The organism is Mesorhizobium sp. (assembly GCF_965229135.1).
Classification (GTDB): domain Bacteria; phylum Pseudomonadota; class Alphaproteobacteria; order Rhizobiales; family Rhizobiaceae; genus Mesorhizobium.
Genome location: NZ_OZ245860.1, coordinates 4,359,821 through 4,416,124, shown reverse-complemented (window position 1 = coordinate 4,416,124; position 56,304 = coordinate 4,359,821). Strand labels below are relative to the sequence as shown.

Genomic DNA, 56,304 nt, shown 5'->3' with positions numbered 1-56,304 from the left:
GGCCGAGGTCTTTGCCGGCTCTCTCGACGATCCACGCGTCAGCATTCGTGAAGCCGATGTCGGCCAGCTGATACGATCGGAAGCGTCGAGCTATGACGCCATCCTGCTTGATGTCGACAACGGCCCCGAAGGCATCGTCCACAAGGGCAATGACGCGCTTTACAGCGCGGCCGGGCTCAGCGCCGCGCGGGCGACTCTCAAGCCGGGTGGCGTGCTGGCGGTCTGGTCGCAGGGGCCCGATGCCAGCTTCACCCGGCGGCTCGACCAGACCGGCTTTGCCGTCGAGGAGGTCAAGACACGCGCCAACGGCAAGCGCGGCGCGCGTCATGTCATCTGGATCGCCACCAAAGGGCCGCAACCAAGCCGATAGACATCCCTCGTTGCTGGAAGCCTTCGAGGCTTCGGCGTCACCTGAGGGTCAGCGAGAAACCGGCGGCGCTGTGGCTCTCGAAATAGGTCTTGAAGAGCGGCAGGTCGTTGGTGTTGGATCCCGGCGTGAAAAACCCTGACTCGCCTCCCTTCCCGGAACTGAGCTCGGGCGCATGGCCTTTCAACGCTGCCACGCTGTAGTCCACGGTAACGGAATCACCATTGTCGGCAAAGGAAATCGTGATCTTGCCGTCACCGTAGCTGATCGCCGCATCGTCGATCGAACGCCCTGCGAAGGTGATCGTTGTCTCGCCCTTGATGCGGACAAGGTCCTTGCCATCGCCGCGATCGAAGAAAACCGAAGCCTTGTCCGTGCCGGTGAGATCGATCGTGTCGTCACCGCGCCCACCCGATATGGCGCTGGCGGTACGCGCATTGATCACGATACTGTCGCTGCCGCTTCCACCGTCGACATGATCGACTGTGTTGGCCGCGATGGTGATTGCATCGTCGCCGTCATCTCCTGAGATGTAGGCGGCCTGAACGGCGGCGATATTGATGATGTCGGAGCCCTGGCCGCCCGATATCTCGGAGGCCCTTTTGCCGGCAGCGACAGTCAAGATATCGCGGCCTTCCCCACCGGAGATGCTGCGCGCGTCTACCCCGGCCGCGACCGTGACGATGTCATCTCCAGCATCACCGGTTATGTTGTCGACATTCTTCCCGGCCGCGACGCTAACCACATCGTTCCCGGACCCTCCCCAGATGCCGAATGCATTTCTTCCGGCTGCGACATTGAGAACGTCCTGGCCGTCATTGCCGCCGACGATGTAGACATCCCGTCCGGCGGCAATGTTGACGATGTCGTTGCCGGCGCCCGCGAAGATGCCTTGACCTTCAGGCACCACGACAGCGGTCTTGGCACCGACGGCATCCGATGCCGCCGTCGCGACGGACACCGCTTGGCCCTGCCAATAATCGGAGGTCGCGTCGCCCGTGGACACGAGATTGAGCCGATCGTTTCCATCCCCAAGCGAGATGTAGTTCAGCTGATCCTCATCCCCGGCCGAAGCAAGGTTGACAACGTCGTTGCCGGAGCCACCCTCGACCATCTTTGCATCGGCCGGCATGACAACCATCCAGCCCCTACTGGCGGAGGCTCCTTCGAGCAGCAGTTTGCTGATCCTTGCCATCGCATTCTTCTGCGAATTGTTGTCCACCAGCGCGCCGAGATCGTTGCCGAGTGCCGGGCTATTCGTTTTACCGGCATACTGGGGGTCACCGCCTTGCGCCAGTTTCAACACCTGCAAGGCCGTCTGTTGCCGAGATGTGGACAGGATAGGGGTCATCGATCCGAACCAGCTAGCGGACTTCAGGCAGGCGTCGCCGCGCTGAAACCTAGGATTGCAGGCCAATGTCGCGGATCGAGGTTAGCAAATTATGAATGAGGCACGGGCTAGCGGCTCGAGCCCCATATGGCGCGGGCTCAAGACTGGTGGAGAATGAATTCCAGGTAGAGATTGCGTTGCAGGATCGAGTGGTTGTCGTCGGAAACCAGCGACACCATCAGCGCGCCATCCTCGCGTGTCCAGACATCCAACCCCTCCATGTTGTCGATCTGGTAGCCCATGTCGGCTTCCATCAATACCGGGCCATCGGCGACAGCCCCCTTCTCGATACTCTCGCCGTGAATACGCCGCAGCCGCATCTTGACGCCGCCGGCCATCGAGAAGCTGCGCTCGAGCAGCAGCAGGTCGCCATTGGGCAGGAATGCGCCATCGGTGATGTCGAAGCTCCCGTCGCGCTTGACCGTGAATATCCCCTTCCCTGGCCCTTCGATGATGGCGGCGTAGACGTTTCCGGTACTGTCGAGGCTTCTTTCGGAGACAACAACCAGCGCCCCATGAAGACGTCCGTCAGCATTGGCCTGGGCAATGGTCTCGAAACCGCGATTCTGGCGAAGCTCCTGGGCAGGAATCAGGAAATCCAACTGCCGGAGCGGCGCTTTCATGTCGGCTGGATCGATCGTGTATTGGGCGACACGATGGTCACGCTCGAATCCCACTGTGGCGACGCCGTCCTTGACTGCGAGACTTTCGGCGTCGACCTGCCACTTCTGCGCGAACCCCTTGCCGGTCTCGTCGACCATCTGCTGCATGCGGAAATTCTGGATGCCGGACGGCCGCCCGTTCGCGTCGCGGGCCACGGTACCGAAGAACCAAAATCCGGTGTCGGCAACGCCGATGAAATCGCCACCCGGCTTCAGGAAACGGAAAGCCGACAGCGCGCCGAAATCGCGCGAGCGCGAGGTCATCTCCAGCCCGCCGACGAATTCGAACGGACCAAACCGGGTTTCAGGACGGCCAATATGGAATTCGGTGATCGGGCGAACCGAGATTTCGACCGGCTGGACGGCTACTGTGTCGGCGGCGAGCGCCGGCGCCAGGGCAATGCCGAGAAACAGGTTTGCGGCGCAGAACGCTAGCCGAAAGCCGCCACGCGAAAAAATCATCCCGCGCGTCGGATGCCGCCGCGCCGAGTCTCCCGCGTGCTTTCCTCGCCGAACAGCGAAGCCAGTTGCTCGGTCATCGCACCGGCCAATTCCTCGGCGTCGACGATGGTGACCGCACGGCGATAGTAGCGGGTGACGTCATGGCCGATGCCGATGGCCAGCAACTCGACCGGCGAGCGCGTCTCGATAAGCTCGATCACCGCGCGCAGATGCCGCTCAAGATAGTTGCCGGGATTGACCGACAGCGTCGAGTCGTCGACCGGCGCGCCGTCGGAGATCATCATGAGGATCTTGCGCTGTTCCGGCCGGGCGATCAGGCGATTGTGCGCCCACAGCAGGGCCTCGCCATCGATATTTTCCTTGAGCAGGCCCTCGCGCATCATCAGGCCGAGATTGCGCCGTGCCCGCCGCCACGGATGGTCGGCGGATTTGTAGATGATGTGGCGCAGATCGTTCAGCCGGCCCGGATTCGGCGGCTTGCCGTCCTTCAGCCACTTCTCGCGCGCCTGCCCGCCCTTCCAGGCACGGGTGGTGAAGCCGAGGATCTCGACCGAGACCCCGCAACGCTCAAGCGTGCGCGCCAGAATGTCGGCGCAGGTGGCGGCGACCGTGATAGGCCGGCCACGCATCGAGCCCGAATTGTCGAGCACCAGCGTCACCACCGTGTCGCGGAATTTCGTGTCGCGCTCCTGCTTGAAGGACAGCGGCTGCATCGGGTCGATGACGACGCGCACCAGTCGTGCCGGATCGAGATAGCCCTCTTCGAGATCGAAATCCCAGGAGCGGTTCTGCTGCGCCATCAGGCGGCGCTGCAGCCGGTTGGCCAGCCGGCCGACGACGCCGGACAGGTTGGCAAGCTGCTTGTCGAGAAAGGCGCGCAGCCGGTCCAGCTCTTCCTCTTCGCAAAGCTCCTCGGCGCCCACCGTCTCGTCGAAAGCGGTGGTAAAGACCTTGTAGTCGATGTCTTTCGGCAGATTGGCGAAGGGATTGTCGTTGCGGCGCGCCTCGCCGGGTGTTTCGGCGTCGGCGTCGTCATCGTCAGACAGATCGTCGGCGGTGGCATCCGAAGCCTCGGTCTCGGACGACTGCTCGTCGTCGGCCGAAGCCTCGGCATCCTCGGACTGCGACTGCTCGGAGCCGGAATCGTCCTCGCCGCCCTCCTCGCTCTGCTCCTCGCCCTGCGGCTGGTTCTCGTCATTGTCCTCGGAGTCTTCGGTCTCCTGGTCGTCGCCGAGTTCCTCGGCCATTTCCATGGAGGCGAGCATCTCGCGCACGACACGGGCGAACGCTTGCTGGTCCTCGAGCTTTCCGGCAAGACCGTCGAGATCGGCACCGGCCTTCTCCTCGACCCAGGGACGCCAGAGCTCCACCAACCGCTCGCCGCTTTTCGGCACGGAACGGCCGGTCAGCTTCTCGCGCACCATCAGCGCCAGCGCTTCCTCGATCGGCGCGTCGGCCTTGTCGCGGACGTCTGCAAGGTTTGCCTTGGTGTACTTGTCCTCGAGCATCGAGCCGATATTGTCGGCGACGCCCTGCATGGCGCGGCTGCCGATCGCCTCGACACGTGCCTGCTCGACCGCGTCGTAGATGGCGCGGGCCTGCTTGCCCTCGGGCGCGAGCTTGTTGTGGATGCGCGTGTCATGGCAGGCACGCTTCAGCGCCATGGAATCGCCAAGGCCGCGGGTGATGGCGATATCGGTCTTCGACGCCTTCTTGGGCAGTTCGGGCAAGCGCGCACGGCTGCCGGCCAATGCCGGCCTGTCCTTGGCGAAACCGACTTCCAGTTCCTTGTCACCGGCAATGGCGCGCATGCAAACGGTGACGGCGCGCTTGAAGCTGTCGGCTTCAGACCCCGTCTTCGACTTGTTGCGCGTGTTGTCGCCCGGACCTGCCATCGATTATTCCCTGGAGCGCGATGTTGCCCGAAAAGTCAAAGGACTTCCGGCATCCCGCTCTTACCCCAGCACGACGTTGGCGGCGCTCTCCGGCAAATCCTCGCCAAAGGCGCGCTGGTAGAACTCGGCCACCACCGAACGCTCCAACTCGTCGCACTTGTTGAGGAAGGTCAGCCGGAACGCCATGCCGACATTGCCGAAAATCTCGGCATTCTCGGCCCAGGTGATGACCGTGCGCGGGCTCATCACCGTCGACAGGTCGCCATTGATGAAAGCGGACCGCGTCATGTCGGCGACACGCACCATCTTGTTGACGATGTCCTTGCCCTTGCCATCGCGATAATGCTTGGCCTTGGCCAGCACGATGGCCACTTCATTGTCGTGCGGCAAATAATTCAGCGTGGTGACGATCGACCAGCGATCCATCTGCGCCTGGTTGATCTGCTGCGTGCCGTGGTAAAGGCCGGTGGTGTCGCCGAGGCCGACCGTGTTGGCGGTCGAGAAGAGGCGGAACGCCGGGTGCGGACGAATGACGCGGCTCTGGTCGAGAAGCGTCAGCCGGCCTGAGGATTCCAGCACGCGCTGGATCACGAACATCACGTCCGGACGGCCGGCGTCATACTCGTCGAAGCACAGCGCGACATTGTGCTGGTAGGCCCAGGGCAGGATGCCGTCGCGGAATTCGGTGACCTGCAGGCCGTCCTTGACGACGATGGCGTCCTTGCCCACGAGGTCGATACGGCTGACATGGCTGTCGAGGTTGACGCGTACGCACGGCCAGTTGAGGCGCGCGGCGACCTGTTCGATATGGGTCGACTTGCCGGTGCCGTGATAGCCCGACACCATGACGCGCCGGTTATAGGCAAAGCCGGCGAGGATCGCCATCGTCGTTGCCTTGTCGAACAGATAGTCCGGATCGATGTCCGGCACGTGCTCTGATGTCACCGAATAGGCCGGCACCACCATTTTGGACTCGAAACCGAATTTTTCCTTCACCGACACCGTCGTGTCGGGCAGGTTGGCGATATCGCGATCGACCTTGTTCATATCTCTCAACGTCTCCACGGGCGAAACGCCGAGTTTCGCCGGCAATCGATTTTGTTCGGGGGCGGTCTTAAAGCCTTTTCCAACCTTATGAAAGTTGGAAAACAGCCCAAACCCTAAGTTCGCTCAGCACAGGCCCGCCTGCTTGAGCACGCGATAGGCCTGAAGCACATCGCGGAACCGGTCTTCCGAACCTCTGTCTCCACCATTCGCATCCGGATGGTGGAGCTTCACCAGTTCCTTATAACGCGCCTTGATCTCCTTGCCAGTCGCCTTTGTATCAAGGCCAAGCGTTTCCAGCGCCTTGGCCTCAAGCGGCTTTGCCTTGCGCTCGCGCGCCTCGCGCGGATCCTTCGGTCCCTTGAACAGGTCGAACGGGTCGCGCATGCGGTTGTAATAGCCGGCGCGGCCGGAGCGCATCTGCGCCATATCGGGCGACGCCGCCCCGGGAGAGGTGCGCGTCGAGGCACCGTTGACGCCCATCTTCCAGGTCGGCCGGTGGCCGGTCATCGCTTCCTTCTGGAAACGCGCGACTTCGGTGTCAGGGACGCCGGAAAAATAGTTGAAGCCCTTGTTGTACTCGCGCACGTGGTCGAAGCAAAAGCGGAAATACTCGCCCTCCTTCATGCGCCCGACAGGCGCGCGATGGGTGCCGGCCTCCTTGCAGCCGTCCCACTGGCAGATTGGCGAATGCGACTTCACCTCCGCATCCTTGTCGGGGCGGACGCGAATCTTTTCGAAATATTTGGGGTACGGCTTCATCTCACCCATTTATGGGGCGTTCGCTGATGCGAAACAAGAATTGACATTTTCGCGTTGATCGCCCTAACCGCTGAATCGCGGCATAAAGCAGGCGACTGACGGATTTTGTCGCGGATCGCGGCGGCATTCCGGTCGCGCATATGTGGTGAAGGGAGTTGGCGATGTCCATACAGGCAACGATGGAAGACAAGCTGAAGAAGGCATTCTCGCCCGAACGGCTGGTCATCATCAACGAAAGCCATCTCCATGCCGGTCACCATCATCAGGACTCCGACCACCACGCAACCTATGACGGCACCGGTGAGACGCATTTCCGCGTCCGCATCGTCTCACCTGCCTTTGCCGGCATGAGCCGCATCGACCGCCACCGCTCCGTCAACGAATTGCTGGCGGACGAGTTGAAGGCAGGCGTGCACGCTCTGGCAATCGAGCCGGCGGCGCCGGGCGAAGCGACGCGCTGGTAGGTTGTCAGCCGGTCAGATCACCGCTTCGATCAGAAACGGCCCGCGCCTGGACAGTGCGCTGTCCAGCAGCGCGTCGAACCGTTCGCAGGTATCGGCGCGCGCCGCTTCCACGCCCATGCCTTTGGCCAGACTAACCCAGTCCAGCGCGGGATGGTCAAGGTCGAGCATTCGCCTGGCATTCTCGCCGATGGCGTTCACGCCGACATTGCGCATCTCGCCATGCAGGATCGCATACGTCCGGTTGGAAAAGACGATCGTCACAACGTCGAGATTTTCCCGGGCCTGCGTCCACAATCCCTGCACCGTGTACATGCCGCTGCCGTCGGCTTCGAGGTTGATCACCTTACGGTGAGGACAGGCGACCGCCGCTCCGGTCGCCATCGGAATGCCGCCGCCGATCGATCCACCCGTGCCCATCATGTAGTCATGCGGCGCGGCAAAGGCGGACAGCGCGAAGAAACGCCGCGCCGAAGTGACCGCCTCGTCGCATACGATCGCATCCGTGGGAAGCTTGCGCGCCACCGACAACGCGATCGCGTCATCCGTCAGCTTGCCGACCGGCGTTGCTTCGTCGGGAAAGGCGGTTGCGAACACTGTCTGTTGCGAAGGTTTGACGCCAAGCTCGTCGCGAAGCGCTTCCAGCGCCGTATGCAGGTCCTCGCCATGGCCTGCCAGCGTCAGCACCTCGCAGTCCTCGCGGGCGAGCCGGCCCGGCTTCCCGGGATAGGCAAAAAAGGCAACCGGCTCCCTTGCGCCGACCAGCACCAGCACGTCGATATACCTTAGCACCGCTATCGCGGCATCGACCGGATATGGGATGCGGGTCGGCGCCACGCGCCCGCGGCCGCGTTGCATGCGCGCGATCAGGACCTCGCTGAACAAGCGCACGCCAGCGGCCGCCGATATCTGGCCGGCGATGTCAAGCGCATCGGCCCGCGCCGCGCGTCCGCGAACGATCATGCCGACGCGCCCCGGAGCGGCACGGATAGCATCGGCAACCTTTCGCACAGCGTCCAGGTCCACCGCTGGCGGCAGCGGCAGGATGACCTTGCCCGGCGTGGCCGGGTCGGCGTCACCCCAGGCCGCGTCAGCCGGAAGGATCAGCGTCGTGACACCCGGCGGCGTGAGCGAAGCGCGAAAAGCCGCCTCGGTCGCCGGCTGCACATCGGCTGGACCCTCGATGCGGCGAACCCAATTCGACATCGGCGCCGCAAGCCCCTCTATATCGCTGGTGAGAGGAGCATCGAGCGGCAGATGATAGGACGCATGATCGCCGACAATGTTGATCATCGGCGTCCTTGCGCGCCGGGCGTTGTGCATGTTGGCGAGACCATTGGCCAGGCCCGGGCCGGTATGCAGCAGCGTCGCGGCGGGACGATCGGTCATGCGCGCATAGCCATCGGCAGCCCCGGTCACCACGCCCTCGAACAGCCCAAGCACGCAACGCATCTCAGGTTTGCGGTCGAGAGCGGCAACGAAGTGCATTTCCGACGTGCCGGGATTGGCGAAGCAGACATTCACTTCGTTGGCCAGCAGCACGTCACACAGGACATCGGCGCCATTCATGAAAACTCTCTCCCATCGACGACCAGCAGCAATTCCAGGAAGATTATCAAGCGGTTCTCCGCCCGGAATTGCGTCAAGACAAACAGATGCAGCCATTGCACCCGCGCGCAGCGCCACCGCAATATCCCGCCGACACTTTTGGTCTGATCCAGTGCCGTTGATGCCGGTGCCTTGCCTGGGAGAAGATCAGCCCACCGTCGATTTCAGGAACGCCAGCGCGGCCGCGGTCAGCGCGTCGCCATCCTTGCCGAAATCGCTGTTGATCGACATGTGGGTATAGGCGCTGCCGTCGAACAGCGTGACCTTGGTGCCCGTGGCCCGCAGCCGATCCGCGAAGGCCCTGGAGTCCTCGGCGCGCCCCGACGCCCCGGAATAAGCGATGAATGTCGGTGGATGTTTGCTGCCGTCGACATAGGTTGCCGGCGACAGGGCGGCCCATTGCGCCGGATCGGAAAAGACACGGGAATAGGCCCGAACCATGCCGCCATTCCTGGAAAGTGCGGCCAGGTCATAGGCCCTCGTATCGTCGAGAAGCAGCGCGGCCACGCCCGGCAACCCGCCGCGCATGCCGGTCAGCGCGACGAGATGGCAACCGGCCGAATGGCCCATCGCCACGACCCGGTTCGGATCCCCGCCATGTTGCGCGATGTTGCCCCGCACAAAGGCATAGGCCTTTTCGACGTCGCTGGCCTGCGTCGCCACATCGGCGTCCGGCAGCATGCGGTAGTCGATGGATACGAAGCAGAAGCCGTTGGCCAGCAGGAAGGCTGGCTTGTCATGAACCTGCGAACGCTTGCCGAATTCCCAGGCGCCGCCATGGACGAAGAACACCACAGGCAGGCCGCGCGCGCCATCGGGCGCATAGATATCGAGCTTTGCCGGCCCATAATCGAAGGTCTGTGGATACGGCTTGCCCATTGCCGCGAGCGCACCAATCGGCAGCAGCGTGGTCATGGACGCCAAAAGCAGCGTTCGCCTGTCGATCATCGTCGTCTCCCGGCCATGCCCCTTGCGAAAATGCACCTTGGCGCCGCGAAGTTCCAATGAATGATTTGTAACGTACCCGCCGTCGCCACTTATACGACGGGTCTTATCCTCAGCCTGGCGATGCGGTTCTTGTCGCGTTTCATGACGATGAAGCGCTTGCCGTGGAATGTGAACGCCTGTTTCTCGTCGGGGATCGACTGCGTTTCGTGGATCACCAGGCCGGCGATGGTCGTGGCTTCCTCGTCCGGCAGGTTCCAGTCGAGCGCCCGGTTGAGGTCGCGGATCGGCACCGTACCGTCGACGACGACCGAGCCATCCGCCTCCTGCTTGACGCCCTGTATGTCGACGTCGTGCTCGTCGGCGATCTCTCCGACGATCTCCTCGATGATGTCCTCCAGCGTCACCAACCCTTCGACCTCGCCATATTCGTCGACGACGACAGCGAAATGCGCCTTGCGGCGCAGGAAGGCGTTGAGCTGTTCCTGCAAGGTCGTGGTGTCCGGCACGAACCATGGCTTCGAGGCGATCTTCATCACATCGATCCGCGAGAAATCGTTGCCGACATCGTTCAGTGCCCGCAGCAGGTCCTTGGCGTGCAACACGCCGACGATGTTGTCGAGCGAGCCTCTCCACAGCGGCATGCGGGTGTGCGGGCTCTGCAGGATCTCGCGCACCACGGCTTCCGGCGGATTGTCGGCATTGACCGAGCGCATATTGGTGCGGTGGACCATGATGTCGGAGACTTCGAGTTCCGCGAGATCGAACAGGCCGCCGACACGGTCGCGATCCTCCCGGACAACCTGGCCGTCGCGGCGGAAATCGTCGACAGCGCCGCGCAATTCGTCCTGGGTCGATCGCTGCGGCTCGATACGCGTAAGCTGGTAGCCGAACATGGCGAGAAGCTCCTCACGCATGACCATGGCCGCCACACCAACGACCGCAAGAGCAACAACGACGATCCAGCCCGTCTCGTTCATCCCGGACGGCTCTGCTGGCCCGGACGGCTCTGCTGGCCCGGGCGGCTGCCATGCTGGCCCGGATGGTTTTCCTTCAGGAAAGACAGCACTTCGGAAGCGGGCACATCCTTGGCGATGAAGGACTGGCCGATGCCGCGCGTCAGGATGAAGGTCAGCGCGCCGCGCGACACCTTCTTGTCCTGGGTGATGAAGGACAGCAACGCCTCGGCGTCCGGCAGATCGCCGGGAATATCGGCCATGCGCCACGGCAGGCCGACGGCGCGCAGATGCGCCTCGACCCGCGCCGCGTCGTCAGGACTGGCCAGGTTGAGCCGCGATGAAAAACGATGCGCCAGCGCCATGCCGATCGCCACGCCCTCGCCGTGGACGAGCCGGGCGCCGTCATACTGCGTGGCGGCCTCCAGCGCATGGCCAAAGGTGTGGCCGAGATTGAGCAGCGCCCGGTCCCCGGTCTCGAACTCGTCACGGGCGACGACATCGGCCTTGGCGCGGCAGGCCTCGGCGATGGCTTCGACACGCTCCGGCCCGCCGGCGAATACTTTTGACCAGTTCTGCTCCAGCCAGGCGAAGAAATCGGGACGGTCGATGAGGCCGTATTTGGCGAGTTCGGCGTAACCGGCGCGGAATTCGCGGATCGGCAGCGTGTCGAGAACGTCGGTATCGGCCAGCACCAGCTTGGGCTGGAGAAAGACGCCGACGAGATTCTTGCCGCGCGGGCTGTTGATGCCGGTCTTGCCGCCGACCGAGGAATCGACCTGCGCCAGCAGCGAAGTCGGTATCTGCACGAAATTCATGCCGCGTCGCACGATGCCGGCGGCAAAGCCGGTGAGGTCGCCGATGACCCCGCCGCCCAGCGCGATGACGACATCGCCACGCTCCAGTCTGGCCGCCAGAATGCCATCGACCACCTCCTCGAGATGGGCGAAACTCTTGGTCTTCTCGCCCGGCGGCATCGTGATGACGGCAGGCGTGATGCCACCCTTCTCAAGTCCGGCCTTCAGCGTCTCGAGATGCGCGGCGGCAACGTTGTCGTCTGTCACGACAGCGGCCCGCGTGCCAGGCAGGCGGCGCGCAATCTCGGCGCCGGCGCGTGACAGCAATCCAGAGCCGATCAATATGTCGTACGCCCGATCGCCCAACCCGACTTCGACGACGACTGGCGCGGCTTCGCTCATGACTCGACCTCGCCAGTGGCAGGGATTTCGGCAACGCCGAGATGACCGCAAAGCGCGTTGACCACCTCGGCAGCGATGACCTCCTTGCGGTCGTCGCGGGTCGGCACGGTGACATCGGCGACGGCATAGACCGGATAGCGCTCGGCCATCAGCCGTTCCAGCACGGCGCGGGGATCGGCGCTCTTCAACAGCGGCCTGTTCTGCTTCTTGGAAACCCGTTCCATCAGCAGGTCGAGTTCCGCCTTCAGCCACACCGAGACGCCGTGGCCGGCGATGGCCTCGCGCGTCTGCGCATTCATGAAGGCGCCTCCGCCGGTCGACAGCACCTGCGGACCGTTTTCCAGCACGCGCAGGATGACCCGTTGCTCCAGCGCCCGAAACTCGGTTTCGCCATAGCGCTCGAACAGCTCCGGAACCGTCATGCGCGACACGCTTTCGATCTCATGGTCGCTGTCGAGGAAGGGCAGCGACAGCATTGTCGCCACCTTGCGGCCGATCGCGGTCTTGCCGGCGCCCATCAGGCCGACAAAGACAATGGAACGGCTGCCCAGCCGGCCGAGCAGCGCGGCATGGCTCTCGCCAGGAGGATTTGCTGGTAGCGCGTTCATACGGGCCCTCTTTGCCGGCGTATCGACATCAAAAGCCTGTTTGCGTCAAGCGTCGTGCTGGCCACGCTTCTTCCTTGAATTGGCCGGATTGGCGTCCCATAAGGGCACAGGGTTTGGAAACACAGAACAAGAAGACGGGCGAAGATTGATGCCGACACTGTTCCGCTTTGTCGTGACAATAGCGATTCTGGCCGGCATTGCCTATGGCACGATGTTCGCGCTGGCCATGTTCGTCGAGCCCAAAAAGGCGGAAATGAGCGTGCGCATCCCGCCGGAAAAGCTGAATCCCAAGAAAAGCTGACAAAGAAGAACTGACCCCGAAGAAATGAACAGCGCCGCCCGCATTGAAGCCTTCCTGGAGATGATGAGCGCCGAGCGGGGCGCTGCCGAAAACACGCTGTCCTCCTATCGCCGTGACCTCGAAGACGCTTCGCAAGAGATCAAGGGCGGACTGGCCGGCGCTGGCGCCGCCGATATCCGCGCCTATCTCGACGATGTCGCCGCGCGCGGTTTCGCCGCCACCTCTCAGGCGCGCAAACTCTCGGCGATCCGGCAATTCTTCAAGTTCCTTTATGCCGAGGGCCTGCGCGGCGACGATCCGACCGGCACGCTGGACAGCCCGAAAAAGGGCAGGCCGCTGCCAAAGACCATGAGCGAGGCCGATACCGGCCGGTTGATCGACCGTGCCGCGGCCGAAGCCGGCGATGCCTCCCTGAGCAACGGCGACAGCCTGGCGGCCCTGCGCCTGCACGCTCTGGTGGAAGTGCTCTATGCCACGGGTCTTCGCGTTTCCGAGCTGGTCGGCCTGCCGGTGACGGTGGCCCAGCGCGACGACCGCTTCTTCATGGTGCGCGGCAAGGGCGACAAGGAACGCATGGTGCCGCTCTCGGCCAAGGCGCGCGTCGCGATGCGGGCGTGGCTGGCGGCGCGCGCCACGATACCGGCCTTCGCCAGCAGCCCGTTTCTGTTTCCGGCCGCGTCCGACAGCGGTTTTCTATCCCGCCAGGTTTTCGCCCGCGACCTGAAGGGGCTGGCCGCCAGGGCCGGCATCGCGGCAGCCAGGATATCGCCGCACGTGCTGCGCCACGCCTTCGCCAGCCATCTCCTGCAGAACGGCGCCGATCTGCGCGCGGTGCAGCAATTGCTTGGCCATGCCGACATTTCGACGACCCAGATTTACACCCATGTGCTGGAGGAACGGCTGGTGCGGCTGGTCAACGATCATCATCCGCTTGCCGACTAGACCTCATATCGCTATGTGAGGGCGACGTTCCACCGCTCGGAACCGCCAATTTCAGGTTCCTACAATCCATTGACTTCCGGCGTATCGGTCCGCTCAAGAATGTACAATTACCTCGATTTCGAAAAACCGGTCCAGGATCTTGAGGGCAAGATCCTCGAGTTGAAGAAGCTTGCCGAGAACGGCGAGGCCGTCGATGTCGGCGACGAGATCAGCCGTCTCGAGAAGCGTTCGCGCGATGCCCTTCGCGATGCCTACAAGGCGCTGACGCCATGGCAGAAGGTGCAGGTGGCGCGCCATCCCGACAGGCCGCACTGCGTCGACTACATCAAGGGACTGTTCACCGATTTCACGCCGCTGGCCGGCGACCGCAATTTCGGCGAGGACCAGGCGATCGTCGGCGGTTTCGCCCGCTTCCGTGGCGAGCCGGTGGCGGTGATCGGCCAGGAAAAGGGCTCGGACACCGCCAGCCGCCTGAAGCACAATTTCGGTTCCGTGCGACCCGAGGGCTATCGCAAGGCGGTGCGGCTGATGGAACTGGCCGACCGCTTCAAGATCCCGCTCCTGACGCTGGTCGACACGGCCGGCGCCTATCCCGGTGTCAACGCCGAAGAGCGCGGACAGGCGGAAGCCATCGCCCGCTCGACCTCGACCTGCCTCAGCCTGAAAGTGCCGTCGATTTCGGTGATCATCGGCGAAGGCGGTTCTGGCGGGGCGATCGCCATCGCCACCGCCAATCGCGTCTACATGCTTGAACATGCCATCTATTCGGTGATCTCGCCGGAAGGTGCTGCCTCCATCCTGTGGCGCGACACCACAAGATCGAAGGACGCGGCGACCAACATGAAGATCACCGCGCAGGATCTGCTGGAATTGAAGGTCATCGACGCCATCATTCCCGAACCGCTCGGCGGCGCCCACCGTGGCGCGGAAACCGTGATTGCCACGACCGGCGACCTTATCGCCAAGACGATGAAGGAGTTTGGCGGTGCCAACGTGGATTTCCGCGAGCAGCGCCGCGAGAAATATCTGGCAATGGGGCGCAGCCTCTAGGCATTTCCGACTACCGTGAAACGACGGCAGCGCAGCCTGGCATGGTAACGGCGTTGCACCGCGATGCAATCTCCAGTCCAATGACGAATCACAGGCTCCGCCGCAATGTGGCGGCGTGGCGCGATTCCGCCACAAAAATGCCGCCCCATTCGGCTCAATGGGTTTAGCGTCAGGGACAGGGTGGCGCTTGCGGTAAGGATTTTTCAAGGTTAACGAGCTTAGGGTCGTTAACCTTCAGTGAAGCAGCCGCGGTCTCAAAGCCATGGCGCCAGACAAGAGACGATACCGATATCCATGCTCGCCAAGCTTGCCCGCACCGGAATCCTGATCGCCGCGCTCGGCGTCGCCGGCTGCAACGATTCCTCGATGAAGGATTTCGCCCCCGAGGCCAACAAGCCGTTGCCGGACAAGATTCTGGCCGACATGAAGGCCAAGGGAATGGTCCGCACCTCTTCGGTGATGGCGCGCATCTTCAAGGAAGAGGGCAAGCTCGAGATATGGAAGGCCAAGACCAACGGCCGCTACGACATGGTCGCCAGCTACGACATCTGCAAATGGTCGGGCAAGCTCGGGCCGAAATACACCGAAGGTGACCGCCAGGCGCCCGAGGGCTTCTACACGGTGCGGCCGTCGCAGATGAATCCGCGTTCGAACTACCATCTGTCGTTCAACATCGGCTTCCCCAACGACTACGACCGCGCCAACGGGCGCACTGGCCAGAACCTCATGGTGCACGGCGCATGCTCGTCATCGGGCTGCTATTCGATGACCGACGCGCAGATCGAACAGATCTACGCTTTCGGCCGCGACGCTTTCCAGGGCGGGCAGACCGAGTTCCAGGTCCAGGCTTTTCCGTTCCGCATGACCGCCGCCAACATGGCGCGCTATCGCAACGATCCGAATTACGAATTCTGGAAGATGCTGAAGGTCGGCTACGACAATTTCGAGGTCACCAAGGTGCCGCCGAAGGTCGATGTCTGCGAGAAGAAATACGTCTTCAACCAGGTCGCCGCCGATGGCCAGACCTTCAACCCGACCGGCACATGCCCGGCAATGACGCAGCCCGATTCCCTGAAGTCGGCCTTCGCCAGCTATGAGAAGAGCTATGACGTGGCGTTCAACGCCGCCGTCAAGTCCAGCACGCCCGCCCCCAAGCCGACGATCGCCGGCATCAAGGAAGCGGCCATCGTGTCGGACTGGAGCAAGCGCCGGGCGCGCGGCGAGCGCGTGCCGATCGAACCGCCATCCCTCAATCCTGACGGATCGGTGAGCGAGACAGCGCGCATGGGCCGCATCGATTCGCCGGCCGGCCGCAAGATGGCGGCACTCGACGCGGAGAAGGCCGCCAAGAAGAAGGCCGAGGAGCAGAGGCTCGCGGCAATAGAGGCGGCCAAGGCCGCCAAGGAAGCCGCCAAGGCACAAGCCCTTGCCGAGAAGGAAGCGGCCAAGGCGGCCAAGGAAGCACCGGTCGCTACCGCCACCATCGCTGCGCCATCGGATGGCGCGCCAGTGGCTGAGACGCAGGCGGCGAGTGCCGACGAGAGCCGGGTGACGAAGCTGAAGAACAAGCTGCTCGGCATGTTCGGCGGCTGAAGGCTATCGCGTTGGCAGCGGATGGCATCTACGACCTCAAGGGGCTGAACTGCCCCTTGCCCGTGCTCAAGGCAAAGAAGCGCCTTGCCGGCATGCGACCGGGCAGCCGGCTTTGGCTCGAGACCACCGACCCGCTCGCGGTTATCGATATTCCCGCCTTCTGTGCGGACAGCGGCCATCAATTGATCGAAACGGCATCGGTATCGGGCGGACACCGTTTTCTGGTCGAGCGCGGCGACCGGCAATCGTAGAGTTCAACGCCCGGCAATCGCCAGCGGATTGCTTTCCAGCGCCGCGCGGTCGGGTGTGTCGATCGACGGCCGGTTGGTGAAGGCGGCAAACAGCCGCCGCACATAGTCTTCAGGCATGTCGAGCGTGATCAGCACCAGCCTTGTGCCACGTTGGCCGTCCGGCCAGGATGGCAGCCGTGCCGGCGGATGCAGGATCTTCTGCACGCCATGCACCACCAGCGGCCGCGACGGGTCTTCGCGCAGCTCGATGATGCCCTTCATGCGCAGCAGGCGCTCGCCATGCGCCGAGCGCAGCAGGTCGAGGAACATTTCAATGGCCGAAAACGGCACTGGTCCGTCATGCACAAGCGAATAGGAGCGCACCCTGGAATCGTGCCGGTGTGCATCATGATCGTGATCGCCGGCATGGTGCTGGTGATGATCGTGAGCCGCTTCCTCGCCCAGCCAGCGCCGAACATCGGCGGATTTGGTCGCCGGATTGTAGAGGCCGCAATCGAATAGCGCCGCCACGCCTGTTTTCGTATCGCCTGCATCGAGCACCTCGGCGCCCGGATTGAGCTGCCGCAACCTGACACTCAAGGTCTCGACATCCGCGGGATCATCCACCAGGTCGGCTTTCGTCAGCACGATGCGGTCGGCAACCGCAACCTGCTTCACCGCCTCGACATGGGTGTCGAGCGTTGCATTGCCGTTGACGGCGTCGACCAGCGTGATGACCCCGTCGAGCCGGAAGGCCTGCACAAGCGCCGGATGCGCCATGATCGACTGGAGCACCGGCGCCGGGTCCGCCAGCCCCGTGGTTTCGACGACGACGCGGGCGAGACGGGCGATGCGCCCGGTCTGCAGGCGATCGACGAGATCGGCCAGCGTGTCGACCAGTTCGCCACGCACCGTGCAGCAGAGACAGCCGTCCGAAAGCTGGATGATGCCGTCGGAAGCCTGCTCGACCAGCAGATGGTCGATCGCCACCTCGCCGAACTCGTTGATGATGACCGCCGTATCGGCCAGCGCCGGGTCCTTGAGCAGGCGATTGAGCAGCGTCGTCTTGCCCGCGCCGAGAAAGCCGGTCAGCACCGAGACAGGTATCGGAAAGACAGTGTTCATCGGCATTTGTCGCGCCGTTTCAATTCTTGGCCGGCTGGTCGCCCTGCACCGCGACGGCGCCCGAGACGATCGGATCGGCACCGGCCGGTGCCGGCCTGTCGGGCCGCCAGCTTGGAAGCGGCACATCGGCGTATTCCTGGCTGGATTGGGCAAGCAGCGCCTTCGGCGCCGGGCCGGTCGCGCCGCCGAGACCGACGGCGACCAGCGTCGGCGCATGGTCGAGTTTTTGCTGGTACACCGACTTCGGCGCATCCTTCTTGGCGACCGGCGGCGGTGCTTCCGACTGCTCTTCCGCGGTCTTCTTCTTGCAGATCTCATCCTGCATGTCGTTGACCGCGAGCGTGTCGCCGTAAGGCGCCAGCGTGGCGATGGTGGCCGAACCGGCGGTCGGTGTTGCAAAGCCCTCGTCGAGCAGTCTGGCGGCGGCCTCCGCCCGGCTGACGGCGGATTTTTCTCCGAGCACGACGGCGACCAGCGTGCGCCCGTTGCGCGTAGCCGACCCGATCATGTTGAAACCCGAAGAGCAGACGAAGCCTGTCTTCATGCCGTCGGCGCCCGGATAGCGACCCACCAGCAAGTTGTAGTTCGGGATCGCCTTCTTGCCGACGGCGAGACCCTCGATCGAGAACCACGGCGCATATTGCGGGAAATCACGGCGCAGGGCGATCACGAGAACCGCGAGATCGCGCGCCGTCGTGTACTGGTCCGGTGAAAACAGGCCGTTCGGGTTGACGAAATGCGTGCCTGTCATGCCGAGCCGCTGCGCCTCGGCATTCATGCGATCGGCGAAGGCCGACTGCGAACCGCCGACATTCTCGCCCACGGCCATGGCAATGTCGTTGGCCGATTTGACCAGCATCATCTTCAGCGCATTGTCGAGCCGCATGACCGAACCCGGCTTGAACCCCATCTTGCTCGGGGGTTCGGCGGCGGAGTGCTTTGTCACCTTGATCGGCGAATCAAGCTGGACCTCACCGGCAGCGATGGCGCGAAACGTTACATAGGCCGTCATCAACTTGCTAAGCGACGCCGGATACCAGCGCTCGAAGGCATCCTGGTGCTGGATGATCTTGCCGCTGTTCAAGTCGAACAGGATAACCGGATTGGCCTGCGCCGACCCGACAAGTGCCGTCAGCGCGACTGCGCCAGCGAACAATGGTTTGAGGAAATGCCTGTGCCACATGGTGAAATCCGAAATCGCCTCTTGCCGTAGTCGCCCCTGGCTCCGTAAGATTTCGTTACCGGATGGCCAGCATAGTGGATCCACCCTCTCGGAATCCGTTGTTGCGGTGCTATTTACCCTATGTGACGTCAACATGGCAAAGTGCCTGCCGATCACGATTACAAAGTGGCAGCCGGAAACCGGCCTGCTCCAACAGTGAGATTGAACAATGCCAATCCTGAACCGCGCCGCTGAAATGCAGGACGAAGTTGCCGGCTGGCGCCGCCATATTCACCAGACGCCGGAACTGAACTTCGATGTTTTCAAGACCGCGGCCTTTGTCACCGAGAAGCTGAAGGAATTCGGCTGCGATGACGTGGTGACCGGACTTGGCAAGACCGGCGTCGTCGGCGTCATCCACGGCCGCCGGGGCAAGGGTGCGACCATTGGCCTGCGTGCCGACATGGACGCGCTGCCGCTCAGCGAAATCACCGGGAAACCCTATGCCTCGACCATCCCGGGCAAGATGCATGCGTGCGGCCATGACGGCCACACAGCGATGCTGCTGGGCGCCGCGAAATATCTGGCCGAGACGCGCAATTTCGCCGGCTCGGTCGCGGTGATCTTCCAGCCGGCCGAAGAGGGCGGCGGCGGCGGCAATGAAATGGTCAAGGACGGCATGATGGAGCGCTTCGGCATCGGCAAGGTGTTCGGCATGCACAACATGCCGGGCCTCCCGGTCGGCCAGTTCGCCATTCGTCCAGGCCCGATCATGGCGGCGACCGCCGAATTCACCATCACCGTCAATGGCCGGGGTGGTCACGCGGCCATGCCGCACGGCACGATCGACCCGATCGTCATCACCAGCCAGTTGGTAGGCGCGCTGCAGACCATTGCCTCGCGCAGCACGGATCCGGTCGAGGCCGTGGTGGTGTCGGTGACGAAATTCCATGCCGGCGATGCCTACAACATCATTCCCGAATCGGCCGAGATTGCCGGAACCGTGCGCACCTTGAAGAAGGAAATCGCCAAGAAGGCGGAAGAGCGCATCCGCGCCATCTGCGCCGGCCTCGGCTCCGCGTTCGGTGCGAAGGTCGAAGTCGATTTCCAGTCGAACTACCCTGTAACCTTCAACCACGCGGACGAGACGGTCTTTGCAGGTGATGTCGCTGCCGTCGTCGCCGGCGACAGCCATGTCCACCGCGCCATCCAGCCTGTCATGGGCGGCGAGGATTTCTCCTACATGCTGGAAGCCCGGCCGGGCGCCTTCATCTTTATCGGCAATGGCGACACGGCCGGCCTTCACAACCCGGCCTACGATTTCAACGACGAGACCATTCCGCACGGCATGAGCTACTGGGTAAAGCTGGCGGAGACAGCGCTGGCCGCTTGATGCTGGCGGCCAAAGAGCTGGCCGAATTGCGTTCGGCCGGCTCTTGGCGAAACGATCCGAAGCGGCTATGTGTCGGGCCGCGTGGTCCCGTAGCTCAGTAGGATAGAGCGGCAGATTCCTAATCTGTAGGTCACAGGTTCGATTCCTGTCGGGATCACCACGCTCACAATGACAGCCGCTGTGCCGCAACAGTCACGGTACAGAACCGAAGCCCTACCGAGGTTTGTCGCTCGGCGTCCATTTGAAGTGATCGCCATCTTTCTCGATGTAGCCGATGCCCGGGAACGGGAAGTGTGGCGCGAAGATCAACTCATGGTCCTTCGCCAGCACGGCTAGTGTCTTTGCCCTGTTCTGCTCGGCCTCCGGCTTGTCGCCGTCGAAGGCCAAGGCCCAATCCGGCTTGGCAAGCGAAATGATTGAACTGTGCGCCGTATCGCCAATATCGAAAAGACGTTCTTTCCCGGATTCGATCTGATAGCCGACATGGCCGGGTGTATGACCCTTGAGCGCTACCGAGATGATGCCGGGTGCAACCTGGGCGCCGGCCTTGAACGGCTTCACGTGGTCGGCGATCACCTTGACGATATCAGCCACGCCGGTGTTGGACTTGGCAAAATCCCATTCGGCGTCCGACATCCGTATCGTGGCATTGGGGAAAGCCAGTTTGCCATCCTTGACCAGCCCGCCGATGTGATCGGGGTGAGAATGGGTAATCAAGACCTCGTTGACGTCAGCGGGTTTGACGCCAGCTTTCCCCAGACTGTCCTGGAGCGCTCCACCGGTTCCTGTATCAATCAGGATAACACGGTCCTTGGACTTCACGAGTAGGGCGTCGACGCTCAAGGTGATGACATCGGTGGGAGCACCCGCAGCCTTGAGCACATCACTGACTTCCGCGGGACTATGATCGAGCCCGAATGTCTTGCCGTCGTTGGGTTTGACGAACTGGGCATCGTGCAGGGCGATAATGTCGAGCTTGCCAAGCTTGAACGACTTGGCATCCGGCTGCTGCGCCGGCATCTGCGCCATCGCAAGGCCTTGATGGGCTAACATCAAAGCTGTCACGGTCGTCAGCCTTGCCGCGGAACTGAGCCTTGTCATACGAACTTCCCTTGACTTGAGTGCCCTCGCTGCGACAGACGGTTGGCCCGCTCTCATCGCAAGTTCACCAGCGGATATAGGCGCCCACGACGTTCCGGCAACAGTATTGTCGGCAGCTCGCTCATCTCGTCATGCGATTTGGCTTGGCCCCGCCCTTGGCACGGGCCTCCGGCGGATCAATCCGTGTCCTGAACCTGGACCATTTCTTGGGGGTCCGGATCGACCAGCACCGGTCTCGCTCGTCCGTGACTTCTCGAAGCTCTACCCTGTCTTCAGGTCTTGCGCCGACGTGTCCGCCATCAGACAGAAACTTGATCGGATCAGGTGACTGGTTCGGGGTCGCGCTTACTTCACGCGCCTCTTTTCGAGTTTCCGCGCCAGCGTTCGCCGATGCATGCCCAGCCGCCGCGCCGTCTCCGAGATGTTGAAGTCGGTATCGACCAGCGTTTCGTGGATACGCTCCCATTCGAGGTTCTTGATCGACGTCGGCCGTTCCGTGAGCGGCACGGACGCATCGCCCTCGACCTGACCGAAAGCAGCCTCGATGTCGTCGGTGTTAGCGGGCTTGGCGAGATACTGGCAGGCGCCGAGCTTGATCGCTTCGACCGCCGTGGCGATGCTTGCAAAGCCCGTCAGCACGACGATACGCATTTCAGGGTCATGCTCGTGCAGAGCCTTGACGCATTCGAGGCCCGAGCCGCCGGCGATTTTGAGATCCACCACCGCATATCGGAACGCAACCGTACCGATCAGCCCCAGCACCCCATCGACGCTCCGGCAGGTATGCGTATCGTAGTCGCGCCGTTCGAAAGACCGGCGCAGCGCATTTGCGAAGGCGACGTCGTCCTCCACGATCAAGAGCGAGCGTTTAGTCGGCATTGTGCCCTCCTGGAGACAGCGCAGCCAGCGGCAGATGCAACGTGACCGAAGCTCCCCCCTCGGATCTGTTTCTTACGGTGACGGTACCCCCAAGCTTGCGGATGACGTTGACGACAAGGAACAGGCCAAGCCCGCTGCCGGGCCGGTTCTTGGTGGAACTGTAGGGCTTGCCGAATTCGGCAAGCATGGCCTCATCGAACCCCGGTCCCGTGTCGACGGCTTCGATGATGAGATCGTCGGCGCGGCGGCTGACGATCAACCCGACCCATTGAGGCGACGCTTCGAGCGCATTGTCCAGCACATTGAACATCACCTGCTTGAGCGCGGGGTCGGAGACGATCTCCTGGTTGGTGCCGAAACGTTTGGTATAGTCGAAACCCTGCGGCAGCCGGGTCGACTTCCATTCGGTCACCAGTTCCGACAGGAAGGCGTCGACCGAGGTCCGGACAGTCCCCTCGCCGCGCAGTTCACCCGACGACATCAGGATGCCCGAGACGATCTTCTTGCAGCGATCCAGCTGGCCCTGCATTTCACGGATTTCCTGCGCCAGATCCGGGTCCGCCTTCAGGGCCGGCATGCGCTGCCAGTCGTTGAGGATGACCGAAAGCGTGGCCAGCGGCGTGCCAAGCTCATGCGCGGCGCCCGAGGCGAGCAGGCCCATCCTGACGATATGATCCTCTTCCGCCGATTGCTGACGCAGGTCGGCCAAATGCGCGTCACGGGTGCGAATGTTGTGCTGGACCCTGGTGATGAACAGCACCAGAAGCGTGGCCGCGAGCACAAAGCATATGAACATGCCCTGGATGTGCAGGCTGAACAGCCCCGCGTCATGCGTATGCGGCAGGTTGATCTCGCGGTAGAAGGTTGTCAGAGCGATGAAACAAGCGCTGGCAATCAGGACCAGCGCCCAGACCGACCAGGTTTCCAGCAGCACCGCGCCCAGGATGACCTGGAGCAGATATAGCGAAATAAAGGGGTTGGACGCGCCGCCGCTTAGATAAAGCTGCACTGTCAAGGCGGCGACATCGAGCAGCAGGCCGAGGAACAATTCGGTGTTGGTGATCGCATCCTGGCTGGCGTGCCGGCGCAGGCTGGCGATGTTGAGCGCGATCAGCAGCAGGATCACCACGGCCATCGGCAACAGCGGCAGGCCGATGCCAAGCGCATAGCGGACAAACAGGATCGTCACGATCTGCCCGCCGACCGCGATCCAGCGCAGCTGGATCAGAAGCAGGAAATTCTGCTTGTTGGTCTTGTCGTGCAGGGTCATGCCCCCGGCAGGTCCCCGGCCCTGGCTGAGCATGTCACTCAGGCGGTCGTGCGATCCAGGCGCTGGCTGAGCCTGAGCGCCAGAAGTGTGCAGGCCGCCCCCGACAACAGATAGGCGCCTGACGAGATCAGCCCGAAATGGGCCGACAGGAACAGAGCGACGATGGGCGCGAAGCCGGCGCCGAACAGCCAGGCGAGATCCGACGTCAGCGCGGCGCCCGTATAGCGATAGGTCCTGGAGAAGTTCGAGGCGAGCGCCCCGGAAGACTGACCGAACGACAGGCCGAGCAGGACGAAGCCCAGCACCATGAAGATGGACTCGCCAACGAAACCGCCGTCGAGCAGCTGTGGCGCGAAGCCGCTGAACGCGGCAATGGCCACGGCCGAACCGCCCAGCAGCGGCCAGCGCCCGACGCGATCGGCGACAAAACCCGAGACGGCGATTGCCGCAAGGCCGAAGAAAGCCCCGATCGTCTCGATGACAAGGAACCGTGCCGGTCCTTCACGGGTAAACAGGAAGATCCAGGACAACGGAAACACCGTGACCATGTGGAACAGGGCAAAGCTTGCCAGCGGTGCGAAGGCGCCAAGCACGACAGTGCGCCCTTCCGCGCGCAATGTGTCGCTCACCGAGGTCGGCTCGAGTTCCTGGCCTTCGAACAGCTTTGTGTATTCCGGCGCCATGACGATGCGCAGACGCGCGAACAGGGCCACGACATTGATGGCGAAGGCGACGAAGAACGGGTAGCGCCAGCCCCAGCTGAAGAAGTCTTCCGCCGAGAGATTGCCGACGAAGTAGGCAAACAGGGAACTGGCGACGATCAGTCCCAGCGGTGCGCCGAGCTGCGGGATCATCGCATACCAGCCACGGCGGTTTTCCGGCGCATTCAGCGCCAGCAGCGAGGCAAGGCCGTCCCACGTTCCGCCCAGCGCCAGTCCCTGGCCGATGCGGAACATGGCCAGCAGCCAGGCCGATGCCGAGCCGATGCTCTCATAACCCGGCACGAAGGCGATCGCCACGGTCGAGGTCCCCAGCAGGAACAGGGCGATGGTGAGCCTGGCGCTGCGGCCAAAGGCGCGATCGACCGTAATGAAGATGGTTGTGCCGATCGGCCGAGCGATGAAGGCGAGCGCGAAGATGCCGAACGAATACAGCGTCCCCGTCAACGGATCGGCATAGGGGAATACGAGTTTGGGAAAAACGATGACGGAAGCGATCGCGTAGACGAAGAAGTCGAAGAACTCCGATGTCCGTCCGATGATGACGCCGACCGCGATCTCGCCCGGCTTCACCTGGTGATGACGCGCGTTTATCCGTCTTGCGTCGGCTTCGATCTTCGAAGTTGGACTCACAGCATTCTCCGTTGCCCGGGAGATACGACTCCCACCGCATTCGCATGTGATCGCTTGCCATGTGCGCGGGCTAGGTGCTTTGATGGCTTTTGCCGCGTCATTGCGGCATTGGACAAATTGTCCAATGCCTTCATTGCTGCAGTGCAGCTAGCACTCGGGGGAACAACCGACAGGTCATAAATTGAGCCGTCTCCGTACCCTTTTCCTGCTGCCCCTGCTGGCATCGCTCGGCTCCTGCAGCATGGTCGTCATGAACCCCGCCGGCGATGTGGCCGCGCAGCAGCGCGACCTTTTGGTGGTGTCCACGGCACTGATGCTGATCGTCATCATACCGGTGATGGCCCTCACCATATTCTTTGCCTGGCGATACCGCCAGTCCAACCGCGAAGCGCGTTACGAGCCGGATTGGGACCATTCGACCCATCTCGAACTCGTCATCTGGGCGGTGCCGCTCTTGATCATCATCTGCCTGGGCGCCGTCACCTGGATGGGCACCCATCTGCTCGACCCATACCGGCCGATCGGCCGCGTCGCCGCCGGCAAGCCGCTGGCGCCCGACGTGCGGCCGTTGGAGGTCGAGGTCGTGGCGCTGGACTGGAAATGGCTGTTCATCTATCCGGAATACGGCGTCGCCCTGGTCAACGAGATGGCGGCACCGGTCGATCGGCCGATCAGCTTCCGCATCACCTCCGCGGCGGTGATGAACTCCTTCTACATTCCGGCGTTGGCGGGCCAGATCTATGCCATGCCGGGCATGGAAACCAAGCTGCACGCGGTCATCAACAAGGCCGGCGACTATGAAGGCTTCTCCGCCAACTACAGTGGCGCCGGCTTCTCGGGCATGCGCTTCGCCTTCCGCGGATTGAACGACGCCGACTTCCAGGCATGGGTCGCCAAGGCGAAGGACGGCGGCGGCAAGCTCGACCGCACCGCCTACCTCCAGCTCGAACAGCCCAGCGAGAACCAGCCGGTGAGCCGCTACGCGGCGGTGGATACCGATCTCTACAAGGCCATCCTCAACATGTGCGTCGAGCCTGGCAAGATGTGCATGAGCGAGATGGCTGAAATCGACGCCAAGGGCGGCCTTGGCCTGGCCGGCATCCACAACACGCTGCCGCTTCTCTACGACAAGTTCGCGCGGCGCGGCACGATATTCGGCCCCGCCCCGTCCTATGTCGCCAGCATATGCACCACCGAGGAGGCGTTGGCCGCCTCGAATGCGGCGCCGTCCGCGTCGCCGATCATATCCACGCCAATCCTCGGCGCCGGCCTGCAAAGGCCTACGCCCCTGTCGATCCGACTGCCGTTCTCCTCTCCAACCGGCACGCTTCGGTCGCCCTTCAACTCCTGAGGCGCCACGCAAGACATGTTCGACGATCCAGCACTGCTCAAGGCTATCTTCGGCCGCCTCACCCTCGAGTCGCTTCCCCTGCATGAGCCCATCGTGGTCGCGACCTTCGGCGTCGTCGCGCTTGGCGGCATCGCCCTTGTCGGCGCGCTGACCTATTTCAAGCTCTGGGGCTATCTTTGGCGCGAGTGGTTCACCAGCGTCGACCACAAGCGCATCGGCGTCATGTACATGGTGCTCGGCATCGTCATGCTGCTGCGTGGCTTCAGCGACGCGATCATGATGCGCCTCCAGCAGGCGATGGCCTTCAATGGCTCGGAGGGCTACCTCAATTCGCATCACTACGACCAGATCTTCACCGCGCATGGCGTGATCATGATCTTCTTCGTGGCGATGCCGCTGGTGACGGGCCTGATGAATTTCGTCGTCCCGCTCCAGATCGGCGCGCGCGACGTCTCGTTTCCTTTCCTCAACAATTTCAGCTTCTGGATGACGGCCGGCGGCGCCGTCATCGTCATGATGTCGCTGTTCGTCGGCGAGTTCGCGCGCACGGGATGGCTCGCCTATCCGCCGCTGTCTGGCATCGGCTACAGCCCCGATGTCGGCGTCGACTACTATATCTGGGCGCTGCAGGTGGCTGGCGTCGGCACGCTGCTGTCGGGCGTGAACCTGGTCTGCACCATCGTCAAGATGCGCGCTCCCGGCATGTCCATGATGAGAATGCCGATCTTCACCTGGACCGCGCTCTGCACCAACGTGCTCATCGTCGCCGCCTTCCCGGTGCTGACGGCGGTGCTGGCGCTGCTGTCACTCGACCGCTATGTCGGCACCAATTTCTTCACGAACGACTTCGGCGGCAATCCGATGATGTACGTGAACCTGATCTGGATCTGGGGTCACCCGGAAGTCTACATCCTGATCCTGCCGGCCTTCGGCATATTCTCCGAAGTCACCTCGGCCTTCTGCGGCAAGCGGCTCTTTGGCTACACGTCGATGGTCTACGCCACCGTCGTCATCACCATCCTGTCCTACCTCGTCTGGCTGCATCACTTCTTCACCATGGGGTCGGGCGCCAGCGTCAACTCGTTCTTCGGCATCACCACGATGATCATCTCGATCCCGACGGGCGCCAAGATGTTCAACTGGCTGTTCACCATGTACCGGGGCAGAATCCGGTTCGAACTGCCCATGATGTGGACAGTGGCCTTCATGCTGACCTTCGTGGTCGGCGGCATGACCGGTGTGATGCTCGCGGTTCCACCAGCCGACTTCGTGCTTCACAACAGCCTGTTCCTGGTCGCGCATTTCCACAACGTCATCATCGGCGGCGTCCTCTTCGGCCTCTTTGCCGGCATCAGCTACTGGTTCCCCAAGGCGTTCGGCTTCCGGCTCGATCCGTTCTGGGGCAAGATGTCCTTCTGGTTCTGGGTGGTCGGCTTCTGGTTCGCCTTCATGCCGCTCTATATCCTCGGCCTGATGGGCGTGACGCGCCGGCTGCGTGTGTTCGACGATCCCTCGCTGCAGATCTGGTTCATCATCGCCGCCTTCGGCGCCTTCCTGATCCTGCTCGGCATCGTGTCGTTCCTGATCCAGATCTTCGTCAGCGTGATGCGTCGCGAGCAGCTTCGTGACGACACCGGCGATCCATGGAACGGGCGCACGCTGGAATGGGCGACGTCTTCGCCGCCGCCGGCCTACAATTTCGCCTTCACGCCGGTCGTCCACGACCTCGATGCCTGGGCGGACATGAAGAGCCGCGGCTACCAGCGTCCCCTGACGGGCTTCCGCGACATCCACATGCCACGCAATACCGGAGCCGGCGTTATCATGGCGGGGTTGAGCGTGGTGCTTGCCGTGGCGCTCATCTGGTACATCTGGTGGCTGGCGATCGTGAGCTTCGTCGCCCTGATCGGCTACACCATCGCGCATACCTTCAACTACGACCGGGACTTCCACATCCCGTCCAGCGACGTCACGCGCGTCGAGGACGAGCGGACACGCCTGCTCGCGGCCAACGCCCAGGCGGGATGAACACCATGGCGCACGCTCACACAGTAACCGACGACACGATCTTCCATCTCGAAGACGACCATGGCCATGCCGAAAGCGGCGGCAGCACCATGCTCGGCTTCTGGATCTACCTGATGAGCGACTGCCTCATCTTCGCGATGCTGTTCGCGGTCTATGGCGTCCTCGGCGGCAATTATGCCGCCGGACCGGCGCCGAAAGACCTTTTCGACCTTCCGCTGGTCGCGCTCAACACGACCATGCTGCTTCTCTCCTCCATCACCTATGGCTTCGCCATGCTGGAGATGGCGAAGGGCCGCGTGGGGTCGATGCAGATCTGGCTGGTGATCACCGGCCTGTTCGGCCTCGCCTTCCTCGGCATCGAACTCTACGAGTTCGCGCATTTCATCCATGAAGGGGCGACGCCGCAGCGCAGCGGATTCCTGTCGTCCTTCTTCGTGCTGGTGGGAACGCATGGGCTGCACGTCACCTTCGGCCTGGTCTGGCTGGTGGTGCTGATGGTGCAGGTTTCCCGGCGTGGGCTGATCGAGGCAAACCAGCGGCGCCTGATGTGCCTCAGCATGTTCTGGCATTTCCTTGACGTCATCTGGATCGGCGTCTTCACCTTTGTCTATCTGATGGGAATGTTGCGATGAGCGCCGGACATCACACGGGCACGAGCGAAAACGGCCATGCGCACCACGGCGTCGATCACGGCTCGCTGAAGGGTTACCTCACGGGCTTCGGCCTGTCGGTTGTCCTGACCGCTATTCCCTTCTGGCTGGTCATGACCAATGCGCTCGGCAACCAGATGGCGTCGGCAATCGCCATCATGGCCTTCGCCGTCGTGCAGATCGTCGTTCACATGGTGTTCTTCCTGCATATGAACACGCGGTCGGAAAGCGGCTGGACCATGATGGCGCTGATCTTCACCCTCATTCTGGTGGTGATCGCGCTGACGGGGTCGCTCTGGGTCATGTACCACCTCAACGCCAACATGATGCCTGGCCACGACATGAGCCAGATACCCTGAGACGGGTACACCGGCTTTGCACGAAGAGGCGCAGACGCGACCATATTCCGACCGGGGCGACGGCCGACAGGCACCGCGTTCGAAATGGGCGTTGCTTGTCGTCAGCCTCTGCGGCGCGATCGGCATCGCCGGCTTTTCGGCGCTCGGGATCTGGCAGTTGGAGCGCCGCGTCTGGAAGCTCGACCTGATCGACCGCGTCGAGCATCGCCTGCTGGCGCCGCCCGTGGCAGCACCAGGGCCGGCGGCCTGGGCGACGGTCAACGCCGCGGATGACGAGTATCGCCGGCTTGTCGTGTCCGGCCGTTTTCTTGCCGACCGGGAGACCCTGGTGCAGGCGGTAAGCGACCTCGGCGGCGGCTTCTGGGTGATGGCGCCGTTCCAGACTGATGGTGGTTTCACCGTGCTGGTAAACAGGGGATTCGTGTCGCCGGACAAGCGTGATCCGGCGAGCCGGGCCGCCAGCAAGCCCTCGGGCGATCACACTGAAATTCACGGCCTGCTGCGCATGAGCGAACCGAAAGGCGGCTTTCTGCGCAACAACGATCCGGCTGGCAACCGCTGGTATTCGCGCGATGTCCAGGCGATTGCGGCCGCGCAAGGGATCGCGCAGGCTGCCCCCTATTTCATCGATGCCGACGCCACGCCCAATCCAGGCGGGTGGCCGGTCGGCGGCCTGACTGTCGTCTCGTTCCACAACAGCCATCTGGTCTATGCGGTGACGTGGTTCGCACTGGCGCTGATGGTGCTCGGCGCCGTTGCCTATCTCTGGCGTCATGACATGCAGGAGAGGCCACGGCGACCGAGTGGCAGCAGCGACCCTCTCTAGTGCCTGACCATCCCGGCATCGACATTCAGCGTCTGGCCGGTGATCCAGCGCGCGTCCTCGCTGGCGAGGAACGACACCACATCGGCGATGTGCTCCGGCTGCCCCTTGCCCTTCATCGCCTGCAGCATCTCGACGAAGCCGAACGCTTCATTGTGCGGGCTGGCCTTGACGCCGTCGCTCTCGATCAGGCCGGGCGTTACCGCGTTCGCAGTGATGTTGTATTTGCCGAGCTCGGTGGCCAGCGCCCGGGTGAAGCCGATGACGCCGCCCTTGGCCGCGACGTAGGCCGCCATGTTGGGCGTGCCGGCGAAGAAGGTGTTGGAGGCGATGCTGATCACCCGCCCCGCCTTGCCGGCGGCGCGCATCTGGTCCGTCGCCGCGCGGCTGACGATGAACGTGCCCGTGAGATTGACGTCGATGATCTTGCGCCAATGGTCGAGGTCGACATCGTCCCAGGCGATGAACGGCACGATGCTGGCATTGTTGACGAGGATGTCGACGCCGCCCGTGAGCGCATGGATCTCGGCGAACAGCGCCTTGACCGACGCCGGATCGGAAATGTCGGCGGTGATCGCCTTGGCCTTGCCGCCGATTGACGCGGCCGCCGCGTTGGCGCCCTCAGCGTTGATGTCGCTGACGATGACGGTCGCGCCGTCGGCCGCCAGCCGCGCCGCGATCGCTTTGCCGATGCCCTGTGCCGCGCCCGTCACCAGCGCTGTCTTCCCCGCAAGCCGTCCAGTCATGAAATGTCTCCCTCAATCCTTGATCTGCTGATGTCTGTTCAGGCGTCGGCGTCGATCACGGCCAGCGCCGCGTCGATGCCTTTGCCGACCGCGAGCTTCTGGCCGGCCGCGTTCAAGGCTCCGCCAAGCGCCGTCAGCGCCGCGATCGCGTAGATCGGCTGCGCCGTCGGGCCCATATGTCCAACGCGCGTCAGCTTGCCCAACGTTTCGCCACGGCCCGACGAGAACACCACGCCATAGCGGGCGCGCGCCGCGATCCGCAGCGCCTTTTCGTCGACGCCGTCGGGCGTGCGCACTGCCGTGGTGCTCGGTGAGGCGATTGCTTCGTTGGCGGCCCAGATCGACAGGCCCATGCCGACGACGCCGGCACGCATGGCCTTTGCCGTCAGCGCATGGCGCGCCCAGACGGCCTCGGGCCCTTCGATGAGATAGAGATCGAGCGCGACATCGAGGCCGTTCACTTCCGCCACCGATGGCGTGAAGGGAAACGGCTTGTCGCGCGACCAGGCATTCTCCCAGTCGACGATGCTCAGCACTGACGCGCGCGGCGCTGCCTTGTTGGCCTTCATCTTGGCCCAGCCGCGTTCGCTGACTCCCATGAGCGTCAGCGCCGGCGGCGCGCCGAGGCACTTGCCGGGGCCGGTCACATAGATGTCGGACTTGCAGTCCTCCGGATGCGTCTTCATGCCGCCGAAGGAGGAAACCGCGTCGACGATCAGGTAGGCGCCATGCGCCGAGACCAGCGCGCCGATGGCGTCGATCGGATTGATCGTGCCCGACGGCGTGTCGTGGTGGCAGACCGACACGATGGTGATTTCGGGATGCGCCTTCAGCATCTCGGCGACGGCCTGCGGATCGATGGCCTCATTGTACGGAACTTCGATTTCCAGGAGGTTCGGTGAATAGCGTTTCGCCCAGTAGCCAAACCCCTTGCCATAGACGCCGGATGCAAGGTTGAGCACGACGTCATCCGGCGTGATCAACGAGGCAGCGGCCGCCTCGAGACCCAGCACCGGCTCGCCATGCAGGATCAGCGGCTTGTTGGACAGCCGCATCGCCTTCTGCGCCTTGTCGACCACTTTCTCGTAGAAGAGCTGGAACGCCGGGTCGTAGTCGTAAAGCACGGTGCGGCTAAGGCCACGCAGCACTTCGGGATAGGCGTTCACCGGGCCGGCGGTCAAGGTGATGACCGGATCGGCGTGATCGGAATAGCGCATGGTTCTTGTCTCCGGATTGGCGGCGGTCAGCCGTAGAATTGCGTGCCGGTCTTGTACGTCTTGAAGTTGTCCATGTCGTGCGAGTACATCAGCTCGGCGCCATGATCTTCGGCCAGCTTCTTCACCTTGCGCATCGAATTAACGCCCGCCACCGGGTCGATATGGAAGGCCGCCTGGCACAGTGTTTCAAGGCTCTTCTGCGTATAGGCGGCGTCGATGGTGAACAGGATCGGCTTGCGCTTGGGGAACTCTACGAGCAGGCTGTAATGGCCGATGGAATGGCCGGGCGTGGAGATCAGCTTGACCCCCTTGGCGAGATCGATGTCGCCCTCGATCCCCTCGAACGTCGAGTTGGCGCGCGTCGTTCCCGCCAGCAATTGCCCAGTCGCGCCACGCGCTTCCGCCGCCTCGGCCGAGAAGCTCAGGTCGGAATAGCCGAGATGCTCGAAGGGTTCGGGGTTGCAGGCCTGCGGCACTTCGGAGCGGTGGCAGATCTTCTTGGCATGCGGAAAATACTTGTTGCCGCCGCAATGGTCGAAATGGAAATGCGAGTTGACGACAACGTCGATATCTTTCGGCTCCAACCCGAGCAGGCCCAGCGCGCCGGGAATGGTCTGGTGCTTCTCCTGGATCGGCTTTTCGAACGGCAGCACCTTCATGACGTGGTCGTAGTCATAGCCGGTGTCGATGAGGAAGCGTCCCTCGGCATGTTCGATCAGGATCGAATAGACGGGAAAGCGCACTTCGCCGCCCGGGCCGCGATTCCAGAATACATGATAGCCGTCGAGAACGAGCGAGCCTCCGTCGAGCAGGTAGACCTTGGTATCCGACATTGTTGCCTCCTTTTTTGGCGCGGGTCCCTTCCGCGCATGAATTGTCGTCAGCGCGCGCCGCGCTCGTATGGAATGCCGAGCGCGGCCGGCAGGCTGGCCCGCCGCCCGAACAGCACGAGCATGATCATCACCGCCAGGAACGGCAGCATCTGGATGACGTCGGTCGGTATGTTGATGCCGGCCACCTGCATGGCGGTCGTCAGCGACAGGCAGACGCCGAACAGAAGGGCGCCGAACAACACCCAGATCGGCCGGCCCCGCGCCAGCATGGCCAGCACGATGCCGAGAAAGCCAGCGCCATTGGTGATGAAGGGAATGAACAGGCCGGCCCCGACATTGGCGAGATAGGCGCCGCCGAGCCCCGCCAGCGCACCCGTCGTCAGCACCGCGACCGTGCGGGTCCTGATGACGTCGATGCCAGCGACGTCGAGCGCGGCCGGCTTGTCGCCGGCGGCCTGCAGATTGAGGCCGAGCTGCGTGCGCCGGTAGAGGTAGCTCATGCCGAACACCAGCGCGACCGCCAGATAGACGATCAGATGGTGCTTGAAGAATGCCGGGCCAATCACCGGAATGTCCGACAGCAGCGGAATGACGGTCGCGTCCGCCGCCGGCAGGCGGGGGTAGCTGCGCGAGAACTGGAAATGGTGAAGCAGCGCCGTCAGCCCTTCGAGGCCGAGCGTCAGCGCGATGCCGATGACGATCTGGTTCAGCCCGATGCGCACACAGAGCAGCGCCATGACCAGCGCCACCGCCATACCGCCGGCGGCGCCCGTGAGGAAGCCCAGCCATAGCGATCCGGAATAGAACGCGCCGACGAAACCGGCATAGGCGCCGGCCAGCATCATGCCTTCGATGCCGATGTTGAGCACGCCGGCCTTTTCCGACATCTGCTCGCCAAGCCCGGCCAGCAGCAACGGGATCGCCGCTGTGACCGCGCCGAACAGCAGCGCGCTGAGAAAGACTTCGCTGAAGAGCCCGGTCATGTCAGGCCTTTCTCGACTGGTTGTAGCGATGGTCGACATATTCGGCGAGAGCCAGCACGATCAGCACGATGGAGACCAGCACCAGCGTGAAATGATTGGGCACGCCAAGCCGCCGCGCCGCGCTCTCGCCGCCGATCGACAGCACCGAAAGCAGGAACACGAAGCCTATCGCCGCAAAGCCGTTCATGCGGGCGAGGAACACGGCGGGAATGACGGCAAGGCCGTAGGCCGGGTTCCAGTCGGCGCGGACATTGCCCTGCACGCCGATGATGTCGACGGCGCCGGCAAGACCCGCGAGCCCCGCCGAAATGGCGAAGACCGCGATGGTCAAGCCAGGCACTCCAAGCCCCGAATGAACCGCCGCGCGCGGATTGGCGCCGACGATCCTGAGCTTCAGCCCGAACGCCGTGCGCGTCATTACCAGGTGCACGATGATGATCGCGGCCAATCCCAGCAGGAGCCCGCTGGTAATGGTCGTATCGAACAGGCGCGGCAAGCGGTCCTCCACCGGCAGCGTGCGGGTCTGCGGCACGGTCGTGGAGGGATCGCGAAACACCAGCTTGACCAGCACATTGGCCAGTGAGGTGCCGAGGAACGTCATCATCAGCGTGGTGATGATCTCGTTGACGCCCTGATAGGCGCGCAGCAGCGCCGGCACCAGAGACCAGACCATCGCCACCGCCATGGCGATGAGAAACGCGCAGAACAGGGCCAGCCAGGCCGGCATGATCTCAACGAGCACGGGAGCGCTCGCTGCCGCCGTCACCGCGCCGAGCAGGAACTGTCCATCCCCGCCCAGATTCCACATGCCGGCGCGAAAGGCGACGATCAGGCCTGCGGCAAGAAACAGCAGCGGGGCCATGCGCGTCAGTGTCTGCTGGATACCGAGCGGCGACAACAGGCCTTTCTCCAGCACATAGCCATAATAGGCGAGCGGATCGACGCCGACGGCCAGCAGGATGCAGCCGGCGATGACCAGGGCGGCAAGGATGGGCCCAAGCGTCATCAGCAGGCGGTGCAGGATGTCGCGGCGCGTCGCCGCCCCGCTCGTGGCGTCGAGGGCCGTGGCGCTGGCGGTGGGTGCGGTGTCGATGCTCATGCGGCAAGTCCGATCATCAGGCGGCCGACCTTCGTGCGGGCATCGTCGGCATTCGCGACCGTGCCGACCAGGGCTCCGTTCGCGATCACCGCGATGCGGTCGCACATGCTGAGCAACTCCTCGAGGTCGGTGGAAATCAGCAGCACGGCAAGGCCGCGCGCGGCAGTGTCGCGGATGCGCTGGCGCGACGCCAATGTGTTGGCAAGATCGAGCCCATAGGTCGGCTTGTTGAAGATGACGACTTTCGCGCCTTCGGCCAGCTCACGCGCCAGGAGGACCTTCTGGATGTTGCCGCCGGACAGGCGGGCGACCGGCGTCTTCAGGCTTGGCGTGCGCACATCATATTCGCGCACCAACTGCGCGGCGCGTTTGTCGATCTCGGCGCGCTGTTCGACACCGTTGCGCCAGAACGGCGCCGCGCCGACCTGCTTGAGGAAGAAGTTGATCGAGACCGGGAACGTGCCGACCGTCCCCTCGCCCAACCGGTCATCGGTCAGGTAGCGCAAGCCGCGCTCGCGACGCTCGCCGACGCTGAGCGACTCGATGGCGTTGCCGTCCAGACGAACCGAACCGCCGGTCGCAGCCCGCTGGCCAGCCAGAGCTTCCGCCAGTTGCTTCTGACCGTTGCCGTCGATGCCGGCGATGCCGAGAATCTCGCCCGGACGAATGTCGAACGAGATCGACGACAGGCCCGGCGCATTGTCGGTCGGCGCGACCGCCAGATCCGCGACCTGAAGCAGCGGGGGAGCATCGGTCCGCGCCGTGCGGACGGGACGCTCCACCGCTTCCGGATCGTCCTTCTGCTTGCCGAACATCAGCTCCACGATCTCGGAGATGACCTCCTGTTCGCCCAGTGCGCGAAACCGCTCGGGGGGGATTTCGCCAACCTTGCGGCCAAGCTTCAGCACCGAGATGCGGTCGCCAAAGGCCGCCGCTTCCTTGAGCTTGTGGGTGATGAAGACGATCGCCAGCCCCTGCGCGACGAGGCGGCGCATCAGCGCGCCCAGTTCGTCTATGCCCTTGGGCGTCAGCATCGAGGTGGATTCGTCAAGGATCAGCAGCCGACTGTTGCGCACCATGGCGCGCAGGATTTCGACCTGCTGCTGCTCGCCGAGCGACAGCTCCGAGACCTTGGCATGCAGCTTCACCGTGATGCCAAGGCTGCTGGTGATTTCGGCGACGCGCGCCTCGAGCTCCTCGGTCCTGGGGCGCTGCCACCAAGGTCCACCGAGCAACAGGTTCTCGGCCACCGTCAGCGTCGGCACCAGCATCATGTGCTGGAACACGGTTCCAATGCCGAGCGCCAGGGCATGGCGCGGCGAAGAGATCGGCGTCGGCTTGCCGTCGACCAGTATGCGTCCCTCGTCCGGTTGCTGGAGGCCCGATAGCATGCCGATCAGCGTGGATTTTCCAGCACCATTCTCGCCGAGCAGCACATGCACCTCGCCCGGACGGATCGACAGATCGATGCTGTCGTTGGCGACGATGCCAGGAAAGCGTTTGGTCACGCCTTCAAGCGCGACGATGTCGCGCCTGTCGACGGGCGATGAAGAAAGACTGCTCATGAAAGCCCAGCACTAAAAAACGGGAATCGTCCGGAGGGGCGAACCGATCGCCCCTCCGGCAGCTGACTTTTGATCGCGTTACTGGGCGACGCTTGTCATCAGCGCCCTGACGGCGGCCGCGTCAAACACCGGATCGACCTTGATCTTGCCGGAGATGACGTCTTCGCGCACCGCCTGGATTTCAGCCCAGACATTGTCCGGGATCGCGGCGGTCTTCAGGAGCTTGACCGAGTCGTCCTTGAGGCCGATCGCATAGTGCTTGGTGCCGAACGTGTCGGCCTTGAGGTCGGCGATCATCGCCGCATAGACCGGCTCGATGTTCCACACCACCGATGACAGCAGGAAGCCCTTGTCGATCGGCGACTTGTCGCCGATGACGTCTATGAAATAGACCTTGCCGCCATCGGCGGCCTTGGTGGTCTCGACCGCCTGCAGCATGCCGAAGCTCGAACCATTGCCCTGGCCGAAGATGATGTCGGCGCCTGACGCGATCACGCTTTCGGTGACGCGCTTGCCGCCGGCCGCATCGCTGTAGGCAGCCGGTCCGATCACCGCGTAGGTGATCTTGACGGCCGGATTCTCGGCCTTGACACCCTGTGCGAATGCCGCCGACTGCGAGTTCCACGACGGGGGTTCACCCGAGACAACGATGCCGACCGACTTCGAGCGCGACATCTTGGCGGCAAGACGGCCGGCAAGATAGGCACCCTGGTGACCGCTCAGCGTGTAGTCGGCGACGAGGCCCTTCTCCAGGCCGTTGGGGGTGTCGACGATCGCCACCGGAACTTTCAATTCCTTGGCGATTTCAGGCGCCGAGGTATTGTAGCCGCTGGCGTGCGCGATCAGCAGGCTGGCGCCATCGGACGCCAGTTCCCGCAGGGTCGGACGAACGTCGCCATAGCCGAGGCCCTGGGCGACGACCACTTCGACGCCGGCGGCCTTGCCCGCCGCCTTCGCGGCATCGATGCCCTGCTGGTTCCAGCCATAATCCGTGCCTTCTTCGGGCGTCAGGATGGCGATCGACTTGACTTCGCCGGCGAACGCGCCGCCGAGCAAGACACCGCTCAGTATAATTGCACTTACACTGCTCTTAAGAAGCTTTAACATGTTACCCTCTCTGTTGATTGCCAATCAATATTCTTATTGTTATTGCGCGGAAGCGAGATAGACTGCCCGTACAAATTTACCTACGGAGCTCAGGCAAAGTGAAAATTCGTTATGTTCTCCCGGTGCTGCTGGCGTTCACATCCCTCGCCAACGCGGTTGAGTTGCACCATGTCATCGTACGCAAAGGCACCGATGGGCTCGCCATGGTGCCGCTGACGATTTCGAATGCGGGCAAGGAAGGTGTGTCCTGCAACGCCGACTTTGCCCACTGGTATTCGGCCGGGATCGCGACGGTTGAACCCGGCAAGAGCGCTCGCGTAGAGCTCTGGTTCGATCCCAAGACCGGCACGTTTACCATCCTTAACGACAAGCGTGAGAACCTGCCCGTCGAACGGATTTGGTGTGGCCTGTCGGGCCGCGCATACGCCACCCGCGTGCAGATCACGCTCGACCGTACCGATGCGGCCAAGGGTGCGCGCGCCCTGTCCTGCAATGTCGAGCAGGACAGCCTGGTCTGCCGGTAGGCGCTCATCGACCTGCCCGCTCGAACATCGCTCGTCCTATTCCTTCGCCAGGAACTTGTCGGTGAAGACGTCGTCCGCCGACAGCGAGGCCTTGAGCACGCCCTGATCGGTGAGCGTCTTCAGGGTCTCCTCCCATTGGGTCTTGGTCATCCAGCCGAGGCCATGTTCCTTGGTGTCGGGACTGGTGAAGGTCGAGGCGATGTCGGCATTGATCTGCGCCAGGAGCACGTCCTTCTTGTCGGCATAGCCTGGGGCAGCCTTGGCGGTGATCTCGGCTGCCTCTTCGGGATGTGCCACGACATAGTCGAAGGCCTCCCTGTAAGCCTTGACAAAGCGGGCGACGACTTCCGGCTTGTCCTTGATCATCTTCTCCGAGGTGAACAGGCCGGAGCCATAGGCTTTCCAACCATGATCAGCGCCCAGCATGATGCTGAGCGAGCCGGGGCCGCCGGCTTTGGCCTCAAGTTCGGGAACCTCGGCGTCGACATAGCCGACCACCGTCTGGACCCGGCCCAGGAGCAGGTAGCTTTCGTAGGGCGGCGAGACGCTGTTCAGCGTCATGTCCTTCTCGGTCAGGCCGTTGGCGGCCAGGAAGCCCTTGAAGAAGATGTAGGTCGACCCGGCGGGATGAATGCCTATCGTCAGGCCCTTGAGGTCGGCCGGCTTGGCAAGCTTGACCGTCTTGGCCAGCGAAATGATCGCCAGCGGCGAGTGCTGATTGACGGCCGCGAGCGCCACGACAGGCACATTCTGCGATCGCGCGACGGCTAGCGTGGGCAGATCGCCAAAACCGAAATCCGCGTTCTCATTGCCCACCAGCCGCATGGCGTCGGGCGAACCCGAGCCCTTGCGGATCTCGGAAACGTCGATGTCGTTCTTGGCGAAAAACCCCTTTTCCTTGCCGACGAAGAACATGGCGTGGTTGCCGCGCACCACCCAGTCGAGCTGGACGCTGACCTTGTCGGCCGCCAGGGCCGCATTCGAGAAACCGATGGCACCGACACATGCCGCAAGCGCGGCTGCCTTGATGAGTGAGCGTCTAAGCATTGATCGATCCTTCTTCACGTTGGCTGGCCCAGGAAACCTAGGCGTGGCTGAATTTCGGTGCCCAGGGCACCACGATGCGTTCGAGAATCTCGGCGGCGTAGTAGAAGGCGATGCCCAGTATCGAGACGAGCAGCAGCGCCGCGAACACCAGTGCCGTGTCGAGTTGGGTGGAGGCGAACTGGATGACGTAGCCGAGCCCATCCGAAGCGCCGGCGAACTCGCCAACGATCGCGCCGATGACGCTCAGGGTCGCCGCGATCTTGGTGCCGGCCATCAGGTTGGGCAGCGAATGCGGGACACGGATCCTGAACAGGATCTGCGTTTGACTGGCGCCGACCGAATTCATCAGCGACAGCAGCGAGCGGTCGACCGACTGCATGCCCGCCAGCATCGACAGCGTCACCGGAAAGAAGGCGATGACCAGGATCAGGCCGATCTTGGGCGCCAGCCCATAGCCGAACCAGAGGATGAAGATCGGCGCCAGCGCCACCTTGGGCACGTTCTGGAACAGCACGACAAGCGGATAGAGCGCGCGCCCCAGCCAGTCGAAGCGCACGATGACCAGCGCAATGGCAACGCCGACCACGACCGAAACCACGAAACCGAACAGGATTTCGCCCGCCGTCACCAGTGTCGCCTGCATCAGCGTTGCCCATTGCGCGACCAGGGATTTCGCGATCTCGGACGGGGCGGGAATGATGAAAGCGGATATGGCGAAGATGCGTACGGCGGCTTCCCAGGCAACGATCGTCACCAGCAGGAGGATGACCGCCGGAAGCCAGCTGCCTGTGGCGGCACTCCAGTTGGAGGCGGGCCGCGGCTCGGAAAGATTGGTGACGGGTTGATCGCTCACGACGCGCCTCCCGGCTGATGGCTGGCGCGCAGCATGGTCCGCAGCTGAACCACCAGCCTGACGAATTCCGGGTCTTCCGTAACGGTCAGGTCGCGCGGATAGGGCAGGCCGATGTCGAGGCTTTCGGTGATGCGCCCCGGCTTGATCCCCAGGACATGAACGTGACGAGACAGATGGATGGCCTCGTCGATGGAATGGGTGACGAGCACGATCGTCTTGCCGGTGCGCTGCCAGATCTCCAGCAGCGACTGGCCCATCGAATCGCGGGTGATGGCGTCCAACGCGCCGAACGGCTCGTCCATCAAGAGCACCGCCGGGTCGAGCGCCAGCGCGCGGGCGATGGCAACCCGCTGGCGCATGCCGCCCGACAATTCGTTGGGCCGCTTGTGGGCGCTGTCGCCCAGCCCCACCAGTTCCAGCATCTCCTGTCCGCGCGCCCGCAAATCCGCGCGCGATAGCGACTTGTCGGCAATGCCGAGCAGCATCGACGCATTGTCGACGGCATTCTTCCACGGCAGCAGATTGGCGTCCTGGAAGACGAGGCCGATCATGCGCTTGCGCGCAGCCTCGACAGGCGAAAGCCCGGCGATCGAAACGCTGCCGCTTGTCGGATTGACCAGTCCCGCCAACACCTTGAGCAAGGTGCTCTTGCCGCAGCCGGAAGGACCGATGAGAGACACGAATGATCCCTTGGGCACCGAAAGATCGATGTTCTGAAGCACCAGTTGCTTGGCCATGACCACCGACACGCCCTTGGCCGAGATCAGGTCGTCATGGCGGATATGGGCTGGCCTGCCGCCGGCGGCGCGAATGGTTTCAATGCGCATGGCCGGCCTCGCGCATTGTCTTCGACCGCGCCCTCTGGCCAGCGGAGGCGCACCTCGCACAAACGGCCGCCCGGAAGAAGTCTCCAACCCGGCCAGCCTCGTGCACCTTGTGTACCATCGCCTACTCCCGGCCTTCCAGGATGCGCCGCACCGCGACGAGCTTGCGCGCCCGTTCCGCCTGCAGCGCCTTGGTCTGCTCGGGCGTATAGGAGAACATGCCCTCGCCCGACTTGATGCCGAACTTCGACGCGTTGGTCTTCTCCAGCACCATGTCAGCGACATCGTCGCGGTTGGAAAGGTCCGCGTTCAGGAAGGACGAGACGGACTTGTAGATGTCCAGCCCCGCCATATCGAGCAGCGCCATCGGGCCGATCACGGCGATCTTGTAGCCGATGCCCCAGGACACGCAGGTGTCGAGGTCTTCCGGCTCGATGACGCCGCGTTCGACGAGGTCTACCGCCTCGCGCAGCAGGGCATAAAGCACGCGGTTCTCGACGAAGCCCGGAACGTCCTTCTTCACCACCACCGGCAGCAGGCCGATCGAGCGGATCAGGTCGCGGATAACGGCCACGGTTCGCGGGGCCGTCTTCTCGCCGGCGATCACCTCGATCATAGGGATGATGTGCGGCGGGTTCGACCAGTGCATGCCCACCATCCGCTCGGGATGCGAGATATGCGCCTGCAGCTTGGTGATCGGGATTCCCGACGTATCGGATGCGACGATGACCTCCGGACCGATCAGCGGATCGATGTCGCGATAGGTCTGAGCCTTGATGTCGATATTCTCTGGAACGTTCTCGATGACGAGTTCGGCGCCTTCGACGGCCTCGGCGATCGTCTCCACGAACCGCACGCTACCCGCGCCGGCTTCGGGCGCCTTGATGTCGAGACGGTCGAGCACGCCGCCGGCGAGATCGAACATGCCGCGGGCACGCTCGACGGCCGCCGGCGCAACGTCGTACGCCGTGACATCGAGCCCGCCGCGCGAAAGCCGCGCGGCAATGCCCGGACCCATCGTGCCTAGTCCGATGAGGGCGGCGCGCTTGATCATCATGCGGCCTTTGCAGGCGTGGCAGTGGTTGCCGCCTTGAAGGCGGGGCGTGCGGCGATCGCGGCGACCCAACGCTCCAGATTGGGCATCGACGGCCGCTCGATCTTGAAATCGACGCAACGCTTCAGGATCGGCGCGCAGGCGATGTCGGCAAGGGTCAGCTTGCCGAGCGCCAGGAAATCCTTGCCGGCAAGATGGCCGTCGACGATCTTGAGCTGCGCGACGAGGTCCTTGACCTGTTCCTTGTACTCGGAGGTCTGTTCTTCCGGCGTCAGCTTGGCGCCCTTGAAGGCAGCGAGATAACCGGGATTGACGGCGGCCAGCAGGAAATCCATCCAGCGCTCGACCTCGGTCTTTTCCGCCGGCGTGGCGCCGGTCAGGTGCTCGCCGCCGACAGCCGCCAGATAACGCAGGATGGTGTTGGACTCCCATATCACGGTGTCGCCATCGACCAGTGTCGGCACCTTGGAGGTAGGGTTGAGAGCCTTGTATTCCGCCGTCTGCGTGTTCTCGAACTGGCGGCCGTAGTCCTCGCGCGTGTACGCGGCGCCAAGCTCCTCCAGCATGAAGAGCACCTTCTGGACGTTGCCTGATGTCTGGCGGCCTAAAAGCTTGTACATGTCGTCTCCTCGCTTGTGGTCGTGTCCTACTTGCCGGCAGGCAGCGGCTTGTAGACGATGGCGTCCATTTCGATCTTGGTGTTGATGACGGCCTTCGCTTCGACGGTCGTGCGCGCCAGCACCGCGTCGCCAATGCCTTCGAGGAACGCCTTGTTGTAGCGGCCGAAGTCGCGCGTATCCTCGAGATAGGTGGTGATCCTGACCACATCCGACAGCGTCGCGCCTTCGTCGGCTATGACACGCGCGATCGTCTTCAGCGTCGCCAGGGTTTCTTCCTCGATCGTGCCGCTGATCATGTTGTTGTTCTCGTCCTTCGGCACCTGGCCCGAGACGAAAATGAAGTCTCCTGCCCGCACCGCCGGATGAAACGGCAGGTTCGGGTTCTTCTTGCCAATCGCATAGTGCGTCGCTGATTTTTTGCCGCTGTCGCTCAATGCCCACTCCTACAGAACAGTCGTCTCGATAATGTCTACCCCACGGATTCGGTCGATCAGATAGACGATGCCACGATGGTCGATGGTCACGTCGTTGGATGAGGAACGCTCGGCGCCTGCCGGCGCGTCGGGCATGTAATGGCCGACTTCCTTCGGCGCGAACGGGTCGGCGATGTCGACCAGCCGGAGCCCCTGGGCGAACCATGCGAATGGAATGATCGTACCCGTGAACCGTTCGGACGGCTGGTGGCAGCCGGTCATCTGCGGCTGCGGCGAGCCATCCACATCGAGGCCCGGCACCTGGAAGGTCGAGATGGGCAACGGGTTGGTCTCGTCGGTGATGTCGTAGATCCAGGTAAAGGCGGGCGCCGACGGCCGCAGCTTGGCAACATCCTCATCCGCCACCACCATGATGTTGCGGCCCTTGAGCGGCTGCGGGATCGGCAGGCAGGTGTGAGTGGGATGCGGGAAGCTCGGGCTCGAATTGACGTGCGAGACCAGCTTCGGCTTCGTCATGTCCGAAATGTCGAGGATGAACAGGCCATGGTGCCAGTAGCTGACATAGAGCCGGTCGCCCATGCGCAATGGATGATGGCAGCGCGGCGTGACATAGTCGTGCCAGGGATACTCTTCGCCGCCGCCCGTCCACTGGCCGGGAATCCACCAGCGCCCGACCTCCACCGGATGTGCCGGATCGATGAGGTCCAGGATCATCACGATGTTGCCGACATAGCCGTCGGCGGTCGGCGAGATGTAGGCGTAGCGGCCGTCGAAATCGTAGCGGTGGACGCCCTTGCCGCCGGTCAGCCATTTCGAGATCAACTTCGGCTGCGCCGGCTTGGTGGTGTCGTAGAGCGCCAGCCCACCGCCGAAATCGGCGGGACCTTCATTGCCGAAGCGCTCGTGGTTGATGATCATCAGCCCGTCCTTGGCGCGCACCTTGTGCGAGTGCCAGCCGGGCGGAACATCGATCGTGGTTATCTTGCGGGGATTGCGCGGGTCGGAAATGTCGACGAGCGTCGTGCCGCTCGGCGGCCGCATATGGCCGATATAGAGGATATTGCCGTCGATCCAGACCTGGCCGCCGCCCGGGCAATCCACATGGCCGATTTGCTTGGTGTTGAACGCGGAGACCAAATGCGTACGCCCTTGCTGCTGAAACGTGATTTCCGATGCCCGCGCCGCCGGTAGCGGCGCGGCATTGCCTGCCGAAGGGCAGGATCAGGCGAGGCGGAGAAGGTCGCCGGCCTGGTTGCGGCCCCAACGCTTGTAGAGAAGCAGCGCCTTCTGCGTCGGCGCATCGGTGGCGCCGAAGAAGATCACCGGCTCGGTCGAAGAGCCGTTGACATGCTCGACCCATGATCCGCCAGGGATGGCGATGGTGTCGAACTGGTTCCAGTCGTAGCGCTTGCCGTCGATGATCGAATGGCCGTTGCCGCAGAAAGGCGCCAGCAGCAGGCTGGCGGTCTCGCGCTGCGGCAGCGTCTTCTCGCCGGGGCGCAGCATCTGGACGTAGAAGTTGATGGTGCGGAACACCGGCCCGCCGGTGGTCGGATCGACATAGTCGATGACGATGCCTTCATGGGGGTCGCCGTCCCAATCCTTGTGGGCGTCGAGAACCGCTTCCATCTTCTCCCAGCGATAGACATACATCGGCGACGACAGGCCGCCACCGCGCTTGTGGTCGACGAAACGCGGCATCAGGCCGCCCTCGCCATAGATGCGCTGCGAATAGTCGCTCGGATAGCGCGCGGTCTGCACCTTCTTCTCGACTTCCTTGCCGTCGACCATCTCGGTGTATTTGTGATCGAAATGCACGGCATGCAGCGTCTCGACCAGCGGCAGGTCGAGCACCGAAAGGTTGACCGCCTGTTCGCCGCCCACCGTGCCGTGATTGTGCCAGGCGTCGTTGGGCGTCAGCACCATGTCACCGGGGCCGAAGACCACGTCCTCGCCCTCGACGCCGGTGAAGTTGCCCTTGCCGGTCAGGCCGAAGCGGATGGCGCTCGGCGAATGCTTGTGCGGCGGCATGATCTCGTCCGGATCGTTCAGACGATAGGCGGTGTACATCGTGCTGACCGAGGCGCGCTTGGGCGCAAGGCCGGGATTGACCAGGATCAGCGACCGGCGCTCGCTGTCGTCCATGGTCACCAGTTCGGCGGCGCGCTGCAGCAGCGGCTCGATGTCCGAATAGGACCAGACGAACGGAACCGCCTTCGATGTCGCCATCAACTGTTTGATCTCGTCATGATCGACGCCTTCCGACGTTGCCCAGAAGGGAAACATGTTCTTTGCATAGAGGGCATCATAGAGGCCCTTGAGCGCTGCTTTCTTGTTGGTGAGCGTATCGTTGGCTGGCTGCGCCATGGACATGTCGGACACCTCTCGTCGCGAGGAAAATGCTTCTAACCAACTCAACCGTATTCGCATTGGTTTTACTCGACAATCCCAAAAATGCGAATTTTTGAAGTTTCTGGTTGAGGCTCGCTCTTTGTAGAAAAATGCCTCAAAACAGGCAAAAGTCGGCGATAACAGCACATAAAATGCGCAAATTCGGCGAACAGCGCCGAATCCAACGGCCGCACGAAGCCACACGGCAGATCAACCAAGTCAGATTTTCAATCTCAACCAAAGGAACTTGGTTGCATTTCGGTCGCTGTTATCAGGCAGCCACGCTCTGCCGAGCGCGGCTGCGGATCAGATCGGCGGCCTTTTCGGCGATCATGATGACCGCCGCATTGATGTTGCCGCATACGAGATCCGGCATCACCGAGGCGTCCACGGCGCGAAGGCCGGCAATGCCGCGCACGCGCAATTCCGGATCGACCACCGAAGCCGGATCGACCCCCATGCGGCAGGTGCCGGCCGGATGATGCACTGTGATCGATGTCTTGCGGATATGCTCGTCGATCTCGTCGTCGCTCTCGCATTTCGGACCCGGGAAGAATTCCGCGCCGACGAACGGCACCATGGACGCTTGCGCGGCGAGGTTGCGCGCAACGCGAAAGCCGGCGCGCAGCGATTGCCAGTCACGCGGCGAGGACAGGAAGTTCTGGTGGATGAGCGGCGCGGCGAGCGGGTCGCTCGACGCCAGCTTGACGCTGCCCCGGCTGTCCGGCTGGACGGCGACGACGCGCGTTGCGAAGCCGTCGGCGAACGGCGCCTTGAACGGCGCCATATACGGCCATGCCCCCAGAGGGGCGGCGGTGAAAAGCAGCTGAACGTCCGGCAGCGGCCGGCTCGCATCGCTTTTCAGGAACGCAACGACCCCGCCCGGCACATCGGCCGAAAAGCCCCTGCCGGTGAGATAGGTCTTGACGAAATCCAGGCCGATGCGATCCGCCCGCATCATCTTGAGGAATGGCCCTGGCTGCTTGCGCCGGTACATCAGGATGACCGAAACATGGTCCTGCAAATTCTTGCCGACCTGGGGACGATCGACCTTCGTCTCGATACCATGCGCGGCAAGCTCGGCAGCGTCGCCAATTCCAGACAGCATCAGCAGTTGCGGCGTGTTGATGACGCCGCCGGCAAGCAGGACCTCGCGCCGCGCGAACACCTCGTGCCCCGCCCCGCCCTTGGTATAGGCTATGCCGGTGGCGCGCCCATCCTTGAGCAGGATCCTCGTCGCCATCGCGCCGGTCAGCACCCGCACGTTGCCCCGGCGCATGGCGGGCCGCAGATAGGCGGAGGCGGTCGAGCAGCGACGGCCATTGGCGATGGTCATCTGCAGGCGGCCAAAGCCCTCCTGGATAGCGCCGTTATAGTCGTCGGTCTGCGGGTACCCGGCATCCCTGCTTGCCGTGGCGAAAGCGTCGATCAGCTCATCCTTGTAGCGGCAGAACTGGGTGTTGAGCGGCCCGTCGCCGCCGCGATACTGGCTTGCGCCCTTTTCCCAGCGCTCCTGCTTCTTGAAATAGGGCAGCACCTTGTCGAAGCCCCAATCGGTCAGCCCGCTCGCCGCCCAGCGATCGTAATCGCCGCGATTGCCGCGGACATAGGCCATGGCATTGGTGGAGGAGGAACCGCCAATGACCTTGCCGCGCGCGCATTCGACCTTGCGTCCGCCGACATTGGCCTCGGGTTCGCAGAAATACATCCAGTCGTGACGCCGTTCGGTCAGGATCTTGCCCCAGCCGAGCGGAATATGGATCATCGGATCGCGGTCCCAATCGCCCGCCTCCAGCAGCAGGACCGATACGGAAGGGTCTTCGCTCAGCCGATTTGCCAGCACGCACCCCGCCGATCCCGCGCCGACAATGACGTAGTCGAAGGTTTCGCCAGCCGGCATGGTTTATCCTCGGGAAAAGGACGGCCAGCCGCGATGGCAACCGTCGACAGGGGCAGTCAACCATCGCGCAACTGGTGTTGTCAACCACCGCGTACATATGTAGATTGGTTGAATTGGTTGAGTGCCGGTTCCATCAGGTTTCGTGTCACGCTAAGATATCAGGACATTAGTCGGCATCCGCCGAACGGACAGGAGATTTGGTTTTGAGCGCATTCGAGCCGCAGGCCGGACCATCGGATCTCGACGACATCATTGCCGCAATCCGCCAGGTGCAGCAGGGCGGCGGCAAACTGCCGTCCGAGCGCGACCTGGCCGAGCACCTGAACGTCAAGCGCCACCAGCTCCGCAAGGCGCTGGAAGTCCTGCGCCACTCGGGCGACCTGAAACCGGCGCGGGTCAGGCGCGCGCCGACCGCGCTTCCCCGCTATGGCGAGGAACTGGTTCGGGTCACCAACCCCATCGAGGTTCTGGAACTGCGCCTGATCATGGAACCGGGCTTGGCCAGGCTGGCATCGCTACGCGCCTCCTCCTTCGAGACCGCCCGGATCCTCGATGCGGCGACCACGCCGGAGAATGCTCCGTCGGGCGAGGTCGACTTCGCCTTCCACCTCGCCATCGTTGCCGCCGCCCGCAACCACCTCGCCGCCGAATTCTACAAGATGCTGCGCCAGGTCGGGATCGACGCCCGGGTGAAGGTCGCGCGCACCACCGCCCCGACCTGCCCCAAGCGGATCGCCCAGCGCGATGGTGAGCATCGCATGATTGCCGAGGCGATCTCGCAGCGCGATCCCGAGGCGGCCGAGGCGGCGATGCGCGCGCATCTTCTGTCCGTGCAGAGGCAGATCATGGAACGGTCGAATGCCGGCGCCTTCGCGGCGTGATCGCATCGGCGCTGACAACAAGCCTGTACGGGGAACTCCACATTGAAACGTCATTTCGACGTGCTGGTCATTGGCGCGGGATCAGCCGGCTCGGTCGTTGCCAGCCGGCTCAGTGAAGACGAGACGTGCCGGGTCGGCCTTATCGAAGCCGGCACGATGCCCGATGACCCCGACATCGCCGACCCGTTGAAATGGACGATGATCCAGGGCCGCGCCTATGACTGGGCTTACCGGACCGTGCCGCAACCCTTCACGGCCAACCGTATCCATGAATGGCCGCGTGGAAAAATCGTCGGCGGATCGAGTTGCCTGCACGCCATGGCTTATGTGCGCGGGCATCCCGACGATTTTGCCCCTTGGGCACAAGCCGGCGGCGAGCGCTGGTCCTACCGGGGATTGCTGCCGGGTTTCATCCGCGGCGAAGCCTTCACGGCTTTCGAAGGGCCGACGCGCGGCAGGAAGGGTCCGCTGGACGTCTATCTGCCCGATGCCGAGGTCAGTCCTGTCGTGCGCGCCTATATCGCCGCCGGAACAGCCATCGGCGTTCCCACCCTCACGGACCACAACAGCGGCGAGCTCGTCGGCACCAGTCCCAATTCGCTGAACATCCGCGACGGCAAGCGCCTGAGCGTCGCCGATGCCTACCTGCCACCAGAGGTCATGGCGCGGCCGAACCTGACCTTGCTCACCGGCCACGAGGTCGAGCATCTCGTGCTGGACGGCCACAAGATCACGGGCGCGATCATGGTGTGCGAGGGTGAGACAAGGACGGTTTCGGCCGACCGCATCGTCCTTTGCGCCGGCGCCGTGTCCACGCCGCTCATCCTGATGCGCTCCGGCATTGGCTACCCGGATACACTGAAGCAGGCAGGGATACGCTGCCTGGCCGATCGCACCGAGGTTGGCCGCAATCTGCAGGACCATCTGCTGGCGCTCGGCAATGTCTACGCCGCGAAAAAGCCGGTGCCGCCGTCCCGCCTGCAGCACTCGGAATCGCTGATGTACCTGCACAGCGGCGATCCGACCCGCGCGTCCGGAAGTCCGGATATCGCGCTTGCCTGTGTCGTTGCGCCGTCAGCGGCCGAGGGGCTGGCGGCCCCGCCCTATGGCTCGGCCTTCACCATCCTTTGCGGCGTCACCCATCCGACAAGCCGTGGCAGCATCACGCCGTCCGGACCGGGCCGCAACGATGCGCCGATCATCGATCCGCATTATCTCGAGACCGAGCATGATCGCGCGGTTTTCCGGGAAGCGCTGAAAATGGCACGTACTGTCGGCCATCATGCGGCACTGGACGAATGGCGCGAAGCCGAGGTCCTGCCGGGCCTAGCCGTGCAATCGGACGGCGAACTCGATGCCTTCATCGCCAAGGCGGCATCAACCCATCACCATCCGGCCGGCACATGCCGGATGGGCAGGGATGCCGAGGCCGTCGTCGACCCGGATCTCCGGCTGAACGGCTTCGACAATGCCTTCGTGGTCGACGCCTCGGTGATCCCGACGATCCCAAGCGGGCCGATCAATGCCGCCGTCGTCGCCATCGCGGAGACCTGGGCGGCGTTGCCGATAGGTAGGCCGTGACTGCGTCCGCAGGCAGCAACTGCCGCAAAAAAGCCCGCCATGGCAAACCATGGCGGGCTTTTTCAAAGATCGCGAGGGCTCTTTCAGTCGACCTTGACGACGAAGTGCTTCGTCACCGGCTCGATGATCTTCCACGTCCCCTTGAAATCGGCTTCCACCACGAAGGCGTCTCCGGGGCCGACTTCGACAGGCTCGCCGCCATCCGGCGTGATGATGATGCGGCCGGCGATCATGTGCACGAATTCATAATCGCTGTAGGTCGCGTGATACGTGCCAGGCGTGGCCTGCCAGGTACCAGACATGACCTTGCCGTCGGCTGTCGTGTGCTGCACGGCGGTCTTCATGGTCGGCTTGCCCTCGACCACGACCCATCCGGCCAGATCGCCGCCATCAGCGTTTTCCACCGCCCCGAATTTGAGGATCGTCTTGCGTGTCATTGAAGGGCTCCGTTTGAAATGTTGTCGGCGTTAGCAGCCTGCGTATCCGGATATCCGAAGCACAGGGCGCGGGCAACGACTTCCCGTCATCCGCGACGCGATGGCTCTCCGATCTAAGCCGCGAGCGGAAAATCGTGGAAATGCACCACGACGCCGTCCGCATCAATGAAGATCACCGCATAGGCGGGCGGTTCGAGGCCGAGCCTCCAGTGTTCCGAAAAGTCGAGCGCGGTCTGATGATTGGTGCCGCGCAGGGTGCTGACCGGTATGCCGCGCCAGCTGCCAGCGATGAGGCGGTGGACATGCCCGGCGAAGATGTGGCGGACATTGCCATGGCGCGCCAGCACATCATGAAACGCATCGGCGTCGGCGAGCCGCACGCGATCGAGTTCCGGCATGTGAATGTCGAAGGGCGGATGATGCATGAAGATGAAGGCCGGCCGGTCGGCCACCTCATGCAGCCTCTCATCCAGCCAGCGCAGCCGCGCCTCTCCCAGCTTGCCTTCGACAAGTCCGCTTTCCAGCGTGTCCAACAGGATCAGCCGGCCTTGCTTCGTGTCGACGACGCTCTGGACGAAACCGCCTTCGGGGTTTGCTTCCGGAAACATCTCGAGGAAGAGTGCGCGGTCGTCGTGGTTGCCCAGCATCAGCCGGCAGGGCGGCACGAACCTTGCCACCCGATCTCTCAGCGCGGCATAGGCGGCACGCTCGCCGTCATTGGCGAGGTCGCCGGAAATCACCACCAGTTCGGCGTCGGCATGGTTGCTGTTGATGTCGGCAAGGCAGGCTTCCAGCCTGGACAAAGGATCGGTGCCAAAAAGAAGGCCGCCGGGTGGAACCAGGTGAAGATCGGAGATCTGGATGATTTTCATAAGTCGAGGCCTGTCGCTGCGGATTCGGAACGGGTTGGTCGATATGTTGGCGGTCACGCGGGTGGAACGAAGCTGGCACGCACGACCAGCGGCACGCTGATTCGTTCGCGAACGGGAGCCAGGTTCGGCTCCCGCTGGCGCAGATCGAGCAGGGCGACAGCCCGCGCGGCCATGGATTCAGGATCCTGACGAAAGGTGGTCAACTGATAGGCCAGCCACGAAGCCTCCGGAACATCGTCGAAGCCGATCACCGCGAGATCGCCGGGTATTGCAAGTCCCAGCTGGCGGGCATGGTCCATGACGCCGAAGGCGATGAGGTCGTTGACGCAGAAGATCGCCCGCGGCCGTTCCCGACGGTCGAGCAGGTCCCGCCCAGCCTGCAACCCACCGGCATAGTCGGTGTCGTTGCCACGGCTAACCGCGACGTCCGCGCCAAGACGCTTCGCCTCGGCGCAAAACGCATCCTCGCGTTCGGTGATGTTGGGCGTGCCCGACAGCGATCCGGCCAGGCCGAGCCTGGTCATGCCGCCCGCGACGAAAAGGGCTGCAGCGAGCTTTGCCGCCTCACCGCCATCGGTCTGGATATGGTCGGCTTCGGGTTCCGAGCGGCCGATCACGACAAGCGGCTGGCCGTTGCGCCGCGCCAGCTCGAAGAACGACGAAGGTGGCGAGCCGGAGAGGATGATTGTCGCTTCGGCGCGGTGGCCAAGCAGCGTCTTCTGGGCGGCGATCAGTTCCTGCTCGGTCTGGCCGGTGTTGATGATGACCGGCACATTGCCGCGATGGATCAGCGCCTTGGTCAATGCGGCGGCGAGATGCGCGCGAAAGCCGACCTCCGGCTTCGTCACCACCAGTCCCACCAGCCGGCTCTGGTTGGCGAGCAGGCCGCGCGCCAGATCGTTGACCTGATAGCCGAGAGCTTCGGCGGCTCGCATGATCTTTTCGCGCGTTTCGGTGGCCACGCTGGCGCCGGGCGTGAAGGCGCGCGATACCGCCGAGCGCGACACGCCGGCCTGGCGCGCGACATGCTGCGCACTGACGGAACGCATCTTGTCGAGGTTCTTGCCCTTGCCGTCTGTCATCCTTGCTTGCTCCTCAATGACCGACCTTGGACAGCACGTCGGCTTTCAGGAACCGTTCCACGATCAGCATGAAACCGATCGACGGGATCAGTAGCAGAAGCGCGGTGATCGAGGCGATCTGGTAGTTGCCGCCGGCGCCCGCCGAATAGAGCAGCAGTGGCAGCATGTTCACGTCGGGCGCGCCGACGAAATAGCTGCCGGTGAATTCGTCGAGCGACTCCAGGAAGACGAAGATCGCGCTGGCCATCAGGCCGGGCATGGCCAGCGGCAAGGTCACGTCGCGAAAGGCGCGAAACGCCCCGGCGCCGATCGAACGCGCTGCCTGTTCCAGTTCGACATCGACGGCGGAGAAGGCCGCCGTGGCGATCCACACCGCATAGACGAGGCCATGCACCGCATGCACCAGCACCACGCCGCTGATCGTGCCGTTGAGGCCGATCTGGTAAAAGAGGCGGGCGACGTTGACGTAGACGGGCAGGTTCGGAAACGCCTGCGGTATCAGGAAGGCCAACAGGATCAGGCTGCGCAGCGGCAGTTTCAGCCGTGCCAGCGCGTAGCCGGCAGGAATGGCCAGCGCCAGCGACACGATGACCGTCAGCACTGCCACCAGGATGCTGTTCTTTAGTGAATCCATGGCGTTGCCGCGCGACGAGAACACCCGCGTCCAGACGCTGAAGCCATAGTCGAGCGGCAGCACATGCGGAAAGTACCAGCGTTCCGCCACCGTCCACAGCAACAGGTTCAGCAGTGGCCCGAAGATGATGAAGGCAAGCAGGCCGAGGATGAGGGCCCTTGGCAGCCACCACAGGTCGACCCTCAGCTTCCGCTGGATGGAGGGTACGGCGAGGCTCATGCGCGCTCCTTCATCGTATGGCGCAGATAGATCCACGCTACGCCCGAGGTGATGACCAGCGAGATCAGGCCGAGCGCGTTGGCGACGCCGTAATCGCCATAGGCGTTGATGCGGAAGGCGATGTCGGCGGTCAGCATGGTCGGCGACTGGGCATTGACCATCAGCGGCACCGACAGCACCGACATCATCGTGACGAAAAACAGGATGAGGCCGACCAGCAGCGTCGTGGCAACCTGCGGCACGACGATCTCGATGAGGATGCGCAGCCGCGAGGCGCCGAGATTGCGGGCGGCTTCGATGGTGCCGCGGTCGATCGACGCCATGGCGCCGGCGACCAGCAGGGCGACGAAGGGAACCTGCTTCCAGACGAAGGCGATGACGATGCCCCGCCAGTCGAGGAAGCCGGTCGCCTGCAGCGGGGTGATGATGCCTGCATTGATGAGCAGATTGTTCATCAGGCCGTTCTTGGCGAGGAAGGTGCGCAGGATCTGGCCGACGACGATGAAGGGTATGAACATCGGCCAGCGATAGAGCCAGCGCAGGATCGCCACGGCGCGCGGATTTTCGCCAAGCGTCAGGTATCCGCCGATGGCGATGGAGAACAGGCCGATCAGCACCGTCGACAGGCTGACGATGAGGACGGTGAAGATCGTGTCGTTGCGGTAGAGTTCGAAGGCCTTGACGAAATTCCCCAGGCCATAGGTTCCCGTCACCTCGAACGCGCCGATGACCGACGCGGCAAGCGGCACGATGAACAGCAGCACGATCACCGCCAGCGCGGGCAGGACGAGGAACAGACCGAAAAGTCGTTTCGACATCGATGGACTCTCGCAAGGATTTCAAAAAGGCAGAAACCGCCCGGCTCTGTGCCGGGCGGTCCGGGTTCAGAACTCGGTCATCCAGCTCAATTCGCGGTCAGACGCTCATAGGCTTCGAGGATCGCGCTGTTGTAGGGCGCGATCGGGAAAGGCTTGCCGTATTTCGCCAGGTCTTCCGGCGAAATGTCGACGAACAGCTTGTTCCAGGTCGCCTCGTCGAGCTTCGGCTTGACGAAATCGGCGTCGATGCCCGGATACCAGTTGAACTTCTTGACGATGCCGTCGGCCTGCACTTCCGGGCTCGTCGCCAGCGCCACGAACTTCTCGGCCAGCGCCGCGTTCGCGCTCTTGGCCGGGATCACGTAGTGCATCGGCTGTCCCGGCATGCCGGGCGCCGGCAGCACCAGCTTGAGTTCGGGCGGAAGCCGGCCATCGGCCTGCCAGGAATAGAACATGTCGACCCAGACCGGCCCCATGGCGATCTCGCCGCGCGACAGCATGTCGAGCGTGCCGGCATTGCCCGGCGTCAGCGTGGCATTGGTGGTGAACTCCTTCAGGCTGGCGAAGGCCTTGTCCCACTTCTTGGTCTCGGCCTCGTCGAACGGGCCGTTCATCAGCTTGTTGGCGTCGCCTTCGCCATAGGCGTAGATCCAGCCCATGACGAAGCTGACGCCGGAAGCGCCGCCCTTGATACCGTTGTAGCCGAACTGCTTGGGATGTTCCTTGGCCCAGGCGACCAGTTCGTCGTAGCTCTTTGGCGGATTGGGAACCATGGCCGGATTGTAGGCGATCGCCGTCTGGCTGTTGAACATCGGCATGACATAGCCCGAGACATTGCTACCCAGCGCCATGTCGGCGTTGGCGCGCGTCACCATCTTGCCGGTGTCGATCTTCGGACGATAGGCTTCGAGATAGCCCGCGGTCACCATCGGGCCGGCGAACTTCTCGTGCACGACGGCAACGTCCGTGTCCCACTTTTCCGAACCGGCATCGGCCTGCGCCTTGAAGCGCTCGGTGATCTTCTGCGACCCGGCATCGCCCGGGCCGGTGCCGACGACGCGCACCGTGTTGCCCGGATTTTCCTTCTCGAACAGCGGCCCGAGATAGTCGTTGATATAGTCGACCATGTTCTGGTCGCCGGCGGTCAGCACGGTGAGTTCAGCGGCCGTGGCGGGTGACGCCACGAGGCCGAGAACCAGCGCGGCCTGCAGGATTGTCTTCATGGATAGGTCTCCTGTTGGGTCAAAAAGTTGGAGTTAGGACCTAGGCTTCGGATGTTTCCAGGGAGCGGCTTTTGGCGCCGCCCGGCCGGGAACGGGGTGACGCAGGCGGCGGAGCCTCCTGCGCGTTGAACAGGAAAAGCACATCGGACGGGATGCGGACCTTGACGGCCTCGCCCTGCCCGAAGGCCTTGTGCGCATCGACGAGGATCATGTCGTCGCCGACCCTGACCGCATGGCGCCAGAGGCCACCGGGATAGCTTACGCTCTCGACATGACCTGACAGTTCGAGGGTTCCAGCCGCGGCGCTGCCGGCTGTGCTGGCGGGAGCGAGTTGTGCGGCTTCGGCGCGGAAGCGCGCTTCGACGAAGCCGCGTGCCAAGGGACGCCCGTCGAGCGGTACCGCACAGGCAGCGTTTGCCGGTCCGGCCTCTATCTCGAAACGGCCGGATGACGGCAGGCCCCATAGTTCCACCCGGTTCTCCGCGCCCATGAAGGCGGCGACGAAGGTGGAGGCGGGACGGCTGTAGACCGCCTCGGGGGTGCCCTGTTGCGCGATGCGCCCGGCATCGAGGATGACGATGCGGTCGGCCATCACCATGGCTTCCTCACGATCATGCGTGACATGCACGGCGGTGATGCCAAGACGCTTCTGCAGCGCGCGGATTTCGTGACGCACGGTCAGCCTGATGCGTGCGTCCAGATTGGACAGCGGCTCGTCGAGCAGCAGGATTTCCGGATCGATGGCCAGCGCCCGGCCGAGGGCGACGCGCTGGCGCTGGCCGCCCGAAAGCTGTGCCGGCTTGCGATCACCAAGCCCGTCGAGCCCGAGCAGCTTTTCCATGTCGCCGACGCGCCGCGCAATCTCGCTGCGCGCATGCCGCTGCAGCTTCAGCCCGTAGCCGATATTCTGCGCCACCGTCATGTGCGGCCACAGCGCATAGGACTGGAATACCAGCGCCATGCCACGCTTGTCCGGTGGCAATCCCGTCACGTCCTTGTCCGCCACCTTGATCGACCCGGCGCTCGGCGAAACGAAGCCGGCAATTGCGCGCAGCAGCGTGGTCTTGCCGCAGCCGGAAGACCCAAGCAGGGCAACGAACTCGCCCCTGGCGATCGTGAGATCTATTCCGTCCAGAACGCGCGACGCACCATACCCGGCACTGACACCGTTCAGTTGGAGGAAGTTTTCCTTTGTCATTCTTCACCTGTTGCACAGCTGTGCATCGCGAGATGGCAGCCGCCTGCTGTTGAGTTCCGAATAGGGGGGATTCATAACGTCTTGATGACGGCTTGCCCGGAAAGCTCCTCCTCTTTCCCAGGCGTTGACCGGGTCGCCGGACGCGGCATGCCGCCACCGGGAAACCTCCCATTTTCCCGGTGCCGTCCTGTCAC

At 63.4% G+C, this 56,304-nt stretch carries 55 protein-coding genes and 1 tRNA gene (1 of these 56 running past the window's edge); 17 read left to right on the top strand and 39 right to left on the bottom strand.

Features of this window, described 5'->3' with window-relative positions; genetic code table 11:
• Positions 1-370, top strand: partial view of a spermidine synthase gene (locus ACO07C_RS21070; RefSeq protein WP_421916086.1) — the 3' portion only. Its footprint begins 317 nt before the window's first position; 370 of the gene's 687 nt are visible here — the last part of the coding sequence; its start codon lies beyond the left edge, outside the window; the stop codon is at positions 368-370.
• A 37-nt stretch (positions 371-407) separates the two neighbouring features.
• Here ACO07C_RS21070 and ACO07C_RS21065 read toward each other — a convergent pair whose 3' ends face one another.
• The 5 genes from ACO07C_RS21065 to ACO07C_RS21045 form a co-directional block, all read right to left on the bottom strand.
• Positions 408-1,718, bottom strand: a complete 1,311-nt coding sequence (locus ACO07C_RS21065; RefSeq protein ID WP_421916085.1) for a calcium-binding protein — start codon at positions 1,716-1,718, stop codon at positions 408-410.
• Positions 1,719-1,855: 137 nt separating this feature from the next.
• Positions 1,856-2,881, bottom strand: a complete 1,026-nt coding sequence (locus ACO07C_RS21060; protein ID WP_421916084.1) for an esterase-like activity of phytase family protein — start codon at positions 2,879-2,881, stop codon at positions 1,856-1,858.
• Positions 2,878-4,776: a cobaltochelatase subunit CobT gene (cobT, locus tag ACO07C_RS21055; RefSeq protein WP_421916083.1), complete on the bottom strand. Its 1,899-nt coding sequence runs from the start codon at positions 4,774-4,776 to the stop codon at positions 2,878-2,880. The genes ACO07C_RS21060 and cobT overlap by 4 nt, the downstream gene beginning before the upstream one ends.
• 60 nt (positions 4,777-4,836) lie before the next feature.
• Complete coding sequence (gene cobS / locus ACO07C_RS21050; RefSeq protein WP_421916082.1) at positions 4,837-5,823, bottom strand: cobaltochelatase subunit CobS; 987 nt, start codon at positions 5,821-5,823, stop codon at positions 4,837-4,839.
• A 123-nt stretch (positions 5,824-5,946) separates the two neighbouring features.
• Entirely contained in the window at positions 5,947-6,591 is a 645-nt protein-coding gene (locus tag ACO07C_RS21045; RefSeq protein ID WP_421916081.1) for a J domain-containing protein, read from the bottom strand.
• Positions 6,592-6,743: 152 nt separating this feature from the next.
• Between ACO07C_RS21045 and ACO07C_RS21040 the strand changes: the two genes are divergently transcribed.
• On the top strand, positions 6,744-7,046 hold the full coding sequence (locus ACO07C_RS21040; RefSeq protein ID WP_421916080.1) for a BolA family protein: 303 nt from the start codon (positions 6,744-6,746) through the stop codon (positions 7,044-7,046).
• Between the two features lie 12 nt (positions 7,047-7,058).
• On the opposite strand, the gene ACO07C_RS21035 is transcribed toward ACO07C_RS21040, so the two are convergent.
• The 5 genes from ACO07C_RS21035 to ACO07C_RS21015 form a co-directional block, all read right to left on the bottom strand.
• Entirely contained in the window at positions 7,059-8,612 is a 1,554-nt protein-coding gene (locus tag ACO07C_RS21035; protein ID WP_421916079.1) for an acetolactate synthase large subunit, read from the bottom strand.
• Positions 8,613-8,798: 186 nt separating this feature from the next.
• Entirely contained in the window at positions 8,799-9,599 is an 801-nt protein-coding gene (locus tag ACO07C_RS21030) for an alpha/beta hydrolase (RefSeq protein ID WP_421916078.1), read from the bottom strand.
• Positions 9,600-9,688: 89 nt separating this feature from the next.
• Entirely contained in the window at positions 9,689-10,576 is an 888-nt protein-coding gene (locus ACO07C_RS21025) for an HlyC/CorC family transporter (protein ID WP_421916077.1), read from the bottom strand.
• Positions 10,573-11,751, bottom strand: coding sequence for a 3-dehydroquinate synthase (aroB, locus tag ACO07C_RS21020; RefSeq protein WP_421916076.1), 1,179 nt, complete (start codon positions 11,749-11,751; stop codon positions 10,573-10,575). The genes ACO07C_RS21025 and aroB overlap by 4 nt, the downstream gene beginning before the upstream one ends.
• On the bottom strand, positions 11,748-12,359 hold the full coding sequence (locus ACO07C_RS21015; protein ID WP_421916075.1) for a shikimate kinase: 612 nt from the start codon (positions 12,357-12,359) through the stop codon (positions 11,748-11,750). The genes aroB and ACO07C_RS21015 overlap by 4 nt, the downstream gene beginning before the upstream one ends.
• Before the next feature lie 148 nt (positions 12,360-12,507).
• Between ACO07C_RS21015 and ACO07C_RS21010 the strand changes: the two genes are divergently transcribed.
• From ACO07C_RS21010 to ACO07C_RS20990, 5 genes are all read left to right on the top strand, one after another.
• A complete protein-coding gene (locus ACO07C_RS21010; protein ID WP_421916074.1) occupies positions 12,508-12,660 on the top strand; it encodes a histidine kinase in 153 nt (50 codons plus the stop codon).
• 24 nt (positions 12,661-12,684) lie between these two features.
• Positions 12,685-13,602 carry a site-specific tyrosine recombinase XerD gene (locus tag ACO07C_RS21005; protein ID WP_421916073.1) on the top strand — a complete coding sequence of 306 codons (918 nt, stop codon included), beginning with the start codon at positions 12,685-12,687 and terminating at the stop codon, positions 13,600-13,602.
• Positions 13,603-13,701: 99 nt separating this feature from the next.
• Positions 13,702-14,652 (top strand): acetyl-CoA carboxylase carboxyltransferase subunit alpha, encoded by a 951-nt coding sequence (locus ACO07C_RS21000; protein WP_421916072.1) that lies wholly within the window; start codon positions 13,702-13,704, stop codon positions 14,650-14,652.
• 294 nt (positions 14,653-14,946) lie between these two features.
• A complete protein-coding gene (locus tag ACO07C_RS20995) occupies positions 14,947-16,245 on the top strand; it encodes a L,D-transpeptidase family protein (RefSeq protein ID WP_421916071.1) in 1,299 nt (432 codons plus the stop codon).
• Positions 16,246-16,256: 11 nt separating this feature from the next.
• Positions 16,257-16,496: a sulfurtransferase TusA family protein gene (locus ACO07C_RS20990; protein WP_421916070.1), complete on the top strand. Its 240-nt coding sequence runs from the start codon at positions 16,257-16,259 to the stop codon at positions 16,494-16,496.
• A 3-nt stretch (positions 16,497-16,499) separates the two neighbouring features.
• Here ACO07C_RS20990 and ACO07C_RS20985 read toward each other — a convergent pair whose 3' ends face one another.
• Together ACO07C_RS20985 and ACO07C_RS20980 are read right to left on the bottom strand one after the other, a co-directional pair.
• On the bottom strand, positions 16,500-17,600 hold the full coding sequence (locus ACO07C_RS20985; RefSeq protein WP_421916069.1) for a CobW family GTP-binding protein: 1,101 nt from the start codon (positions 17,598-17,600) through the stop codon (positions 16,500-16,502).
• A gap of 19 nt (positions 17,601-17,619) precedes the next feature.
• Positions 17,620-18,783 carry a D-alanyl-D-alanine carboxypeptidase family protein gene (locus tag ACO07C_RS20980; RefSeq protein WP_421916068.1) on the bottom strand — a complete coding sequence of 388 codons (1,164 nt, stop codon included), beginning with the start codon at positions 18,781-18,783 and terminating at the stop codon, positions 17,620-17,622.
• Between the two features lie 208 nt (positions 18,784-18,991).
• Here ACO07C_RS20980 and ACO07C_RS20975 point away from each other — a divergent pair, with 208 nt between their 5' ends.
• Together ACO07C_RS20975 and ACO07C_RS20970 are read left to right on the top strand one after the other, a co-directional pair.
• The gene (locus tag ACO07C_RS20975; protein ID WP_421916067.1) at positions 18,992-20,155 is read left to right on the top strand and encodes a M20 aminoacylase family protein; all 1,164 of its coding nucleotides are present in this window, start codon (positions 18,992-18,994) and stop codon (positions 20,153-20,155) included.
• An 83-nt stretch (positions 20,156-20,238) separates the two neighbouring features.
• A tRNA-Arg gene (locus ACO07C_RS20970) sits at positions 20,239-20,315 on the top strand.
• 53 nt (positions 20,316-20,368) lie between these two features.
• On the opposite strand, the gene ACO07C_RS20965 is transcribed toward ACO07C_RS20970, so the two are convergent.
• The 4 genes from ACO07C_RS20965 to ACO07C_RS20950 all read right to left on the bottom strand — a co-directional run bounded on the left by ACO07C_RS20965 (position 20,369) and on the right by ACO07C_RS20950 (position 24,757).
• On the bottom strand, positions 20,369-21,208 hold the full coding sequence (locus ACO07C_RS20965) for an MBL fold metallo-hydrolase (protein WP_421916066.1): 840 nt from the start codon (positions 21,206-21,208) through the stop codon (positions 20,369-20,371).
• Between the two features lie 393 nt (positions 21,209-21,601).
• Positions 21,602-22,135 (bottom strand): response regulator transcription factor, encoded by a 534-nt coding sequence (locus tag ACO07C_RS20960; protein WP_421916064.1) that lies wholly within the window; start codon positions 22,133-22,135, stop codon positions 21,602-21,604.
• Positions 22,125-23,405, bottom strand: a complete 1,281-nt coding sequence (locus ACO07C_RS20955) for an ATP-binding protein (protein ID WP_421916063.1) — start codon at positions 23,403-23,405, stop codon at positions 22,125-22,127. The genes ACO07C_RS20960 and ACO07C_RS20955 overlap by 11 nt, the downstream gene beginning before the upstream one ends.
• A gap of 38 nt (positions 23,406-23,443) precedes the next feature.
• Positions 23,444-24,757 (bottom strand): MFS transporter, encoded by a 1,314-nt coding sequence (locus ACO07C_RS20950; protein WP_421916062.1) that lies wholly within the window; start codon positions 24,755-24,757, stop codon positions 23,444-23,446.
• Between the two features lie 181 nt (positions 24,758-24,938).
• Between ACO07C_RS20950 and cyoA the strand changes: the two genes are divergently transcribed.
• The 5 genes from cyoA to ACO07C_RS20925 all read left to right on the top strand — a co-directional run bounded on the left by cyoA (position 24,939) and on the right by ACO07C_RS20925 (position 29,971).
• Positions 24,939-26,108: a ubiquinol oxidase subunit II gene (gene cyoA, locus ACO07C_RS20945; protein ID WP_421916061.1), complete on the top strand. Its 1,170-nt coding sequence runs from the start codon at positions 24,939-24,941 to the stop codon at positions 26,106-26,108.
• 15 nt (positions 26,109-26,123) lie between these two features.
• Complete coding sequence (gene cyoB / locus ACO07C_RS20940; RefSeq protein ID WP_421916060.1) at positions 26,124-28,136, top strand: cytochrome o ubiquinol oxidase subunit I; 2,013 nt, start codon at positions 26,124-26,126, stop codon at positions 28,134-28,136.
• A 5-nt stretch (positions 28,137-28,141) separates the two neighbouring features.
• A complete protein-coding gene (gene cyoC, locus ACO07C_RS20935; RefSeq protein ID WP_421916058.1) occupies positions 28,142-28,768 on the top strand; it encodes a cytochrome o ubiquinol oxidase subunit III in 627 nt (208 codons plus the stop codon).
• The gene (gene cyoD / locus ACO07C_RS20930; RefSeq protein ID WP_421916057.1) at positions 28,765-29,145 is read left to right on the top strand and encodes a cytochrome o ubiquinol oxidase subunit IV; all 381 of its coding nucleotides are present in this window, start codon (positions 28,765-28,767) and stop codon (positions 29,143-29,145) included. Before cyoC ends, cyoD begins: the two co-directional genes overlap by 4 nt.
• A gap of 91 nt (positions 29,146-29,236) precedes the next feature.
• Complete coding sequence (locus ACO07C_RS20925; protein ID WP_421916056.1) at positions 29,237-29,971, top strand: SURF1 family protein; 735 nt, start codon at positions 29,237-29,239, stop codon at positions 29,969-29,971.
• Here the strand turns inward: ACO07C_RS20925 and pldH are convergent.
• The 7 genes from pldH to ACO07C_RS20890 form a co-directional block, all read right to left on the bottom strand.
• Positions 29,968-30,714 carry a pyridoxal 4-dehydrogenase, SDR-type gene (gene pldH, locus ACO07C_RS20920; RefSeq protein ID WP_421916055.1) on the bottom strand — a complete coding sequence of 249 codons (747 nt, stop codon included), beginning with the start codon at positions 30,712-30,714 and terminating at the stop codon, positions 29,968-29,970. The genes ACO07C_RS20925 and pldH overlap by 4 nt on opposite strands.
• 38 nt (positions 30,715-30,752) lie before the next feature.
• Positions 30,753-31,931, bottom strand: a complete 1,179-nt coding sequence (gene ppaT, locus ACO07C_RS20915) for a pyridoxamine--pyruvate transaminase (RefSeq protein WP_421916054.1) — start codon at positions 31,929-31,931, stop codon at positions 30,753-30,755.
• A 26-nt stretch (positions 31,932-31,957) separates the two neighbouring features.
• The gene (gene pldA, locus ACO07C_RS20910) at positions 31,958-32,764 is read right to left on the bottom strand and encodes a 4-pyridoxolactonase (protein ID WP_421916053.1); all 807 of its coding nucleotides are present in this window, start codon (positions 32,762-32,764) and stop codon (positions 31,958-31,960) included.
• Positions 32,765-32,811: 47 nt separating this feature from the next.
• Entirely contained in the window at positions 32,812-33,747 is a 936-nt protein-coding gene (locus tag ACO07C_RS20905; protein WP_421916052.1) for a putative B6 ABC transporter permease subunit 1, read from the bottom strand.
• A 1-nt stretch (position 33,748) separates the two neighbouring features.
• Complete coding sequence (locus ACO07C_RS20900; protein WP_421916051.1) at positions 33,749-34,846, bottom strand: putative B6 ABC transporter permease subunit 2; 1,098 nt, start codon at positions 34,844-34,846, stop codon at positions 33,749-33,751.
• Positions 34,843-36,411, bottom strand: coding sequence for a putative B6 ABC transporter ATP-binding protein (locus ACO07C_RS20895; protein ID WP_421916050.1), 1,569 nt, complete (start codon positions 36,409-36,411; stop codon positions 34,843-34,845). The genes ACO07C_RS20900 and ACO07C_RS20895 overlap by 4 nt, the downstream gene beginning before the upstream one ends.
• Positions 36,412-36,489: 78 nt before the next feature.
• Positions 36,490-37,518 (bottom strand): putative B6 ABC transporter substrate-binding protein, encoded by a 1,029-nt coding sequence (locus ACO07C_RS20890; protein WP_421916049.1) that lies wholly within the window; start codon positions 37,516-37,518, stop codon positions 36,490-36,492.
• Between the two features lie 98 nt (positions 37,519-37,616).
• Between ACO07C_RS20890 and ACO07C_RS20885 the strand changes: the two genes are divergently transcribed.
• Complete coding sequence (locus ACO07C_RS20885) at positions 37,617-38,042, top strand: hypothetical protein (RefSeq protein WP_421916048.1); 426 nt, start codon at positions 37,617-37,619, stop codon at positions 38,040-38,042.
• Between the two features lie 36 nt (positions 38,043-38,078).
• Here the strand turns inward: ACO07C_RS20885 and ACO07C_RS20880 are convergent, their stop codons facing one another.
• From ACO07C_RS20880 to ACO07C_RS20840, 9 genes are all read right to left on the bottom strand, one after another.
• The gene (locus ACO07C_RS20880; protein ID WP_421916047.1) at positions 38,079-39,089 is read right to left on the bottom strand and encodes an ABC transporter substrate-binding protein; all 1,011 of its coding nucleotides are present in this window, start codon (positions 39,087-39,089) and stop codon (positions 38,079-38,081) included.
• Between the two features lie 37 nt (positions 39,090-39,126).
• Entirely contained in the window at positions 39,127-39,942 is an 816-nt protein-coding gene (locus ACO07C_RS20875; protein ID WP_421916046.1) for an ABC transporter permease, read from the bottom strand.
• Positions 39,939-40,769, bottom strand: coding sequence for an ABC transporter ATP-binding protein (locus tag ACO07C_RS20870; RefSeq protein ID WP_421916045.1), 831 nt, complete (start codon positions 40,767-40,769; stop codon positions 39,939-39,941). Before ACO07C_RS20870 ends, ACO07C_RS20875 begins: the two co-directional genes overlap by 4 nt.
• Positions 40,770-40,890: 121 nt before the next feature.
• Positions 40,891-41,820: a 5-formyl-3-hydroxy-2-methylpyridine 4-carboxylate 5-dehydrogenase gene (gene fhmpcd1 / locus ACO07C_RS20865; protein ID WP_421917579.1), complete on the bottom strand. Its 930-nt coding sequence runs from the start codon at positions 41,818-41,820 to the stop codon at positions 40,891-40,893.
• A complete protein-coding gene (locus ACO07C_RS20860) occupies positions 41,820-42,440 on the bottom strand; it encodes a glutathione S-transferase family protein (RefSeq protein WP_421916044.1) in 621 nt (206 codons plus the stop codon). Before ACO07C_RS20860 ends, fhmpcd1 begins: the two co-directional genes overlap by 1 nt.
• 26 nt (positions 42,441-42,466) lie before the next feature.
• Entirely contained in the window at positions 42,467-42,874 is a 408-nt protein-coding gene (locus ACO07C_RS20855) for a RidA family protein (RefSeq protein WP_421916043.1), read from the bottom strand.
• A gap of 9 nt (positions 42,875-42,883) precedes the next feature.
• Positions 42,884-44,011 (bottom strand): LVIVD repeat-containing protein, encoded by a 1,128-nt coding sequence (locus tag ACO07C_RS20850; protein ID WP_421916042.1) that lies wholly within the window; start codon positions 44,009-44,011, stop codon positions 42,884-42,886.
• An 84-nt stretch (positions 44,012-44,095) separates the two neighbouring features.
• A complete protein-coding gene (locus ACO07C_RS20845) occupies positions 44,096-45,247 on the bottom strand; it encodes a cupin domain-containing protein (protein WP_421916041.1) in 1,152 nt (383 codons plus the stop codon).
• 289 nt (positions 45,248-45,536) lie between these two features.
• Positions 45,537-47,165: a GMC family oxidoreductase gene (locus ACO07C_RS20840; RefSeq protein ID WP_421916040.1), complete on the bottom strand. Its 1,629-nt coding sequence runs from the start codon at positions 47,163-47,165 to the stop codon at positions 45,537-45,539.
• Positions 47,166-47,368: 203 nt separating this feature from the next.
• Between ACO07C_RS20840 and ACO07C_RS20835 the strand changes: the two genes are divergently transcribed.
• Complete coding sequence (locus tag ACO07C_RS20835) at positions 47,369-48,046, top strand: FadR/GntR family transcriptional regulator (RefSeq protein WP_421916038.1); 678 nt, start codon at positions 47,369-47,371, stop codon at positions 48,044-48,046.
• Positions 48,047-48,088: 42 nt separating this feature from the next.
• Positions 48,089-49,627, top strand: a complete 1,539-nt coding sequence (locus tag ACO07C_RS20830; RefSeq protein WP_421916037.1) for a GMC family oxidoreductase — start codon at positions 48,089-48,091, stop codon at positions 49,625-49,627.
• 83 nt (positions 49,628-49,710) lie between these two features.
• Here ACO07C_RS20830 and ACO07C_RS20825 read toward each other — a convergent pair whose 3' ends face one another.
• From ACO07C_RS20825 to ACO07C_RS20795, 7 genes are all read right to left on the bottom strand, one after another.
• Positions 49,711-50,064 (bottom strand): cupin domain-containing protein, encoded by a 354-nt coding sequence (locus tag ACO07C_RS20825; protein ID WP_421916036.1) that lies wholly within the window; start codon positions 50,062-50,064, stop codon positions 49,711-49,713.
• A gap of 113 nt (positions 50,065-50,177) precedes the next feature.
• Positions 50,178-50,936: a phosphodiesterase gene (locus tag ACO07C_RS20820; RefSeq protein ID WP_421916035.1), complete on the bottom strand. Its 759-nt coding sequence runs from the start codon at positions 50,934-50,936 to the stop codon at positions 50,178-50,180.
• A gap of 53 nt (positions 50,937-50,989) precedes the next feature.
• Positions 50,990-52,018 (bottom strand): LacI family DNA-binding transcriptional regulator, encoded by a 1,029-nt coding sequence (locus tag ACO07C_RS20815; RefSeq protein ID WP_421916034.1) that lies wholly within the window; start codon positions 52,016-52,018, stop codon positions 50,990-50,992.
• Positions 52,019-52,031: 13 nt separating this feature from the next.
• Positions 52,032-52,871 (bottom strand): ABC transporter permease, encoded by an 840-nt coding sequence (locus ACO07C_RS20810; RefSeq protein ID WP_421916033.1) that lies wholly within the window; start codon positions 52,869-52,871, stop codon positions 52,032-52,034.
• Positions 52,868-53,689, bottom strand: a complete 822-nt coding sequence (locus ACO07C_RS20805; RefSeq protein WP_421916032.1) for an ABC transporter permease — start codon at positions 53,687-53,689, stop codon at positions 52,868-52,870. Before ACO07C_RS20805 ends, ACO07C_RS20810 begins: the two co-directional genes overlap by 4 nt.
• An 86-nt stretch (positions 53,690-53,775) precedes the next feature.
• Complete coding sequence (locus ACO07C_RS20800) at positions 53,776-54,912, bottom strand: extracellular solute-binding protein (protein ID WP_421916031.1); 1,137 nt, start codon at positions 54,910-54,912, stop codon at positions 53,776-53,778.
• Between the two features lie 40 nt (positions 54,913-54,952).
• Entirely contained in the window at positions 54,953-56,110 is a 1,158-nt protein-coding gene (locus ACO07C_RS20795; RefSeq protein ID WP_421916029.1) for an ABC transporter ATP-binding protein, read from the bottom strand.
• Positions 56,111-56,304 lie beyond the last annotated feature (194 nt).

Coding starts and splice junctions, on each gene's coding strand:
- ACO07C_RS21015 (WP_421916075.1), bottom strand. CDS start 12,359: ATGAACGCGCTACCAGCAAATCCTCCTGGCGAGAGCCATGCCGCGCTG.
- ACO07C_RS20825 (WP_421916036.1), bottom strand. CDS start 50,064: ATGACACGCAAGACGATCCTCAAATTCGGGGCGGTGGAAAACGCTGAT.
- ACO07C_RS21005 (WP_421916073.1), top strand. CDS start 12,685: ATGAACAGCGCCGCCCGCATTGAAGCCTTCCTGGAGATGATGAGCGCC.
- ACO07C_RS21010 (WP_421916074.1), top strand. CDS start 12,508: ATGCCGACACTGTTCCGCTTTGTCGTGACAATAGCGATTCTGGCCGGC.
- ACO07C_RS20860 (WP_421916044.1), bottom strand. CDS start 42,440: ATGTACAAGCTTTTAGGCCGCCAGACATCAGGCAACGTCCAGAAGGTG.
- fhmpcd1 (WP_421917579.1), bottom strand. CDS start 41,820: ATGATCAAGCGCGCCGCCCTCATCGGACTAGGCACGATGGGTCCGGGC.
- pldA (WP_421916053.1), bottom strand. CDS start 32,764: ATGTCGGATACCAAGGTCTACCTGCTCGACGGAGGCTCGCTCGTTCTC.
- ACO07C_RS20795 (WP_421916029.1), bottom strand. CDS start 56,110: ATGACAAAGGAAAACTTCCTCCAACTGAACGGTGTCAGTGCCGGGTAT.
- ACO07C_RS20820 (WP_421916035.1), bottom strand. CDS start 50,936: ATGAAAATCATCCAGATCTCCGATCTTCACCTGGTTCCACCCGGCGGC.
- cyoC (WP_421916058.1), top strand. CDS start 28,142: ATGGCGCACGCTCACACAGTAACCGACGACACGATCTTCCATCTCGAA.
- ACO07C_RS20870 (WP_421916045.1), bottom strand. CDS start 40,769: ATGCGCATTGAAACCATTCGCGCCGCCGGCGGCAGGCCAGCCCATATC.
- ACO07C_RS21025 (WP_421916077.1), bottom strand. CDS start 10,576: ATGAACGAGACGGGCTGGATCGTCGTTGTTGCTCTTGCGGTCGTTGGT.
- ACO07C_RS20805 (WP_421916032.1), bottom strand. CDS start 53,689: ATGTCGAAACGACTTTTCGGTCTGTTCCTCGTCCTGCCCGCGCTGGCG.
- ACO07C_RS20905 (WP_421916052.1), bottom strand. CDS start 33,747: ATGACCGGGCTCTTCAGCGAAGTCTTTCTCAGCGCGCTGCTGTTCGGC.
- ACO07C_RS20995 (WP_421916071.1), top strand. CDS start 14,947: ATGCTCGCCAAGCTTGCCCGCACCGGAATCCTGATCGCCGCGCTCGGC.
- ACO07C_RS20895 (WP_421916050.1), bottom strand. CDS start 36,411: ATGAGCAGTCTTTCTTCATCGCCCGTCGACAGGCGCGACATCGTCGCG.
- ACO07C_RS20955 (WP_421916063.1), bottom strand. CDS start 23,405: ATGACCCTGCACGACAAGACCAACAAGCAGAATTTCCTGCTTCTGATC.
- ACO07C_RS21060 (WP_421916084.1), bottom strand. CDS start 2,881: ATGATTTTTTCGCGTGGCGGCTTTCGGCTAGCGTTCTGCGCCGCAAAC.
- ACO07C_RS20800 (WP_421916031.1), bottom strand. CDS start 54,912: ATGAAGACAATCCTGCAGGCCGCGCTGGTTCTCGGCCTCGTGGCGTCA.
- ACO07C_RS20985 (WP_421916069.1), bottom strand. CDS start 17,600: ATGAACACTGTCTTTCCGATACCTGTCTCGGTGCTGACCGGCTTTCTC.
- ACO07C_RS20810 (WP_421916033.1), bottom strand. CDS start 52,871: ATGAGCCTCGCCGTACCCTCCATCCAGCGGAAGCTGAGGGTCGACCTG.
- ACO07C_RS20845 (WP_421916041.1), bottom strand. CDS start 45,247: ATGTCCATGGCGCAGCCAGCCAACGATACGCTCACCAACAAGAAAGCA.
- ACO07C_RS21065 (WP_421916085.1), bottom strand. CDS start 1,718: ATGACCCCTATCCTGTCCACATCTCGGCAACAGACGGCCTTGCAGGTG.
- ACO07C_RS21035 (WP_421916079.1), bottom strand. CDS start 8,612: ATGAATGGCGCCGATGTCCTGTGTGACGTGCTGCTGGCCAACGAAGTG.
- cyoD (WP_421916057.1), top strand. CDS start 28,765: ATGAGCGCCGGACATCACACGGGCACGAGCGAAAACGGCCATGCGCAC.
- ACO07C_RS21045 (WP_421916081.1), bottom strand. CDS start 6,591: ATGGGTGAGATGAAGCCGTACCCCAAATATTTCGAAAAGATTCGCGTC.
- ppaT (WP_421916054.1), bottom strand. CDS start 31,931: ATGCGCTATTCCGATCACGCCGATCCGGTCATCACCTTGACCGCCGGC.
- ACO07C_RS20815 (WP_421916034.1), bottom strand. CDS start 52,018: ATGACAGACGGCAAGGGCAAGAACCTCGACAAGATGCGTTCCGTCAGT.
- ACO07C_RS20840 (WP_421916040.1), bottom strand. CDS start 47,165: ATGCCGGCTGGCGAAACCTTCGACTACGTCATTGTCGGCGCGGGATCG.
- ACO07C_RS21040 (WP_421916080.1), top strand. CDS start 6,744: ATGTCCATACAGGCAACGATGGAAGACAAGCTGAAGAAGGCATTCTCG.
- pldH (WP_421916055.1), bottom strand. CDS start 30,714: ATGACTGGACGGCTTGCGGGGAAGACAGCGCTGGTGACGGGCGCGGCA.
- ACO07C_RS21030 (WP_421916078.1), bottom strand. CDS start 9,599: ATGATCGACAGGCGAACGCTGCTTTTGGCGTCCATGACCACGCTGCTG.
- ACO07C_RS21000 (WP_421916072.1), top strand. CDS start 13,702: ATGTACAATTACCTCGATTTCGAAAAACCGGTCCAGGATCTTGAGGGC.
- cyoB (WP_421916060.1), top strand. CDS start 26,124: ATGTTCGACGATCCAGCACTGCTCAAGGCTATCTTCGGCCGCCTCACC.
- ACO07C_RS20890 (WP_421916049.1), bottom strand. CDS start 37,518: ATGTTAAAGCTTCTTAAGAGCAGTGTAAGTGCAATTATACTGAGCGGT.
- ACO07C_RS20965 (WP_421916066.1), bottom strand. CDS start 21,208: ATGTTAGCCCATCAAGGCCTTGCGATGGCGCAGATGCCGGCGCAGCAG.
- ACO07C_RS20880 (WP_421916047.1), bottom strand. CDS start 39,089: ATGCTTAGACGCTCACTCATCAAGGCAGCCGCGCTTGCGGCATGTGTC.
- ACO07C_RS20900 (WP_421916051.1), bottom strand. CDS start 34,846: ATGAGCATCGACACCGCACCCACCGCCAGCGCCACGGCCCTCGACGCC.
- cobT (WP_421916083.1), bottom strand. CDS start 4,776: ATGGCAGGTCCGGGCGACAACACGCGCAACAAGTCGAAGACGGGGTCT.
- aroB (WP_421916076.1), bottom strand. CDS start 11,751: ATGAGCGAAGCCGCGCCAGTCGTCGTCGAAGTCGGGTTGGGCGATCGG.
- ACO07C_RS20960 (WP_421916064.1), bottom strand. CDS start 22,135: ATGCCGACTAAACGCTCGCTCTTGATCGTGGAGGACGACGTCGCCTTC.
- cobS (WP_421916082.1), bottom strand. CDS start 5,823: ATGAACAAGGTCGATCGCGATATCGCCAACCTGCCCGACACGACGGTG.
- ACO07C_RS20975 (WP_421916067.1), top strand. CDS start 18,992: ATGCCAATCCTGAACCGCGCCGCTGAAATGCAGGACGAAGTTGCCGGC.
- ACO07C_RS20980 (WP_421916068.1), bottom strand. CDS start 18,783: ATGTGGCACAGGCATTTCCTCAAACCATTGTTCGCTGGCGCAGTCGCG.